This is a genomic window from Salinispora oceanensis, from assembly GCF_000383575.1.
Taxonomy (GTDB): Bacteria; Actinomycetota; Actinomycetes; order Mycobacteriales; family Micromonosporaceae; genus Micromonospora; species Micromonospora oceanensis.
Map to the genome: position 1 here is coordinate 2,921,868 of NZ_KB911579.1, position 57,671 is coordinate 2,979,538.

At 71.0% G+C, this 57,671-nt stretch carries 44 protein-coding genes and 2 pseudogenes (2 of these 46 cut by a window edge); 23 read left to right on the forward strand and 23 right to left on the reverse strand.

Translation table 11 applies throughout. The annotated features are described in order from the left end of the window. The 5 genes from SALPAC4_RS0113725 to SALPAC4_RS0113745 all read left to right on the forward strand — a co-directional run. A protein-coding gene (locus SALPAC4_RS0113725; RefSeq protein ID WP_019870811.1) for an ABC transporter permease crosses the window boundary here: on the forward strand, positions 1–638 show its end. Its footprint begins 676 nt before the window's first position; the window shows 638 of its 1,314 coding nt (coding positions 677–1,314); its start codon lies beyond the left edge, outside the window; it ends in the stop codon at positions 636–638. Positions 639–643: 5 nt separating this feature from the next. Further along, positions 644–1,924, forward strand: a complete 1,281-nt coding sequence (locus SALPAC4_RS0113730) for an ABC transporter permease (RefSeq protein WP_019870812.1) — start codon at positions 644–646, stop codon at positions 1,922–1,924. A 12-nt stretch (positions 1,925–1,936) separates the two neighbouring features. After that, complete coding sequence (locus SALPAC4_RS0113735; RefSeq protein WP_019870813.1) at positions 1,937–2,641, forward strand: cytidine deaminase; 705 nt, start codon at positions 1,937–1,939, stop codon at positions 2,639–2,641. A 90-nt stretch (positions 2,642–2,731) separates the two neighbouring features. Then, the gene (locus tag SALPAC4_RS0113740; protein WP_019870814.1) at positions 2,732–4,012 is read left to right on the forward strand and encodes a thymidine phosphorylase; all 1,281 of its coding nucleotides are present in this window, start codon (positions 2,732–2,734) and stop codon (positions 4,010–4,012) included. A gap of 118 nt (positions 4,013–4,130) precedes the next feature. Further along, positions 4,131–4,784, forward strand: a complete 654-nt coding sequence (locus SALPAC4_RS0113745) for a DUF4272 domain-containing protein (RefSeq protein WP_019870815.1) — start codon at positions 4,131–4,133, stop codon at positions 4,782–4,784. Here the strand turns inward: SALPAC4_RS0113745 and SALPAC4_RS0113750 are convergent. Then, entirely contained in the window at positions 4,781–5,668 is an 888-nt protein-coding gene (locus SALPAC4_RS0113750) for a putative RNA methyltransferase (RefSeq protein ID WP_027644506.1), read from the reverse strand. The genes SALPAC4_RS0113745 and SALPAC4_RS0113750 overlap by 4 nt on opposite strands. Before the next feature lie 170 nt (positions 5,669–5,838). On the opposite strand from SALPAC4_RS0113750, the gene SALPAC4_RS0113755 reads away from it, so the two are divergent. The 5 genes from SALPAC4_RS0113755 (at position 5,839) to SALPAC4_RS0113775 (ending at position 12,448) form a co-directional block, all read left to right on the forward strand. Then, the gene (locus SALPAC4_RS0113755; RefSeq protein WP_019870817.1) at positions 5,839–6,933 is read left to right on the forward strand and encodes an adenosine deaminase; all 1,095 of its coding nucleotides are present in this window, start codon (positions 5,839–5,841) and stop codon (positions 6,931–6,933) included. A gap of 575 nt (positions 6,934–7,508) precedes the next feature. Then, positions 7,509–10,979 (forward strand): sensor histidine kinase, encoded by a 3,471-nt coding sequence (locus SALPAC4_RS0113760; protein WP_019870818.1) that lies wholly within the window; start codon positions 7,509–7,511, stop codon positions 10,977–10,979. Further along, positions 10,976–11,380 carry a roadblock/LC7 domain-containing protein gene (locus tag SALPAC4_RS0113765; RefSeq protein WP_011904728.1) on the forward strand — a complete coding sequence of 135 codons (405 nt, stop codon included), beginning with the start codon at positions 10,976–10,978 and terminating at the stop codon, positions 11,378–11,380. The genes SALPAC4_RS0113760 and SALPAC4_RS0113765 overlap by 4 nt, the downstream gene beginning before the upstream one ends. Positions 11,381–11,475: 95 nt before the next feature. Next, positions 11,476–11,856: a DUF742 domain-containing protein gene (locus tag SALPAC4_RS0113770; RefSeq protein ID WP_019870819.1), complete on the forward strand. Its 381-nt coding sequence runs from the start codon at positions 11,476–11,478 to the stop codon at positions 11,854–11,856. 1 nt (position 11,857) lies between these two features. After that, the gene (locus SALPAC4_RS0113775) at positions 11,858–12,448 is read left to right on the forward strand and encodes a GTP-binding protein (protein WP_026271447.1); all 591 of its coding nucleotides are present in this window, start codon (positions 11,858–11,860) and stop codon (positions 12,446–12,448) included. 269 nt (positions 12,449–12,717) lie between these two features. Here the strand turns inward: SALPAC4_RS0113775 and SALPAC4_RS0113780 are convergent, their stop codons facing one another. The 9 genes and pseudogenes from SALPAC4_RS0113780 to deoC all read right to left on the reverse strand — a co-directional run bounded on the left by SALPAC4_RS0113780 (position 12,718) and on the right by deoC (position 24,359). After that, on the reverse strand, positions 12,718–14,952 hold the full coding sequence (locus SALPAC4_RS0113780; protein ID WP_019870820.1) for a hypothetical protein: 2,235 nt from the start codon (positions 14,950–14,952) through the stop codon (positions 12,718–12,720). A gap of 62 nt (positions 14,953–15,014) precedes the next feature. Further along, the gene (locus SALPAC4_RS0113785; protein ID WP_019870821.1) at positions 15,015–15,935 is read right to left on the reverse strand and encodes a hypothetical protein; all 921 of its coding nucleotides are present in this window, start codon (positions 15,933–15,935) and stop codon (positions 15,015–15,017) included. Positions 15,936–16,102: 167 nt separating this feature from the next. Further along, positions 16,103–17,938, reverse strand: a complete 1,836-nt coding sequence (gene cydC / locus SALPAC4_RS0113790) for a thiol reductant ABC exporter subunit CydC (protein ID WP_019870822.1) — start codon at positions 17,936–17,938, stop codon at positions 16,103–16,105. Then, positions 17,938–19,611: a thiol reductant ABC exporter subunit CydD gene (gene cydD / locus SALPAC4_RS0113795; protein WP_027644507.1), complete on the reverse strand. Its 1,674-nt coding sequence runs from the start codon at positions 19,609–19,611 to the stop codon at positions 17,938–17,940. Before cydD ends, cydC begins: the two co-directional genes overlap by 1 nt. Before the next feature lie 97 nt (positions 19,612–19,708). Continuing rightward, on the reverse strand, positions 19,709–20,614 hold the full coding sequence (locus SALPAC4_RS0113800; RefSeq protein WP_019870824.1) for a M56 family metallopeptidase: 906 nt from the start codon (positions 20,612–20,614) through the stop codon (positions 19,709–19,711). Between the two features lie 10 nt (positions 20,615–20,624). Next, positions 20,625–21,049, reverse strand: a pseudogene (locus tag SALPAC4_RS25335) (BlaI/MecI/CopY family transcriptional regulator). Between the two features lie 31 nt (positions 21,050–21,080). Continuing rightward, positions 21,081–21,920: an aldehyde dehydrogenase family protein gene (locus SALPAC4_RS0113810; RefSeq protein WP_020113503.1), complete on the reverse strand. Its 840-nt coding sequence runs from the start codon at positions 21,918–21,920 to the stop codon at positions 21,081–21,083. After that, entirely contained in the window at positions 21,913–23,343 is a 1,431-nt protein-coding gene (locus SALPAC4_RS0113815; protein ID WP_019870827.1) for an aldehyde dehydrogenase family protein, read from the reverse strand. Before SALPAC4_RS0113815 ends, SALPAC4_RS0113810 begins: the two co-directional genes overlap by 8 nt. Positions 23,344–23,348: 5 nt before the next feature. After that, positions 23,349–24,359: a deoxyribose-phosphate aldolase gene (gene deoC / locus SALPAC4_RS0113820; RefSeq protein WP_027644508.1), complete on the reverse strand. Its 1,011-nt coding sequence runs from the start codon at positions 24,357–24,359 to the stop codon at positions 23,349–23,351. 122 nt (positions 24,360–24,481) lie between these two features. Between deoC and upp the strand changes: the two genes are divergently transcribed. Further along, complete coding sequence (gene upp, locus SALPAC4_RS0113825) at positions 24,482–25,114, forward strand: uracil phosphoribosyltransferase (protein WP_019870829.1); 633 nt, start codon at positions 24,482–24,484, stop codon at positions 25,112–25,114. A gap of 322 nt (positions 25,115–25,436) precedes the next feature. On the opposite strand, the gene SALPAC4_RS0113830 is transcribed toward upp, so the two are convergent. Together SALPAC4_RS0113830 and SALPAC4_RS0113835 are read right to left on the reverse strand one after the other, a co-directional pair. After that, positions 25,437–27,128 (reverse strand): phospho-sugar mutase, encoded by a 1,692-nt coding sequence (locus tag SALPAC4_RS0113830; protein ID WP_019870830.1) that lies wholly within the window; start codon positions 27,126–27,128, stop codon positions 25,437–25,439. Between the two features lie 47 nt (positions 27,129–27,175). After that, positions 27,176–29,179 (reverse strand): serine/threonine-protein kinase, encoded by a 2,004-nt coding sequence (locus SALPAC4_RS0113835; protein ID WP_027644509.1) that lies wholly within the window; start codon positions 29,177–29,179, stop codon positions 27,176–27,178. 203 nt (positions 29,180–29,382) lie between these two features. Between SALPAC4_RS0113835 and SALPAC4_RS0113840 the strand changes: the two genes are divergently transcribed. After that, complete coding sequence (locus tag SALPAC4_RS0113840) at positions 29,383–30,966, forward strand: acyl-CoA mutase large subunit family protein (protein WP_019870832.1); 1,584 nt, start codon at positions 29,383–29,385, stop codon at positions 30,964–30,966. 540 nt (positions 30,967–31,506) lie between these two features. After that, positions 31,507–32,766, forward strand: coding sequence for an amidohydrolase (locus SALPAC4_RS0113845; RefSeq protein ID WP_019870833.1), 1,260 nt, complete (start codon positions 31,507–31,509; stop codon positions 32,764–32,766). Here SALPAC4_RS0113845 and SALPAC4_RS0113850 read toward each other — a convergent pair. After that, the gene (locus SALPAC4_RS0113850) at positions 32,723–33,724 is read right to left on the reverse strand and encodes a DUF4349 domain-containing protein (RefSeq protein WP_027644510.1); all 1,002 of its coding nucleotides are present in this window, start codon (positions 33,722–33,724) and stop codon (positions 32,723–32,725) included. The genes SALPAC4_RS0113845 and SALPAC4_RS0113850 overlap by 44 nt on opposite strands. 126 nt (positions 33,725–33,850) lie before the next feature. On the opposite strand from SALPAC4_RS0113850, the gene SALPAC4_RS0113855 reads away from it, so the two are divergent. After that, the gene (locus tag SALPAC4_RS0113855) at positions 33,851–34,480 is read left to right on the forward strand and encodes an MBL fold metallo-hydrolase (RefSeq protein WP_019870835.1); all 630 of its coding nucleotides are present in this window, start codon (positions 33,851–33,853) and stop codon (positions 34,478–34,480) included. 5 nt (positions 34,481–34,485) lie between these two features. Beyond that, positions 34,486–35,412 (forward strand): hypothetical protein, encoded by a 927-nt coding sequence (locus tag SALPAC4_RS0113860; protein ID WP_019870836.1) that lies wholly within the window; start codon positions 34,486–34,488, stop codon positions 35,410–35,412. Positions 35,413–35,503: 91 nt separating this feature from the next. Here SALPAC4_RS0113860 and SALPAC4_RS0113865 read toward each other — a convergent pair whose 3' ends face one another. After that, complete coding sequence (locus SALPAC4_RS0113865) at positions 35,504–35,959, reverse strand: gamma-glutamylcyclotransferase (RefSeq protein WP_018737796.1); 456 nt, start codon at positions 35,957–35,959, stop codon at positions 35,504–35,506. A 106-nt stretch (positions 35,960–36,065) separates the two neighbouring features. Between SALPAC4_RS0113865 and SALPAC4_RS0113870 the strand changes: the two genes are divergently transcribed. Together SALPAC4_RS0113870 and thrS are read left to right on the forward strand one after the other, a co-directional pair. Further along, positions 36,066–37,469, forward strand: coding sequence for an NAD(P)H-quinone dehydrogenase (locus SALPAC4_RS0113870; protein ID WP_019870837.1), 1,404 nt, complete (start codon positions 36,066–36,068; stop codon positions 37,467–37,469). Positions 37,470–38,591: 1,122 nt separating this feature from the next. After that, on the forward strand, positions 38,592–39,809 hold the full coding sequence (thrS, locus tag SALPAC4_RS0113880) for a threonine--tRNA ligase (protein ID WP_019870838.1): 1,218 nt from the start codon (positions 38,592–38,594) through the stop codon (positions 39,807–39,809). Between the two features lie 109 nt (positions 39,810–39,918). Here the strand turns inward: thrS and SALPAC4_RS0113885 are convergent, their stop codons facing one another. The 3 genes from SALPAC4_RS0113885 to SALPAC4_RS0113895 form a co-directional block, all read right to left on the reverse strand. Further along, a complete protein-coding gene (locus SALPAC4_RS0113885; RefSeq protein ID WP_027644511.1) occupies positions 39,919–41,937 on the reverse strand; it encodes an ABC transporter ATP-binding protein in 2,019 nt (672 codons plus the stop codon). Beyond that, positions 41,934–43,667, reverse strand: coding sequence for an ABC transporter ATP-binding protein (locus tag SALPAC4_RS0113890; protein WP_019870840.1), 1,734 nt, complete (start codon positions 43,665–43,667; stop codon positions 41,934–41,936). The genes SALPAC4_RS0113885 and SALPAC4_RS0113890 overlap by 4 nt, the downstream gene beginning before the upstream one ends. Before the next feature lie 115 nt (positions 43,668–43,782). After that, on the reverse strand, positions 43,783–44,229 hold the full coding sequence (locus SALPAC4_RS0113895; RefSeq protein ID WP_019870841.1) for a DoxX family protein: 447 nt from the start codon (positions 44,227–44,229) through the stop codon (positions 43,783–43,785). Between the two features lie 81 nt (positions 44,230–44,310). Here SALPAC4_RS0113895 and SALPAC4_RS26570 point away from each other — a divergent pair, with 81 nt between their 5' ends. Next, positions 44,311–44,931 (forward strand): TetR/AcrR family transcriptional regulator, encoded by a 621-nt coding sequence (locus SALPAC4_RS26570; RefSeq protein ID WP_027644512.1) that lies wholly within the window; start codon positions 44,311–44,313, stop codon positions 44,929–44,931. Here the strand turns inward: SALPAC4_RS26570 and SALPAC4_RS0113905 are convergent. Continuing rightward, positions 44,849–45,397 (reverse strand): MarR family winged helix-turn-helix transcriptional regulator, encoded by a 549-nt coding sequence (locus tag SALPAC4_RS0113905; protein ID WP_027644513.1) that lies wholly within the window; start codon positions 45,395–45,397, stop codon positions 44,849–44,851. The genes SALPAC4_RS26570 and SALPAC4_RS0113905 overlap by 83 nt on opposite strands. A 52-nt stretch (positions 45,398–45,449) precedes the next feature. On the opposite strand from SALPAC4_RS0113905, the gene SALPAC4_RS0113910 reads away from it, so the two are divergent. Beyond that, entirely contained in the window at positions 45,450–47,075 is a 1,626-nt protein-coding gene (locus SALPAC4_RS0113910; protein ID WP_019870844.1) for a DHA2 family efflux MFS transporter permease subunit, read from the forward strand. Positions 47,076–47,107: 32 nt separating this feature from the next. On the opposite strand, the gene SALPAC4_RS0113915 is transcribed toward SALPAC4_RS0113910, so the two are convergent. The 4 genes from SALPAC4_RS0113915 to SALPAC4_RS0113930 all read right to left on the reverse strand — a co-directional run bounded on the left by SALPAC4_RS0113915 (position 47,108) and on the right by SALPAC4_RS0113930 (position 51,946). Next, positions 47,108–48,547 (reverse strand): GuaB1 family IMP dehydrogenase-related protein, encoded by a 1,440-nt coding sequence (locus SALPAC4_RS0113915; RefSeq protein WP_019870845.1) that lies wholly within the window; start codon positions 48,545–48,547, stop codon positions 47,108–47,110. Between the two features lie 139 nt (positions 48,548–48,686). Continuing rightward, complete coding sequence (locus SALPAC4_RS0113920) at positions 48,687–50,438, reverse strand: acetyl/propionyl/methylcrotonyl-CoA carboxylase subunit alpha (protein WP_019870846.1); 1,752 nt, start codon at positions 50,436–50,438, stop codon at positions 48,687–48,689. 133 nt (positions 50,439–50,571) lie between these two features. Further along, positions 50,572–51,225, reverse strand: a complete 654-nt coding sequence (locus SALPAC4_RS0113925; protein ID WP_019870847.1) for an O-methyltransferase — start codon at positions 51,223–51,225, stop codon at positions 50,572–50,574. A gap of 40 nt (positions 51,226–51,265) precedes the next feature. Further along, complete coding sequence (locus SALPAC4_RS0113930; RefSeq protein ID WP_027644514.1) at positions 51,266–51,946, reverse strand: Maf family protein; 681 nt, start codon at positions 51,944–51,946, stop codon at positions 51,266–51,268. A 966-nt stretch (positions 51,947–52,912) separates the two neighbouring features. Between SALPAC4_RS0113930 and SALPAC4_RS0113935 the strand changes: the two are divergent. Further along, a pseudogene (locus tag SALPAC4_RS0113935) lies at positions 52,913–54,178 on the forward strand (serine/threonine-protein kinase); the annotation flags it as partial. Between the two features lie 97 nt (positions 54,179–54,275). Here the strand turns inward: SALPAC4_RS0113935 and SALPAC4_RS0113940 are convergent. Then, a complete protein-coding gene (locus SALPAC4_RS0113940; protein WP_027644515.1) occupies positions 54,276–54,488 on the reverse strand; it encodes an acyl-CoA carboxylase subunit epsilon in 213 nt (70 codons plus the stop codon). Positions 54,489–54,578: 90 nt separating this feature from the next. Between SALPAC4_RS0113940 and SALPAC4_RS0113945 the strand changes: the two genes are divergently transcribed. The 3 genes from SALPAC4_RS0113945 to SALPAC4_RS0113955 form a co-directional block, all read left to right on the forward strand. Next, on the forward strand, positions 54,579–56,450 hold the full coding sequence (locus tag SALPAC4_RS0113945; RefSeq protein WP_027644516.1) for a serine/threonine-protein kinase: 1,872 nt from the start codon (positions 54,579–54,581) through the stop codon (positions 56,448–56,450). Between the two features lie 75 nt (positions 56,451–56,525). Further along, entirely contained in the window at positions 56,526–57,269 is a 744-nt protein-coding gene (locus tag SALPAC4_RS0113950; protein WP_019870851.1) for a M50 family metallopeptidase, read from the forward strand. Between the two features lie 108 nt (positions 57,270–57,377). Next, positions 57,378–57,671, forward strand: the 5' portion of a protein-coding gene (locus tag SALPAC4_RS0113955) for a sigma factor-like helix-turn-helix DNA-binding protein (protein WP_018729557.1). Its footprint extends 207 nt past the window's final position; the window shows 294 of its 501 coding nt (coding positions 1–294); it begins with the start codon at positions 57,378–57,380; its stop codon lies beyond the right edge, outside the window.

Sequence of the window (57,671 nt, forward strand, 5' to 3'; positions counted from 1 at the left end):
TCGCGGGCTACTTCCTGGTGTGGCTGATCGTGCAGAACGGGGTTCAGGACCCGAACCGTACGAATGCCATCAGCCGGCCGGTGGACGCCTCCGCGCAGCTTCCCCGGCTCTTCGGCGACAACCTGCGGGCGCACGCGGGAATCATCCTCGCCGTGCTGGCGACGTGGGCGGTCGCCTGGCTGCTGAACCGGTCGACCCTCGGCTTCGAGCTGCGGGCCGTGGGGAGCAACCCGGCGGCTTCCCGTACCGCCGGCATCAGTGTCACCCGGACCTACGTGTTGGTCATGGTCTTCGCCGGCGCCCTGGCCGGCCTCGGCGGCTCGCAGATGGTGCTCGGCACCACCGCTGCCGCACTGACCCCGCTGGTCGTGGCCCAGATCGGCTTCGACGGAATTCTGGTGGCGCTGCTTGGCCGGGTGAAGCCGTGGGGCGTGTTGCTCGCCGCCCTGCTCTTCGGCGCGCTGCAGGCCGGCGGTAACCGGATGCAGTCGTACTCGGGCGTCTCGCTGGAACTGGTTACCGTGCTCCAGGCGCTGATCGTCATCTTCATCGCCGCACCGGCCCTGGTGAAGGCGATCTTCCAGCTTCGAGCCGCCCGGGCCGCCCGGCCGCAGACGAGCCTCGCGAAGGGCTGGTGACGCGCATGTCCACCATGGCTGTTGACGACGTCGCGGTCGCCCCGGTCAACGAGGGGTTCTGGACCCGGGCCCGGAAGACCGGCCTGGTGCTGACCGCGCTCGGCCTGCTGGCGGTGCTGCTCTTCACCACGCTCGCCGCCAGTGAGCCGGCCCGGTTCACCCTCAGCGAGGATGCCAGCGGCGCCGCGTTGAAGATCAACGGAACGGTCGGCGCGGCCCTCTTCGGGGTGGTCGCCCTCGCCGCCGGTGTGGCGATTCTGGCCGGGCTGCCGAAGCGCTGGTTCACCCTCGTGCTCGGTGTCGGCCTGGTCGGCTTCGTGGTGAGCTTCCTCTGCTGGCAGGTCTCCACCGCGCCGGCCGGGCAGAACTTCATGCCCCTGGTCAACATCGTCCGGGGCACCTTCATCCTGGCTCTTCCGCTGATCTTCGGTGCGCTGGCCGGCGTGCTCTGCGAACGCTCCGGCGTGGTCAACGTGGCCATCGAGGGTCAGCTACTGATGGGGGCCTTCAGCGGTGCCCTCTTCGGCAGCCTCAGCGGCAACCTCTGGGTGGGCCTGGTCGCCGCGGCGGTCGGCGGCACCTTCATCTCGCTGCTGCTGGCGGTCTTCGCCATCCGCTACCTGGTGGACCAGGTGGTCATGGGGATCGTGCTGAACCTGCTCGCGGTGGGCATCACCGGCTTCCTCTACGAGCGGCTGATGCAGCCCGACCCGGCGAAGTACAACAGCGCCCCGCACTTCAGCAACTGGGAAATTCCGCTGCTGTCGGAGATCCCGGTGCTCGGGCCGGCGCTGTTCGCCGGCAACATCTTCCTCTACCTGGGCCTTCTCCTGGTCCTGGTGATTCACATCGGCCTGTTCCGTACCCGGTGGGGCCTGCGTACCCGTTCGGTCGGTGAGCATCCGACCGCCGCCGACACCCTCGGCGTCCGGGTGCTGCGACTGCGCTACCGCAACGTGCTGCTGGCGGGGGCGGTCGCCGGCATCGGTGGTGCGTCATACACGCTCGCCCTCTTCTCGTTCACCAAGAACATGATCGGTGGCAAGGGCTTCATCGCCCTGGCGGCGCTGATCTTCGGCCGGTGGAGCCCGACCGGCGCGCTGCTCGCGGCGCTCTTCTTCGGCTTCGCCGACCAGCTCGCCACCTACCTGAGCGCGATCAACAGCGCCATTCCGAGTCAGTTCCTGGCGATGCTGCCGTACCTGGCGACGATCCTGGCGGTGGCGGGGCTGGTGGGTAGGGTCCGGGCGCCGGCCGCCGATGGAAAGCCGTACATCAAGGGTTGATGGGGATACCAGATGGAGCTCGACTGGGGGCGACTGCGCGCCGCCGCGACCGAGGTGATGCGGCACGCGTACGTGCCGTACTCGAAGTTTCCGGTAGGGGCGGCCGCCCTGGTTGATGATGGCCGCATCGTGGTCGGCTGCAACGTGGAGAACGCGTCGTACGGCATGGCGCTCTGCGCCGAGTGCGGGGTGATCTCTTCGCTGCACGCCACCGGTGGTGGGAGGATCGTCGCGCTCTCCTGCGTTGACGCCACCGGGGAGCCGCTGATGCCGTGCGGGCGGTGCCGGCAGCTGCTCTGGGAACACGGCGGCCCGGAGTGCCTGATCGAGGTTAAGAGCGGAGCGCTGCGGATGGCCGAGCTGCTGCCGCACGCCTTCGACGTGGCGGACCTGGAGGCGGTGACCGGGACGGACCCGGTTCCGGTAGTGCCGGAGCGGCTGGCTGCCTGGCGGGGGCGCGGGACGGTCTTCGTGCACCCGGACCTGTCGGCGGGGCAGCAGGTGTGGACGGCGTATTGGGAACGCTCGGCGGGGGAGGCCGGCGACGGCGACACCGGCGTTCTCGAGGAGGGGCCGAGCTGGGACGATCCAGCGGAGGCGATCACCTGGGGGCTGGCCCGGGTACCCCGGGTTGTGGTGGTGGACGCGGCTGGCACGATCTTCTGGGCGGGTGAGGGCGAGCCGCCGTTGGAGATCCCGATCCGGTGGCCGGGCTGAGCGTACGGGTCGAGGGTCGACCGACGGCGGGACACATCGGAGCGTGCGGGTGGCAGCCCGGGCTGAGAACGTGGGGGAGAGGGTTAGTTCATGGCGGATTTTACGGCGGTTGATGTCATTCGGGCCAAGCGGGACGGCGCGGTCCTCTCCGATGCACAGGTTGACTGGGTGGTGGACGCCTACACCCGGGGCCAGGTGGCGGACGAGCAGATGGCCGCGCTCGCGATGGCGATCCTGCTGAACGGGATGACCACGCCGGAGATCGCCCGGTGGACCGCGGCGATGATCTCCAGCGGGGAACGGCTGGACCTCTCGACGGTCGCCCGGCCGACGGTCGACAAGCACTCGACCGGCGGTGTCGGAGACAAGATCACCCTGCCGTTGACTCCGTTGGTGGCGGCCTGTGGTGCGGCGGTACCGCAGCTGAGCGGCCGGGGCCTCGGGCACACCGGCGGCACGCTGGACAAGCTGGAGTCCATTCCGGGCTGGCGGGCATCGCTGGGCAACGAGGAGTTCCTCGCCCAGCTCCGCGACGTCGGCGCGGTGATCTGCGCGGCCGGTGCCGGTCTCGCGCCGGCCGACCGCAAGCTGTACGCGTTGCGGGACGTGACCGGCACCGTGGAGGCCATCCCGCTGATCGCCAGCTCGATCATGAGCAAGAAGATCGCTGAGGGGACCGGCGCGCTGGTGCTGGACGTCAAGGTCGGCTCGGGTGCGTTCATGAAGTCGGTCGACCAGGCCCGGCAGCTGGCCCGCACCATGGTCGAGCTCGGTGGTGCGCAGGGCGTTCGCACGGTCGCCCTGCTGACCGACATGTCCACCCCCCTGGGGCTGGCCATCGGCAACGCGGTCGAGGTGACCGAGTCCGTGGAGGTGCTGGCGGGCGGCGGTCCGGCCGACGTGGTGGAGCTGACCCTGGCCCTGGCCCGCGAGATGCTGGACGCGGCCGGGCTACCGGACGCCGATCCGGCGGCGGCGTTGCGCGACGGTCGGGCGATGGACGCCTGGCGGGCGATGCTCCGGGCCCAGGGCGGGGACCCGGACGCCCCGCTGCCCACCGCGCCGGAGGTCGAGGTGGTCCGCGCTGAGGAGAGCGGTGTGGTGGCCCAGGTCGACGCGTACGGGATGGGGTTGGCTGCGTGGCGGCTCGGTGCCGGACGGGCCCGCAAGGAAGACGCGGTGTCCGCGCCGGCGGGAGTCCTGCTGCACAAGCGTCCCGGTGATCCGGTCCGGGCTGGTGAGCCCCTCTTTGAGCTGCGGGCCGAGGAGGCCGACCGGATCCCGGCGGCCCGGTCCGAGGCGGTGCGGGCGGTACGGATCGCCGCGTCCGCGCCGGAACAGCAGCCGCTGGTGCTCGAGCGAATCAGCTGACCGTCCGTTCCGTTCCCCGCAGTGGAGGGCTATCCTGCCTGGCCAGGAGGATGATCCGGCCAGTCAGTCCAGATAGACGAGGATGACCGTCGTGGCGGTACCTGCCCCAAACCCCCGAATGGTGCGTGCGGCCAGCCTGGAGGAGTTGTCTCGGCTGGGCCTGCCACTGCCCCCGGAGCACTTTCCACTGGTGTGGGAGCCCGGCGACGAGATCGAGCTGCGCCCGACCGGCGAGCTCGAGACGCGGGTCGCGGTGCTGCACCTCATTCTGGCCCGCTGTTTCGGGATGCCGCCACAGGCCGCGATGAGTTGGCTGCTCGCCTCGCATCTGGTGGAGACAGTCACCCCGCCGGAGTGGCAGTTCGTCACCGGCGGCAAGGGTGACCACCGTTCGTTCGTGTTGCACTATGACGCGTTGTACGCCCTGGCCTGGGTGCTCGGCCTAACCCGGCAGCTGGACCCGACACTGCCGGTGGACGAGCGGCTGGTGGAGCGGCTGCCGAACATACTGGCTGGCGAGACGGTCCGGCACTGGCGGTCCCGAACCCTCACCGCCCCCCGGCATCCGGCGGACGCGGCAGCCCTGCTCGACCTGCACTACTGCCTGGACTGGGCCTATCTCGAGGTGGAGCATGCCCACCGAACACCGCCCGGCCTGGTGGACGCCAATGCGATCGGGCAGCGTCGGTGGGCACTGGAGTGGGCGGTGGTCCTCCGGGGCCCCTACCACGACGAGCCCGCCGGCTGGGAAGAGGTGGATCTCTCCACCTAACGGCGGCCGTGGACGCCGAGCCGGACGGCCACGGTCACCTCGACCGGTTCGGGCAGGGCGGCGATCCGTTCGGTGAGCCCGTCCGGGTCGGTGTGCCAGGCGCTGGGTCCCATCCCGACCAGAGCGGCGATCTCTGGGCGGGTCAACGTCAGCCGGGTGCGGTGTTCGGTCTCCGACTCGGTGGCGAAGCGCTTTCCGAGGTGCCCGGCGACCCGGTCGGGCTTCGCCGGATCCACCCGGAGCAGGCCGAGTGCGCCGACCAACTCGGTGAGGTGGTCGGCGGCCGGCGTGACGACCAGCAACGCCCCGGCCGGATCGAGGACCCGGTGAAACTCCGCTCCGTTGCGCGGGGCGAAGACGTTCAACAACACGGCGACCGACTCGTCGGGCAGGGGCAGCTGCTGCCAGGTGTCGGCCAGTGCCGCCCCGGCTCGGTCATGCGCGCGGGCCGCGCGGCGAAGCGCCGGCTTCGACACGTCCAGGGCCAGGCCGACGGCATCCGGCAGCGCTGCCAGCACCGCGGCGAGATGCCGCCCGGTGCCGGCACCGGGCTCAACTACCAGGGGGTACGCCGCGGCGCTCGCCCCGGGCTGGGGGTGCGCGGCGCGGTGGCGGGCGGCGGCGACTGCGGCCGCTCCGGCCAGTGCCCGGGAGATCAGGTCGTAGTGTCCGGCGGCGAGGAAGTCGGCGCGGGCGGCGACCATCTCGCTGGTGTCCCCGACGTGTGGTGTCCGGCCGGCCAGGAGGTTTACATAGCCCTGTCGGGCCACGTCGAAGCTGTGTCGGCGCGGACAGGCCAGCGTCTGGGTGGTGCCTGCGGTCGCCTCGGCCAGCGGAAGGGCGCAGATCGGGCAGCGCAGCCGGTGGCGGATGCGGGGATCCATGTCGGGCTCCGGCCGGTCGGTGGTGAGCCGGGCGGTCGCCCGGGGAACCGGCATCCTATCGACCCGGTCACCGCGTCGAGCACTGCCGCGCCCGGCTGGCGGGCGTGACCCGAGCAACGCGCCAACGGGTCTGACGCTGTGCAGACGCCGGTGCCGACTAGGGTCTGAACATGGTTGCGACTATCCGGTACGAGGACATCGTCCAGGTTCCCAAGGCGCTGCTGCACGATCACCTCGACGGCGGCCTGCGACCAGCGACGGTCGTCGAGCTGGCCGCCGAGGTGGGGCACGAGTTGCCGACGACCGACCCGGAGGCGTTGGGCCACTGGTTCGTTGACGCAGCCAGCTCCGGCTCGTTGGAGCGGTATCTGGAGACCTTCGCGCACACCGTTCAGGTCATGCAGACGGCTTCGGCGCTGCGGCGGGTGGCCCGGGAGTGCGCGCTGGACCTGGCGACCGACGGCGTCGTCTACGCGGAGGTCCGGTTCGCGCCGGAGCTGCACCTGGAGCGGGGCCTCAGTCTGGACGAGGTGGTTGCGGCGGTGATCGCCGGCTTCGTTGAGGGCAGTGACCTCGCCGCGGCGCAAGGCACGCCGATTCGGGTCGGCACGCTGCTGACTGCCATGCGGCACGCCGCCCGGTCGCAGGAGATCGCCGAGCTGGCCGTGCGGCACCGGGACGTCGGCGTCGTGGGCTTCGACATCGCCGGTGCTGAGGCTGGTTTCCCGCCCACCCGGCACCTGGACGCCTTCGAGTACCTGCAGCGGGAGAACTTCCACTTCACGATCCACGCTGGTGAGGCGTTCGGGCTGCCGTCGATTTGGCAGGCCATCCAGTGGTGCGGAGCGGATCGGCTCGGCCACGGCGTGCGGATCGTGGATGACATCACGCCCGGATCGGAGCCGGTGCTCGGCCGGCTGGCCGCCTACGTGCGCGACAAGCGCATTCCGTTGGAGCTGTGCCCCTCGTCGAACGTGCAGACCGGGGCGGCCCCGTCGATCGCCGACCACCCGATCGGGCTGCTGCGGGATCTGCGGTTCCGGGTCACCGTCAACACCGACAACCGGTTGATGAGCGGCACCTCGATGTCCCGGGAGATGTCCTTGCTGGTGGACGCGTTCGGTTACGGCTGGCGGGAACTGCAGTGGCTGACGATCAACGCCATGAAGAGCGCCTTCATCCCGTTTGACCAACGACTGCAGATAATCGACGAGGTGATCAAGCCGGCGTACGGGCGACTGTTGGCCGGCGCGGAGCGGCAGTAAGGTTGAGTCCCCTACTCACGAGTAGGGGACTCCACCGCTGGCGATGCGCGTAACCTCCGCCAACAACACCCGTTCGGCGAGAAAGAGTAGCGGGCTGGCGACCTTTTTTGTCTGAATGACTGTACAAAATTCGCAGTCGATTGCCTATAATGCCCGGCCGACTCGGCCGGTGCGGGGCTGGAGCGCCGTCCCCCTCTGTCGTGTCAGCGCGCGCGGGGTCGGCGCCGCCCTGTCAACGTGGTTTTCCGTGGTAACTGCAGCGGGTGCGCGGAGTAGCGCGCACCCGTCATGTACATACAGTCGGGAAGTCCGTTTCATCGAGCTATATGCGACTTTCGTCGGCCGGAGGGTTGCCTAACCGGACGGCGCGGAGGGCCGCTCATTGCATTGGGTAATCCTGGTCGTACTCAAAGCGACCGAATCGTCAAAACATCTCACCACGTCCGGGGTTCGGCCCGGGCCGGGCTTTCTCTTTCCGGGGCGGCGTGGTGGAATCTCGGATGGTCCGACCCAGTGGGTGGGTCACCCAGTGTTGCCCGCGGGCAACGAGCAGGCTGCAATCGCGAGGCGGTGACGTGAGCAAACGACCGAAGAAGGCAGGTTCTCTCCTGTCGCGTCTGCGCCGGCCTGCAGGTCGGCTTCGCGACCTGCCGATCTGGTCCAAGCTCGGTCTCATCTTGATCGTGCCGACCGTCGCAACGGTCGTCGTGGGTACCAGTGGCATCGTTGACCACCTGCAGGAACTCAACAATGCCAATCGCTCCGGCGACCTCGCCAGCCTGGTCGCCTACTCGGGTGACCTGGTCAGCCAGCTGCAGGACGAGCGGACGGAAGCGATCCGGCTGCTCGGCGAGGATCAGCCGGCGCAGCAGGAGGAGCGCAGCGCGGCGTATGAGGAGGTGTCCGCCCGCGTTGAGCGGGCGAAGGAACCGTACGCCGAGCGGCGGAGCGAGGTTGAGGACCTGCCCAGCACGCTGGAGAACCAGCTCCGCTTCATCGATCAGACCCTCACCGACCTGCCCGGAACGCGAAGCCAGGTGCTCAACGGTCGGCTCAGCATCACCCAGGCGCAGCAGCAGTACGACGCCCTGCTCGCCGACCTGATCAACGTGCGGGATTCGGCCACCCAGCTGGCCGGCGACTCCGAGCTGAGCGACCGGATGCGGGCCGCGACCGCCCTGACCCGGAACAAGGAGTACCTGTCCCAGCAGCGGGACGTGGTGCACATCGCCCTCAGCCGGCAGCAGCTCACCCCCGAGCTTCGGAACACCTACATCTTCACCTGGACCGGTCAGCGACAGTGGCTGGAGACTTTCGCTGCCGTTGCCGACCGTGCTGACCAGGAGCTGTACGACCAAACGGTCGCCGGTCCCGACGCCCGCGAGGCGGACTCCTACAACAGCAATCTGCGCGGCCTCTCCGATGCCAGGAACCTGACGAGCGCCGGCTTCACACCCGACCAGTGGGATAACGCGATGGTCGCGTACGCCGCCCTGGTCCGGGAGGTGGAGGCGAAGATCGACAGAGACGCCGTCCAGCTCGCGGACGAACTCCGGTCGGCCGTGCAGCTCCAGGTGTTCCTGGAGACCGGGCTGCTGCTCAGCATGCTGCTGCTCGCCATTCTCTTCGCCTACCTGGTCGCTCGGTCGATGGCGCGGGCGCTGCGTGACCTGCGGCAGGGCGCATTCATGATCGCCGAGCACGGGCTGCCGCAGGCCGTCGCCCGACTACGGGAGACGCAGAGCGCCGGCGGCCAGCAAACTCCGGTGCAGCTCGCCAGCCGGATCGCCGAGCCGCTGCCGGTGCGTAGCAAGGATGAGTTCGGCCAGGTGACCGAGGCGTTCAACGCGGTCCACCTGGAGGCGGTGCGTACCGCGGCGGAGCAGGCCGCCCTGCGGGCTTCCGTGGCGACCATGTTCGTCAACCTCGCCCGCCGGTCGCAGATCCTGGTCGACCGACTCATCGGCCAACTCGACCGACTCGAACGGGGCGAGGAAGACCCGGACCGGCTGGCTGAGCTATTCCAGCTCGACCACCTCGCCACCCGGATGCGCCGTAACGACGAGAACCTGCTGGTCCTCGCCGCCGCGGACTCCACCCGTGTGCAGCGGGAGCCGGCCGCCCTGATTGACGTACTTCGGGCCGCCCAGTCCGAGGTGGAGCACTACACGCGGATCGAGTTCGGCGTCATCGATCGCGACATCGAAGTCGCGGCCGCCGCCGTCAACGACCTGGTGCACCTCGTCGCCGAGCTGTTCGACAACGCGACGGCGTTCTCGCCGCCCGAGTCGCAGGTCGTCGTGGAGGCCCGCCGGGTCGGTGACCGCGCCTCCCTCTATGTGGAGGACCGTGGTATCGGCATCAGCCCCGAACAGCTACGGGAACTGAACGAGAAGCTCGCCACCCCGCCGCAGGTGGACGTAGCGGTTTCTCGGATGATGGGCCTGGTCGTGGTTGCCCGGCTGGCGTCTCGGCACGGGGTCCGGGTGGAGCTGCGCCCTGGCGCCGATCGGGGAGCCGTCGCGGAGGTGAGCCTTCCAGCTGGCGTGCTGGTGCCCCGGGCGCTCGCCGCCGGGCCACAGCTGCCCCCCGGCCTGCCACCAATGGCGAACACCAGGTCGACGGCCTCTTTCGAGGCACCTCCCGCAGCGAGTGGTTCCCTCTCCGGCCCCCGTCCGGGTGAGTCGGGCAACCAGGTAACGCTGGGTGGTCGGCCCTTCGACCCAGCCCACAGCAACGGTGCGGGTACGCCCTCGGTCTCGCCGCAGGCGATGCCGGCGTGGTCCGATCTCACCGGTGCGAACAGCGCCACCACCGGCGGTGCGTCCCACACCAACGGGCAGCCGAATGGCGCGTTGCCGCAACGGCACTCCTCGGGTGGGTCGGAGATCGCCGGGCAGCAGCCGGGGATTCCGCGACAGCTGCCGAGTAGCCCAGAGGCCCAGCCGTACGCCGCGCCGCCGACTCCGTACCCCGGGCGGTCGGATTCCGGCCCACCAGCCGCTGGCATGCCCACCTCCGCGTCGCCGGTGTCGGGTACCCCGACCTCCGCGGCACCGGCCTCCGGGCAACCGTTCGCGGCGCCGTTGCCGCAGCGTCCGACCACCACGTCCCCGGGTAGCGCCGCCCCACCGGTGTGGCCACCGGTGCCCGGTGCCGCCGGAGACGCCGCCGCTGCCCCAGCCCCCGAACGGGCTCCCGTAGCCCCAGACCTGACCACCGAGTTGCCCCGGGTGGCAGGTCCGGCCGGCCCTCCGCCCGCCGCGTACCCCGCCGCTCCCACGTCGGCCGGCCCCGCCGCTCCGGTCCCGGGTCCCCAGCCGACTGCGGCGCCGGCGATGCCAACCACACCGCCGACCGCACCGGCTCAGAGCCAGCAGCAGCCGCCGGCTGACGCGACGATGGAGCTGCCGATCTTCCGGGAACTGGAATCGGCTTGGTTCCGGACCCGACGACCCGGCCCAGAGGAGGCAGCCAAGGGCCCCGACGCTGCCGGGGGCGGCGGTGCCAAGGGGTCGGGTGGTGCCGCGACCCAGCAGTTCGCCAGGATGGATGCGGACAGGCAGCAGCAGACACCACCCGCAACGACAGGTAACACACCAATGGCAGAAACCCCGACGACCGGTGGTACGTCGCGTCAGAACGGCACGACAGCAAACGGGGGCACACTCCCCACGGGCGGGTTCACCCAGCGGCGGGGAAGAACGGGTGAAGGCTGGAGCACCGCCGCCGATGATGGTTGGCGGGCCGCTACCGCGGCCAGCGACGTACCGGTGGGGGCGACCACCTCGACTGGCCTGCCGAAGCGCACGCCGATGGCGCAGCTGGTACCGGGCGCGGTGGAGAAGCCGTCGGCGGCGGTTCAGCGTCGCACGCCCGAGTCGGTCCGAGGGCTGCTCTCCGCGTATCACCGTGGGGTCCAGCGGGGGCGCAAGAACCCTTCGGACAGCAACCGGAGCAGCCCGGAGGGGAATCCGGGTGGGCAGTCCTCGCAATCTGGCTCAGGCCCAATGGCCGGGAGCGGGCAGAAGGAGCAAGAAGGATGACTACTACGCAGGACCTCGGCTGGCTTCTCGCCAACTTCGCCGATCGGGTGCCGGGAGTCGCGCATGCGGTCGCCGTGTCGGCGGACGGCCTGCTCCTCGCGGCCTCACGGGACCTTCCGCGGGACCGGGCCGACCAACTGGCTGCCATCGCATCCGGCCTGGTCAGCCTGACCCAGGGAGCAGCCCGCTGCTTTGAGGGCGGTGCCGTTCTCCAGACCGTGGTAGAGATGGACAACGGCTTTCTCTTCCTGATGTCGATCTCGGACGGCTCGTCGTTTGCCGTGCTCGCCGCCCGCAACTCTGACGTGGGGCAGGTCGGGTACGAGATGGCCCTCCTGGTTGACCGGGTGGGTGATGCGTTGACCCCGCAGCCGCGTGCGGCTGCAGGCATGCCGGGCTGATGTTTCGCTGACCGGGTGGTCGGCGGGGCAAGGACAACAACAAGGGGACCGGCCCGCGCCGGCCGGTTCCGGGTGCGAAGGAGGTGAGCGGCGACATGACTGATCATGATGACGAACCGACCGGCGCGTTGGTCCGTCCGTACGCCGTGACCCGGGGTCGCACCCGTCCCCGGCTCGACATCGCGATGGAAGCGCTGATCGAGACAACGGTGCGCGGGCGGGCTGTTGCCAGCGGCAACGGCGGACACGGCCGTGAGCACCAGTACATCGCCGCGCTCTGTGATGGACGTGTGCAGTCGCTAGCCGAGATCGCGGCGCGGATGCAGCTTCCGCTCGGGGTGGCCCGGGTGCTCATCGCCGATATGGCGACAGATGGCCTGGTTGCGGTCCATGAGCCGACCATTCTGGACGACTCGGACGACGTGGTGGGCACTGAACTGCTGGAAAGGGTGCTGAGTGGACTTCGCAGGCTCTGACGTGGCGCGTCCGCCGACCTCGAGCGGCCGCGTGACATCAGCGAAGATCGTCATTGCCGGTGGATTCGGCGTCGGTAAGACGACGCTGGTCGGCTCGGTCTCGGAGATCACGCCGCTGACAACGGAGGCGGTCATGACCTCCGCGAGCGTGGGCGTTGACGACAACCGGCAGGTGCCGGGGAAGTCGACGACCACGGTGGCCATGGACTTTGGCCGGATCAGTATCGACCGAGACCTGATTCTGTACCTGTTCGGTACGCCCGGCCAGACTCGGTTCTGGTTCATGTGGGACGAATTGGTCCGTGGCGCCATCGGCGCGGTTGTCCTGGTCGACACCCGTCGACTCGCTGACTGCTTCGCGGCGATCGACTTCTTTGAGCACCGGCGGTTGCCTTACCTGGTGGCCATCAACTGCTTCGATGGGATGCAGTACCACAACCCGCAGGAGGTGCGGGATGCGCTGGCGATCTCCAGCGACGTGCCGGTGGTGCCATGTGATGCCCGCAACCGAGAGTCCACGAAGCACGTACTGATTTCGCTTGTCGAGTACGTGCTGACCATGCGCCGCTCCCGGGCTGTCGCCCGGGCCTGATTGACGTGCGGGCGGTCCGGCGACGGCAAGGCCGTAGCTGGACCGCCGAGCCGTAGCTGGACGGCCTCGCCGTAGCTGGACCGCCGAGCCGTTCAATGCCGCCGGCCAGGAGTGGCTGCGCCATACCCCGCCCCGTATGCATACCCTCCTCACCTGCGCTACCCACCGATGCCACGGCAGGCCGCCGGGCTGAGGAAGTCGAACAGCCCTCGGCCAACTGCCGAGGGCTGTTTCGCGAGCTAGCGGGTGCTGGGCTCCGGGAACGGGAATCAGGACCGGTATCCGGCCGAGCGGTACTCGTACTTTCGTTCCTCGTCACGGTCACCGGTGTCACGGGTGAAGTCCCAGCCGCCGGCGGCTTCCCGCCCGGGGCGGCCGCCGACCGCGAAGCCCCCGATCTCCTGACCGCGACGCCAGCCGCGGAAGTAGCCGGTGGTGTTCTCCGCGAGGCTGGCCGGATCGCGAACAATCCGCAGCGGCCGGTCGTCCCGCTTCGGTGAACCGGGGACCAGGTTGGCCTGCGGCACCCGGATGGGAAGGCCCGCTGCCGTCTCGGAGCCGGCTGCCGGCTTCGCCGCCTGTTCTGCTGCCTGCTCGGCCGCCTGCCAACTGGTGTCGTTCAGCGACGACCAGTCCACCTCATCGTCTTCGCTCTGACCGACGAACCAGGCCGACTTCGCCTGAGCGAAGATGAGCAGGTCTCCGTCCCCGTCGTCGGCGACCGGTGGAGGACGGTGCTCCACCGGCGCCATGTGCTGCCCGGTGGGGTGCTCAGTGCGCTGGTGACTGTGGGGCCCATCCCGGTCAACGAGGCGGAGCGGTGGCGTCTCGAGCTGTGGGTCGGCCCCGTCGCGTAACGCGCGGTCGGCCAGCGGGGGTGGCTCGACCAGACGCAGCACCGGCGGCTCCTGCGGCATGTCGTCGGCCAGCCACGGCGGCGGCACCCGATTCTCCGCGCCTGGATCGGTCGGAGCGTCCACCCCTTGCCCGCCATACGATTCGGCCAGCGGGTTAAGCGCGGAACTGTCCGCCGGATCCGGATTGTTGACCAGCGGCCAATTCGCCCGCGAGCCCGGAGCGGGATCCCGGGGGCGCGGAGTGGGCACTGGCACGCTGGGGTCGGTCACGCTGAACCCGCCGCTCGGGGTCGGCGATTCGGCTTTCGTGTTGGGTCGTGGCGGGATGACGGTGCGCTGCCGCTCAGCGCGGGCATTCTGGATCGCCGCGGTGGTCAACGTCGCCCGGAACGGCTCACCCGCCTCCGCTGGTGAACTCGAGCCGCGCTGCGACGGCGGGGCCGAGGTGCTGCCAGGCGACGAGATGGGACGGTTCGTCGGGCCGTCAACAGGGCTTGGCGTCGCCTCCGGTTGAGCCGGTGCGGCAGCGCCCGCCGGACCGGCCACAGCCGCGGGTGCGATCGGCTCCGGGGCCACCGGCGGGGGTGCCACCGGCATTGGCGCAACCGGTGGGGGGCCGAGCGGGCGTGGAGAGGGCGGGACAGTCCGGCCCGGCAACGCCTCTGGTTGGGACCGGCGGGTGCCAGCCGGCCAAGTGGGCAGGGCAGGGCTGGTGGACGCGGGGTCGTCGATTGGTGCACCGCGTCGAGCGGCGGCCCGGCGGCCCGGCACCTGAGTGCCCGCCCGGTCATGGAGCACACCGACCAGCGCCTCGCAGCCGACGTCGCAGGCCCGGACCGCGGCGACGGCCTGCCGGACGGTCGTGGCCACCGCTGAGGTGAGGGCCCGGCTGACCGAGGCGCGGCGCGGGGTCTCGGAGACCGCGATCCGGAGGGAGGTGATCGCGGCCTCGGCCACCTCGGGTGCGGTCACGCCATCGGCGGCGAGGTCCGCGACGACTCGGGCGGTCGGCTCGTCGGGCCCGGTGCCGGTCAACATCCCGGGCTCGGGAAGGGCGTCCAGCACCGCCAGCGCAACCGGCTCGGCCGGGTCCGGGTAAGCCTGTAGAGCCGCGGGGAAGAGCTCCCGCAGTACCTCCCGCAGCGCGACCGCGGCCGAATGCCGGCCACTGGCGAGCGCGGCATGCGCGGCGAGGACCGGCTTGTAACCGGCGAGGTCCCGAGGAGCGGGGAGCGCGACGGCGGAGAGTGCACCGGCTTGCAGGGCGCGGGCGAGGCCGATGGCCCGTCGCTGCACCGGCGGTGCCTGCGTCTCCTCCACCGAGTCGTCGTCGGCGAACCGCTCGGCGAAGTCGTCCACCGAGTCGTCGTCGGCGATCGCCAACGGACGACCAGCGGCGCTGACGAGGGAGGTTACTGTGTGGTCGTCGTTGTCAGCGGCGATCGCCGCGCCGCTGGGCCCGCCCGATCGCTCCACCAGCAGCGTGACCAACTGGGCGTAGCCGACGGGGTCGTCGCTGATCTCGCAGACGTGTAGCAGACGACCGGCGTCGTCAACCACAGCGGATGTCAGCGTCGAACCGACGGAAGCTGGCTGCTCAGCCGGATCCGCCGAGGCCAGACCGCAGTACACGCGCACGAGCGCCACGCGTCGTCCTCCTCCCGGGACACAGGTCTTCTCTGCCAGAGAATGATGCTCCCTGGTACGGGTCAGTCGCGCCAGTCCACAACGGCAGAGATCTTGCCGACAATGGTGCGCCAACCCAGGCTTGCGGTTTGTGCCCCGATCTTCTTGAGCCGGCGCCGGCCGCGAAACGCGCCGATCCCCCCGTTGGTGGCCGCCCGTAGCGCCTCGTCCAGGTCGTCGAGGCTGGAGCCGGTGGAGAGCATCTCCAGCACGGCGGGGAGCCGCAGCGCGTACGAGAGGTCACGGGCGATCTCGCCGGATTCGATGAGCAGCGTCGAGTCCCACGCGTCGCGCCCGCCGCGCAGGTTCTCCACGACCAGGTCAAGCTCGTAGGTGTCCTCGTCCAGCGGCGTGATGTCGGCCGGCTCCACCCGCTCGGACAACTCACCCCAACTGTCTAGCTGGGAAAGATCGTTGGGGGCGCCGGAGCGCACAAAGCTGACCAGGGACTCGGCTGTCTTGAAGAGCAACAGCCGGCCCTGGTGACTGAGGAAGACCGGTACCTCTTCGTCGCCCGCGTCGTCCGCGTCGTCCGAGGTGGCCTCCGTGTCGTCCCCGGAGTCGCCATGGGCCTTGCGCTCCTCCTCGTCGCTCTCCGCGAACTCCTGGGCGACCTCCTCGTCGAGGATGACGACCTCGTCGTCGTCCTCTTCGGTCACCACCTGGCGCCGGGCGAGGAAGGGGTCGTCCTGGTCGCGCTCTTCGACGTCGGTCGGCGTCAGCTCCCGAACTGGGCGGTAGGCCCGCAGCGTGTAGCCGGTGCCGGCGGGTAGCGCGATCTCCACCGGGTCGATCCGCAGCTCCGCCCAGAGCGCGCGGGTGGCCTCAGCCGACTCGGCGGCGGCGCCGGAGGCAGCCGAGTCGTCGAGTTCAGGCTCGTCGGAGTCGGGTCGTTGAGGCGACTGGCGGGCCACGCTGACCTCCGTGTGCTTCGGATTGCCCACCCACCAGGTCGACCCGGCGGGTGACTACGCGCACATACCCTAGTGGGCGGCACCGGACTGTGGTGTCGGCACCCCGGCGGCGATCGGGAATTACAGACGTGCGAGCGGACCGAGACCAGCCTCCGGGTAGTGGCTGGCTGCACGGCAATCCGGAACCGCCGGCCCGGTCAGGGCAGCGGGCCGAGAGCGAGATAGCCGCGCTCGGCAGCCTCCTGGAGCTGCCACTGATCCCGGTACCAGCCGGGGGTGCCGACCAGGTCGGCGTGGCGGCCGCGTTGGACCACCCGACCAGATTCGAGCACCAGGATTTCGTCAACCGCGTCGAGGCCGCGTAGCCGGTGGCTGATCAGCAGGACGGAGCGCTGGGCCGGCGTGGCGGCCAGCACGGACGCCAGTACGTCGTCCGCCGCCACCGGATCTAGCCCCTCGGTCGGTTCGTCGAGCACCAGCACCGCCGGCGCGGCGAGGAGCGCCCGGGCCAGCGCGAGACGCTGCCGCTGGCCGCCGGAGAGCTGCCCGCCCTCTTCCCCCACCACCGTGTCCCAGCCGTCGGGCTGCTCCCGTACCCAACCTGCCAGCCCGGCGGTGCCGGTCGCCGTAGCGAGGTCCTCCTCGGTCGCCCCGGGGCGACCGAGCAGCAGATTCTCCCGGACCGTGGCGTGGAAGACGTACGCCTCGGCGAGCAGGCCCCCGACGAAGCGGGGCAGGAGTTCCGGCGGGTAGGTGGAGAGCTCCTGTCCGTCCAGGACGATCTGTCCGGTGGTCGGCCGTACGCTGCCGGTCAGAACGGCGGCGAGCGTGCTCTTGCCGGCGCCGCTCGGCCCCACCACGGCGACCCGTCGGCCGGGGGGTAGGTCCAGGCGGAACCGGTCGAGGGCGGGTGGCCCCTCGCTGCGGTAGCGGACGGTGACGTCGCTGAACCGGATCTCCGCGGCGGTGGGGGCGGGGTCTGCCGACGGGGTGGCCGCGGATACTGCCGGCGCCTCCCGCAGCAGCGCGGCGACCCGGGTGAGGCCGGTACGGAGGCCGGTCCACTGCCGGGCGGCGCCGACGAGGGCGAGCGCGACCTCAACGGCGACCAGCGTGCCGACGGCGAGGACGCCGACCAGTACCCCCGTTACGCCGTCGGCCAGGGCCACCAGCAGCACCGCCCCGGCGGACAGCCCGGCCACCAGAACCCCCAGCGCGTCCACCGCGAAGCCGGTCGCGGCCAGCCGCCGCTCGATTCGGGCCAGCCGCCGGATCCGGCCGGTCGCCGCGCCCCGGGCCCGATCGGTGGCCCCGAAGGCGGCGAGGTCGGCAGCGCCGTGGGTCAGGTCAACGGCGTCGGTGGTCAGAGCGCCGCGGAGTGGCGCCAGCTCGGCGGCGGCCCGCCGGGTCAGCGCGGTGGCCAGCACCGGCAGCGCGACCCCCGCAAGCAGTAGTCCAACCGCGAGCGTGCCGGCGGCGGCCGGTGAGACGAACGCGGTCGCGGCGACGGCCACGACGCCTACCAGCCCCGCTGCCGTTGCCGGAACGAGGACCCGTAGGAGCAGGTCCTGGACGGCTTCGACATCGGAGACCAGCCGGCTCAGGGCATCGCCGGAGCGCTGCCCGGCGCTGTCCCGCCGGGACGCCAGGGCGGCGAAGACGCGGGTCCGGACATCGGTGACCAGCCGCAGCACCGCGTCGTGCCCGGCCAGGCGCTCGGTGTAGCGGAGCACGCCCCGCCCGATGGCGAGCGCACGGACAGCGACGATCGCTACCGTCAGCCGGTCCAGCGGCGGGCGGCCGGCGGCGCTCATCAGCAGCCACGTCGCGGTGGACATCAGGGCCAGCGCGGCGAACTCGGTGGCGGCGGCGAGCAGTCCCGCCCCGAGCAGCCGGTTGAGGTAGGGGCGGGCCAGCCGCAGCACCACCCACTCCGGTGCGCCGGCAGGTCCGGTGGACCGCGGAGCCGCGTCGCCCGCGGCGGCGTCGGCCGGGAGAGTACCGGGGTTGCCGGTCGGGTCGGAGACACTCATCAGGTCGTCCTCCCGGCGGGGGTCGGGGTGAGCTCGGTAACCCGCCCGTCGGCGACCCGCAGCACGCGGTCCGCGTCGGCCAGCAGCGCGGGACGGTGGGCCACCAGCAGCGCGGTACGGCCAGCCACCAGCGCCCGGGTGGCCTTGAGGACAGCGGACTCGCTCTCGGAGTCCAGGCGGGCGGTCGGCTCGTCAAGGAGCACCACCGGGGCGTCCCGGAGGAAGGCACGGGCTAACGCGACCCGTTGTCGTTGACCGCTGGAGAGGCCGTGCCCCCGCTCACCGAGGCGGGTGGCCAGCCCGTCGGGGAGCGCGGCGACGACATCGGTCAGCGCTGCGTCGCGTACGGCGTCGGCCAGCGCGGCGTCGGGCGTGTCGGGGGAGCCGAGACGGATGTTGTCTGCCAGCGAGGCGGCGAAGAGGTGGGCCCGCTGCGGGACCCAGGCGATACGGCGGCGCCAGGCGTCCAGGTCGGCCTGGGTCAGGTCGACACCGTCCACGGTGACCCGGCCGGAGGTGGGCCGAACAAATCCGAGCAGCAGATTCAGCAGGGTGCTCTTGCCGGCACCGCTCGGCCCGACCACCGCGATCCGCTCGCCAGGTCGGATGGTCAGCGTGACATCACGTAGCGCTGTGGTCCGGTCGTAGGCGACGGTGACACCCTCGAACCGGATCACGCCCCGGCCGTTCGGCTGGGCCGGGCCCGCCCCGGTGCCGGCGTCGGGTGCCCCGGCGGAGAGGGTGAGCGCCTCGTCCAGCGCGGTGAGTCCCTCCATGCTGGCGTGGAAGCGGCTGCCGGCGGTCCGTAGCGGCAGGTACGCCTCGGGGGTGAGGAGCAGCACCAGCAGTGCGGTCTGCAGGGTCAGCCCGCCGCCGAGTAGCCGGACTCCGACCGGCACCGCGACCAGCGCGACGGAGAGGGTGGCGACCAGCTCCAGCACCAGCGCGGAGAGGAACGCGATGCGCAGCGTCCGCATGGTCGCCACCCGGTGCCCGTCGGCCATCCGGCGGACCACCTCGGTCTGCGCCCGGGCCCGACCGAACGTCCGCAGCGTCGGGAGCCCGGCGATCATGTCCAGGAAGTGTCCGCCCAGCAGCGCCAGCCGCCGCCACTGACGTTCCGTCGCCGCCTGCGCCTGCCAGCCGAGCAGCGCGCCGAAGATCGGGATGAGGGGGAGGGTGACCGCGATGATGAGGGCGGAGCTCCAGTCGGCGACGAAGATCCGGGCGAGTACGGCGATCGGCACGGTGACGCTGAGTACGAGCTGCGGCAGGTACCCGGTGAAGTAGGCGTCCAGCGCGTCCAGCCCGCGTCCGGCCAGCGTCGCCAACTGCCCCGCCCGCTGCCCGGCGACCCAGGTCGGGCCGTGCCGACCGACCGCGGCGAGCAGCTCGGCGCGTAGCGCTGCCTTGACCGTCGCGGCGACCCGGGCCGACACCGTTCCCTGCGCCCACACCAGCAGCGACCGGGCGCTGATCGCGGCGACGAAGCCGGCCAACGCGGGCCGGTTGAGCCGTCCGTCGAACGCGGTGGCGAGCAGTGCGGCGAGCGCGGTCGCCTGCGCCAGCACCAGGCCCGCGGCGAGTACGCCGAGCAGCGCGAGCACGGCGAGGTCGCGCCGGGCCGCGGGGATCCGTCGCAGCAGGCGCGGATCGAAGGGACGACGGTTCACCGCGGTCCCGGTGCTCTGTCGTTGGTCTGCCCGCGGAACTCCCACCAGCACATTTCGCAGAGCCTAGTCGGGTCCGACTCGGGTGGTGCCGTTGCCATCAACTCAGGAACAGTGAGATCGGCAGGGCGACCAGCGTGGCCGTCACCGTCAGCGCGGTGGCGGCCAGCAGCCGGGGCGGGCGCCCCGACTCCAGTAACCGGTGGACCCGGAGCTCGAGATCGTCGTTGCCGATGCCCAGGGTGCCGGCCGGAGTCAGCCGGTCACCAGCGGCGGCGAACCGGCGCAGCGCGCCCGCCAGGGGTGCCTCGGCGTGCCGCTCCCGGGCCTTGTCATCGGCGCGCATCTCGACGAGCAGGGCGACTCGCTCGTGTGCGTCCCGTACCCAGCGAAGCCAGGGCAGCACCCGGCGGAGCGCGGTGAACGGCAACAGGACGAGATCGTGTCGTTCCTGGGCGTGGGCCCGCTCGTGGGTGAGCACGGCCGCCAGTTCGGCCTGGTCCAGCAGGTCGAGGGTGCCGGCGCTGACGACGACCCGAGGCCGTACTCCGGGTAGGCAGTACGCGGCCGCACTCGGATGGTCGAGCACCAGGGCACCGGGCACCGTCGGATCCTGCCGGGCGACCAGCGTGAGTAGATCCCGGTGGCGGCGTTGGGCCCGCACGGCGCTGTGCAGGCTGCGGAGGGTGGTGGTGAACAGCACCACGCCGATACCGCAGCCGAGACCGACGAGCCCGAGCTGAAGCGCGGTCACCCCGGCCGGCCAGGCGCCGCGCCGCAGCTCCCCGGCGAGGGCCCAGAGGGCGCTGCCGGTCGGCAGGTCGTAGGCGGCCAGGCCGAGGGCCATCGGGAGACCCATCGCCGCCAGGCCAACCGCCAGGCCGACCGCCTGCCAGCAGAGAATGGCCACCCGCGGGCTGCGCCAGGTCCAGGTCGAGCGGGCCAACACCTGCGCGGTGAGCCAGCAGGCCAGCACCGTGAGCCCGAAGTGCAGCGCGTACGTCATTCGGGCCGCCCTAGTGCTCCGGCGCCTTGGCAGCCGGTGTGACCGGGCCGGTCGGGGTGGTGCGGGCCGTCGGTGTGACCGGGCCCGATGGTGTGACCGGGCCCGTCGGTGTGGCGGGGCTGGCCGGTGCGCTGGGCTCGCCCGTCGCGCTCAACGCGGCGCGCAGCACCTCCGCCTCGGTGCCGGTCACCGACCGGGCGAAGCGCACCAGGGCGGCGTCTCGGCTACCGCCGAGGTCCAGCGCGTCGAGCATGAGTTGGGCGATGTGCGCCTCTCGGCTCGCGGCTCCAGCACGGTCAGCACCGTGGTGTAGGCCAGCTCTCGCCCGGCGAGGGCGTCCACGACCTCCCGCACCATGAGCCCGTCTGACCTGCTGGGGAGTAGGTCCCACAGCACATCCATCACTGCGCGTTCGAGCTCGCCGAGCCGGGTCACCCGGTAATCCTACCCTGCGTAGTAGTGTCCGCTACCCGCCCTTGGGGTGCCAGACCGTCTTCGTCTCCAGCAGTGCCGTCATCCGGGCCAGGCCGGGGTCGGCGTACCAGTCGTGGTTGGCCGGGACCGGGCGTAGCACCCGCTTGAGGTTCTCCGCCGCCTTGACCTCCAGACTCGTCGCCAGCTCGGCGTCGGCCACGCCCGTCAGGTCGAGGGCGTTGACATCCCGGTGACCCGCCAGCGACGGGACCGTCTCCTGGGGCCGACCGGTCAGGATGTTGACCACCCCGGCGGGCAGGTCGGCGGTGGCCAGCACCTCGGCCAGGGTCACCGCGGCGAGGGGGTCGGTGGGCGAGGCCGCCACGACCACCGTGTTTCCGCTCACGATCGCCGGGGCGATCACACTTACCAGGCCGAGTAGCGCTGGCGCCGCGGGGGCCACCACGGCCACCACGCCGGTCGGCTCCGGCGTCGACAGGTTGAGGTACGGGCCAGCGACCGGGTTCACGCCGCCCCGCACCTGAGGCAGCTTGTCGGACCAGCCGGCGTACCAGACCCAACGGTCGGTCGCGGCGTCCACCTCGTCGCCAGGGATGCCCAGGGCCACGAACTGCTCGCGCCGGCCTTCCAACATCTCGGCGGCGCGGTAGAGGATCTGACCCCGGTTGTACGCGGTCGCGCCGGCCCACCCCGAACCGGCGGCCCGGGCCGCCACGACCGCGTCCCGGGCGTCCTTGCGCGAGGCGAGCGCCACGTTGGCAGTGCTGTTCTCACCTGACTGCACGAGATACGACCGTCCCGACTCGCTGCGCGGGACCTCCCCGCCGATGTAGAGCTTGTACGTCTTTCGTACCGCGACCCGCTCAGACATTCAGGTACGCCTCCAGCCCGTGCCGGCCGCCCTCGCGACCGTAGCCCGACTCCTGGTAACCGCCGAACGGCGAGGTGGGGTCGAATTTGTTGAAGGTGTTGGCCCAGACCACGCCGGCGCGAAGCCGGTCGGCCAGCCACAGCATCCGGGAGCCCTTCTCCGTCCACACGCCGGCCGAGAGCCCGTACGGAGTGTTGTTGGCCTTCTCGACAGCCTCCGCGGGGGTGCGGAAGGTCAACACGGACAGCACCGGGCCGAAGATCTCCTCGCGGGCGATCCGGTGGGCCTGGGCGACACCGGTGAAGATGGTGGGCGCGAACCAGAAGCCACGCTCGGGAAGCTCGCCCGGGGGAGACCAGCGTTGCGCCCCCTCGGCGGTGCCGGCGGCGGCGAGCTCGCTGATCCGGGCCAACTGCGCCGCCGAGTTGATCGCCCCGATGTCGGTGTTCTTGTCCAGCGGGTCACCGACGCGCAGCTGGGCCATCCGCCGTTTGAGCGACGCCAGCACCTGATCGGCGACCGACTCCTGCAGCAGCAGGCGGGAGCCGGCGCAGCAGACGTGCCCCTGGTTGAAGAAGATGCCGTTGACGATGCCCTCAACCGCCTGGTCCACCGGGGCGTCGTCGAAGACGATGTTGGCGGCCTTACCGCCCAGCTCCAGGGTGAGCCTCGTGTCGGTGCCGGCGACGGCGCGGGCGATCGCCTTGCCCACCTCGGTGGAGCCGGTGAAGGCGACCTTGTCCACGTCGTGGTGCTCGACCAGGGCCCGGCCGGTCTCACCCGCGCCGGTGACGATGTTCACCACTCCGGCGGGGAGGTCGGCCTGTTGGCAGATCTCGGCGAAGAGCAGCGCGGTTAGCGAGGTTGTCTCCGCGGGTTTGAGTACCACGGTGTTTCCGGTGGCCAGCGCCGGAGCGATCTTCCACGCCAGCATGAGCAGGGGGAAGTTCCACGGGATGATCTGCGCGGCCACCCCGAGCGGCCGCGGGCCGGGCCCGAACCCCGCGTGGTCGAGCTTGTCCGCCCAGCCGGCGTAGTAGAAGAAGTGGGCGGCGACCAGCGGAAGGTCAACGTCCCGGGACTCCCTGATCGGTTTGCCGTTGTCCAGTGACTCCAGCACCGCCAACTCGCGGGACCGCTCCTGGATGAGGCGGGCGATCCGGAACAGGTACTTGGCCCGGTCTCGGCCCGGCATCGGACCCCAAACCCGGTCGTACGCGGTTCGCGCGGCGCGAACCGCGCGGTCGACGTCGCCGACGCCGCCCGCGGCGACTTCGGCGAGGACCTCCTCGGAGGCGGGGTTGATCGACGTGAAGCTGTCGCCGTCGGTCGGATCAACGAACTCGCCGTTGACGAAGAGCCCGTACGCGGGCTGGAGCCGTACCACCGAGCGTGACTCGGGGGCGGGGGCGTATTCGAACATCGCGCTCAGTCCCGGGTGAAGTAGTCGGGACCGGCGTAGTCGCCGGTCGTCAGCTTGGTGCGCTGCATCAGCAGGTCGTTCAGGAGGCTGGAGGCGCCGAACCGGAACCAGTCCGGGTCCAGCCAGTCCGTGCCGACCGTCTCGTTGACCAGCACGAGGTACTTGATGGCGTCTTTGGTGGTCTTGATGCCGCCGGCCGGCTTCACGCCGACCTGCCGTCCGGTCGCGGCACGGAAGTCCCGGACTGCTTCCAGCATCACCAGCGTCACCGGCGGGGTGGCTGCCGCCGGGAGCTTGCCGGTGGAGGTCTTGATGAAGTCGGCGCCGGCCAGCATGGCGAGCCAGGACGCGCGGCGGACGTTGTCGTAGGTGGCGAGCTCCCCGGTTTCCAGGATCACCTTGAGGTGGGCCGGTCCGCAGGCTTCCCGGATGGCCACGATCTCGTCGTAGACCTCCTGGTAACGGCCGGTCAGGAAGGCGCCCCGGTTGATCACCATGTCGATCTCGTCGGCGCCGGCCGCGACCGCTGCCCGGGTGTCGGCGAGTTTGACCTCCAGTGGCGCCTGGCCGGAGGGGAAGGCGGTCGCCACGCTGGCCAGGTGTACCACGCGGGCCCCGGCTGATACTGCTTCGACGCCGGCCGGTCCTGCCTCGCCGGCGGGCCCACGTAGTACCTCGGCCACGTACGGGACCATCGACGGGTAGACGCAGACGGCGCCGACGTGCGGACAGGACGGGTCGGCGGGGTCGGGGCGCAGGGCCTTGGCGGCGAGTGCCCGAACCTTGCCGGGGGTGTCGGCCCCCTCCAGGGTGGTCAGGTCGACCATCCGGATTGCCAGGTCGATCGCCCAGGCCTTCGCCGTGGCCTTGATCGAACGGGTGCTGAGCTGCGCCGCCCGCTGCTGGGCACCGACCTGGTCCACGCCCGGCAGGCCGTGGAGGAACGCCCGGAGGGCGGTCTCGGATCGTCCCAGCTCGGTGAGGTCCGACCGGGCCGACATCGCTGTCGCCGTCATGACCTGGAGTCTACGCCGGAGCTCCAGGCTGTGATCTTGGTCATGGCGACGGTACGCGCCCGCGCCGCCGGTCCGGCCACACCCGGGGTGCCCAGGTCCGTGGGCGGGTAGGTTGAGCGACCGTGGAAGTACACGTCATTGACCACCCGCTCGCCCAGGCGCGGCTGACCGCGATGCGCGACGCCCGGACCGACTCGGCCTCGTTCCGCGCCGCGCTGCACGAACTCACCACCATGCTGGTGTACGAGGCGGCCCGCTCCTTCCCCGTCGAGCGCTACCCGGTGCAAACCCCGGTCACCGGCACTCAGGGCACCCGACTCGCCAATCCACCGCTGCTGGTGCCGGTGCTGCGGGCCGGTCTCGGCATGGCCGACGCCGCGCTGGGCCTATTGCCGGAGTCGTCGATGGGCTTCGTCGGCCTGGCGCGGGACGAGGAGACCTTCGAGCCCCGCGCGTACATGGAGTCGCTCCCGCCCGACCTCGCCGGACTGCCGGTGCTGGTGCTCGACCCGATGCTCGCCACCGGTGGCTCGTTGGAGCACTGTTGCCGGCTGCTCGCCGATCGGGGGTGTTCCGAGATCACTGTGCTCTGCGTGCTCGCCGCGCCGGTCGGAATTGACCGGTTGAACCGCTCCGGCCTGCCCCTGCGTCTGGTGACGGCCGCAATCGATGAGGGCCTCAACGACCGTCGGTTCATCGTTCCCGGCCTGGGCGACGCCGGTGACCGGCAGTTCGGCGGTATGCCCCGCTTCTGACTGACTGTTCCGCGGTCGGTGTTGCGGCTGTCGGGTTGCTTGGCATGGTGCGGTGTTGCTGCTGTCCGGCTGCTTGGCATGGTCCGGTATCGCTGCTGTCGAACTGCCCCGCGCGTGCGTCCATCGTTGGTGCGGGGCAGTCCGCTGCTGCTGAGGGGCCGGCATCGGGCCGCGGCGCCCCGTTTGTGCGGGCAGCTCGACAGCGTGGATCCGGAGTATGCGGATCGGTCGACCGCCCGCTGCACGCTCGGTCGACCGCCCGCTGCACGCTCGGTCGACCGCCCCGGCAACCGCGGCGGTGCTGCTCCGGAACGGACCCGCCCTACACGCCCAAACTGGCGGCGATTTCGGCGCGCAACTCGGTGACGGCAGCGGCGGCGCGGCGGCGGGCCGCCGCGATGTCACCCGCCACGACCGGCTGCACCACCTCCAGGTACGCCTTGAGCTTCGGTTCGGTGCCGGACGGTCGGATCACCACCCGGGCGGTGGCGCCGCGCAGGATCACCACGTCGGCCTCTGGGAGCAGGTCTCGGGATTCGATGATCGGTTCTCCGAGCAGCGTGTTCGGGGTCGCGGCGCGGATCCGGGTCATCGCGTCTGTGATCACCTGTAGGTCGTCCACCCGCACCGATAGCTGGTCGGTGTGGTGCACGCCGAACTCGGCCGCCAACTCGTCCAGCCGGTCGGCGAGGCCACGGCCCTCCGCCTTGAGTCCAGCGGCGAGCTCGGCGATGGCCAGCGCTGCGGTGATGCCGTCCTTGTCCCGAACATGGTCGGGGGCGACGCAGTAGCCCAGCGCCTCCTCGTAGCCGAAGACCAGCGGGGAGGACCCCCCACCGGCCCGGACAATCCACTTAAATCCGGTAAGGGTCTCGTCATAGGGCAGGTCGCGGGCGGTGCACATGGCGCGTAGCAGCGCCGACGACACGATGGTGGTCGCGTAGAGGCCGGCTCGGCCGCGTCGCATCAGATGGTCGGCGAGGAGCGCCCCCACCTCGTCACCGCGGAGCATTCGCCACCGCGTGGCGTCTCGGTCCGCCGCGGAGTCGGCCGACTCCCGGATCACCACCGCGCAGCGGTCCGCGTCCGGGTCGTTGGCGATCGCGAGGTCCGCGCCGGTCGCGTCGGCCAGGGCGGTGAGCCGGTCAACGGCACCGGGCTCCTCCGGGTTGGGGAAGGCGACCGTCGGGAACTTCGGGTCCGGCTCAGCCTGGTCCGCCACGAGCTGTGGGGTGGGGAAACCGGCCTGGGTGAACGCCATCGTGAGCACCGCTGCGCCGACTCCGTGCAACGGTGTGTACGCCACCTTCAAGTCGCGTGGCCCGCCCGGTGCGATCACCGCGACGGCCTGCTGCACGTACGACTCCACCAGGGTGTCGTCGAGGGGCTGTCCCGGTGGGCCCAGCGGTACGGCAGCCAGCGGGCCGACCGCGCGGATGGCGGACTCGATCTCGGCGTCCGCCGGCGGCACGATCTGCGCTCCTGCGCCCAGTTCACCACCGAGCTGGGCGCCCAAGTAGACCTTGTAGCCGTTGTCCTGGGGCGGGTTGTGGCTGGCCGTCACCATCACTCCGGCGACCGCCTCGTGCTGGCGCACCGCATGGGCCAGCACCGGCGTTGGCAGCGGGCGGGGGAGCAGCAGGGCCGGGCGACCGGCGCCGGTGGCGACCTGCGCGGTCCGTTCCGCGAAGGCACGGGAGCCGGTCCGGGCGTCGTACCCGATCACCAGCGGACCGGCGCCGCCTTTCGCGGTCAGCCAGGCGACCAGCCCGGCGGCGGCCTGCGTGACCACCGCGAGATTCATTCCGTTCGGGCCGGCGCGCAACGGGCCGCGTAGGCCCGCGGTGCCGAAGGTCAGCGGGCCGGCGAAGCGGTCCGCCAGCTCCGGGGCGCTGGCCGGAAACCGGTCGAGCACCGCCTGTAGCTCGGCGCGGCTGGCCGGGTCCGGATCGTCGTCGAGCCAACGTTGGGCCTGCTCACGAAGGTCATTGAGGTGGTGGTGATCCGCCGACATGCCTCTTGATAGCACGTCGGCGGATCACCGCGTCGGCTCGCCCAGGCTCAGCTGGCCGCGGTCAGCTGGAAAGATTTGACCATCTCGTCAAAGATCGGTCGACTCTCCTCGAACCGGGCGTCGGTGGCGGTGAGGTAGAACGAGTACGACTGGCCCTCGTGGGCGACGCCACGCCAGATGCCGTGCCGCATCTCCGCACCCTCGCCACAGGTGTATTCGAACTCGGCCGCCGGCTTGCCGGCCAGCTCCGTCTCGACGTCCATGGCGATCTGACGGTACGGCTTCACACAGGAGGTGGAGCGGGTTTGCAGCCCCTCCTCGGCGACCTCTGCCCAGCGTGCTGAGGTGTTGGTCCACTTCTCGGTGATGACGCGGACCCGGCGGCCCTTGTCCTCCGGGTCGACGTAGTCGGTGTACAGCCCGCCGACCTTCTCTTCCCAACCCTTCGGCACCAGGACCCGTACCCCCCGCGCCGAGTGCTCCACCAGTTCGGGAAGTTCGACGTCCGGAGCGGTCGACGTCGGGGCCGCCTGTGGGGCCACCGGGGCCTCCGAGTCGTCTCCGCCGGTGAGGGCGAGGACGCCGACGAGGAGCACCACGGCCAGCCCGCCCGCGGCGGCGAGTTGGACCTTGCCCGGCCAGCCCTTCACCCGGCGAACGAGTTGGTCGCCGGTGGCCCGCGCCCGGCCGGCGAGACCGCCGGCTGGTGCTGGTGTCGGCGACTGCGGTGTGCTGGTCCACGCCTGGCCGGTACCCGGAACCGACCACTGGGCGCCGCCCGCGGTGGGAGCGGCCGGGCCCGGGTAGCCGCCGATGCGCTGGGTGGCATCCCTACCGATGCGCTGGGTGGCATCGCCGCCGTAGGTGCGGCTCGGTGCCGGCATCGCCCCGGTCGGTGTGTTTAACGGACCGGCGAGCGCGTCGGCGCTGGTGTCCTCCAGGATGGCGGGGTCGGCCCGGGACTCCACCGCGGGACGCTCACCCCGGCGCAGCGCGGCCAGTCGGTCGGTGAGTGATTCGCCGGCCGCGAGCATCGCTCGCCCACCGATCGCGCCGCTCGGCTTCGGCTGGGCTGGTGGGGCCGGCTGGGCCGGCTGCGGGATCGCGGCTGGTAGCTGCTGGACCGGCACCACCGAGTACGGGTCAGTTACCGAGTGCACCGCAGCCGCGTTGCTGGTCAGCGGGCCGGCGAGCAACTCGCGAAGCATGGCTCGGGCGGTGTGCACCGGCAGCCGGCGGTCTGGGTCCTTCTCCAACAGCCCCATCAGCACCGGCACCAGCGGGCCACTGCGCTGGGGCGGGGCCGGCGGGTCTTCAACGACCGCATGCATCGTCTCGATCGGATCACCCCGGTCGAAGGGCGGGCGTCCCTCAACGGCCGTGTAGAGGGTCACCCCGAGGGAGAACAGGTCGCTGGGCGGCCCGAAATCCTGGCCCATCGCCCGCTCGGGGGAGATGAAGTGTGGCGAGCCGAGCACCATGCCGGGCGTGGTGAGTTGCACGTCGGTGGGCATCCGGGCCACCCCGAAGTCCGTCAGCACGCACCGGCCGTCCGAACAGATCAGGACGTTGGCCGGCTTGACATCACGATGCAGTACGCCGATCGCGTGCGCCACCTCCAGCGCGCCGAGCAGCGAGACACCGATCTTGGCTACCACCCGCTGGGCTAACGGTCCGTCTTCGATCACCATGTCCGCGAGGCTGCGGGAGTCGAGTAGCTCCATCACGATCCACGGCCGGCCACCCTCGGTGACCACGTCGTAAACCTGGACGACGGCGGGGTGTTGGATCGCTGCTGCGGCACGGGCCTCGCGCAGGGTGCGTTCGTACATGGCGTCGCGGTCTGAGGGGGCCAGCCCCTGGGGTAGGACGACCTCCTTGACGGCCACGTCTCGGCGCAGGAGCGTGTCTGCGGCACGCCAGACCGTGCCCATGCCGCCGTTGCCCACTGTCGAGCGCAATGAATAGCGCCCGCCGATGATGGTGTTGGGTGTTGCGCGGTCGCTGGGAGGACTGACAGGTCCGCCGCTCCACGTCGGGATCTGAGTCACTGAAGAGCCACCGGGGATTTCGAGGGGGGCTGGGACACAACCCCCCTATCTTGCTGGGTCGGACGCCCGTTGCGAAAGCCGACGCGGCGGACATCCGGCAAAGTCCACGATGCGTGTCCGACCGGGCACGGCGGGTTGGCCGGGTGAGCGCGTGTGCCCAATCCCTCATCCGGTGCCGGAGCAGGTCGTCTTACCATCCGGTAATGAGCGAACGGCGGTCAAGCGAGTCCGGTTTCCCGATTCAGGGCGTCTACACGGCGGCCGACCTCCCGGAGGACCTGGACTCCCGGCTGGGCAACCCGGGGGAGTACCCGTACACCCGCGGGGTCTATCCCACCATGTACACGGCGCGCCCCTGGACGATGCGCCAGTATGCCGGTTTCGGTACCGCTGCGGAGTCCAACGCGCGCTACCACCAGCTGCTACGGGCGGGCACGATGGGGCTCTCCGTCGCCTTTGACCTGCCCACCCAGATGGGGTACGACTCGGACGAGTCGATCGCGCACGGTGAGGTCGGCAAGGTCGGTGTCGCCATTGACTCCATCGAGGATATGCGGGTGCTCTTCGACGGCATCCCGCTGGACAAGGTCTCCACGTCGATGACGATCAACGCGCCGGGTTCGGTGCTGCTCCTGCTCTACCAGTTGGTTGCCGAGGAGAACGGCGTGCCCGGGGCGGCGTTGAACGGCACGATCCAGAACGACATCCTCAAGGAGTACATCGCCCGCGGGACGTACATCTTCCCGCCGAAGCCCTCGCTGCGCCTGGTCGCGGACACCTTCGCCTACTGTCGCACCGAGGTGCCGAAGTGGAACACCATCTCCATCTCCGGTTACCACATGGCCGAGGCGGGCGCATCACCCGTTCAGGAGATCGCCTTCACCCTGGCCAACGGGGTCGAGTACGTGCGTGCGGCGATCGCCGCCGGGCTCGCAGTGGATGACTTCGCGCCGCGGCTGTCGTTCTTCTTCGTCGCCCGGACGACGCTGTTGGAGGAGGTGGCGAAGTTCCGTGCCGCCCGGCGAATCTGGGCGCGGCTGATGCGGGATGAGTTCGGGGCGAAGAATCCGAAGTCGATGATGCTCCGCTTCCACACCCAGACCGCCGGCGTGCAGCTCACCGCCCAGCAACCGGAGGTCAACCTGGTCCGGGTGGCGGTGCAGGGGCTCGGCGCCGTACTTGGCGGAACGCAGTCGCTGCACACCAACAGCTTCGACGAGGCGATCGCGTTGCCGACGGAGAAGGCCGCCCGGCTCGCGCTGCGGACGCAGCAGGTGCTCGCCTACGAGACGGACCTGACCGGCACCGTTGACCCATTCGCCGGCTCGTATGTGGTGGAGGCCATGACGGCCGAGATCGAGGCCGCGGCGGAGGGGCTGATGCAGCGGGTATTCGAGCACGGTTCGGCGGTTGAGGCGATCGAGGTCGGGTTCCAGAAGCGGGAGATCGAGCAGTCGGCGTACCAGATCGCGCAGCAGATCGACTCCGGCGAGCGGGTCGTGGTGGGCCTCAACCGGTTCGCGGTGGACGAGGAGGAGCCGTACGAGCCGCTGCGGGTGGACCCGGCGATCGAGGTCGCGCAGGCCGAGCGGCTGGCGAAGTTGCGGGCCGAGCGGGACTCCGGCGCGGTCGAGCGCGCTCGGGCGCAGTTGCGGGCCGCTGCCGAGGGGGGCGGTAACGTGCTCTACCCGATGAAGGAGGCACTGCGGGCCCGCGCCACGGTTGGCGAGGTCTGCGGCACGCTGCGTGAGGTCTGGGGGATGTACCGCCCCGCTGACCGTTTCTGACCCCGCCGCTCCCCGCGTCGCTGGCGCTCGCTGCCCGCTGCCCGCTGCCCGCTGCCCGCTGCCCGCTGCCCGCTGCCCGCTGCCCGCTGCCGGTGGCGGTGGCGGGTGGCGGTTTCGGTGCGTAGTGGGTGGCAACCGTGGGTAACCCGTTCGAGTGAGGTAAACGCACACGGTGTGTGGTCGGTTCCCGGGTGGACGTGTGACCGTCTGCGGGCCCGGTCGCGAGTGTGGTTACTAGTTGTCGGAGTGCCCGTAACAGAACGGACTAAATGCCACAATTCGGATGACGGGTCCCGAGTGTTGGGGAAATTTTCCTCACTCGTGAATCGGTTACGCGTTGTAGGAGGTGTGGGGCAGATGGCAGCGTTCAACCGCGATCTACCTGCTGTCCCGCCGATGAACGAGCGCCCCGAGCAGGGCGTACGTGACGCAGAGCGGCCCGATCGCTACCAGAACGAGGTTGCGCAGCGTCACCGTCGGAGGTCTAGGCTGGCGGCGGTTCCGGAAGATCCATCCATTTCTAGTGATCGAGAATTCGACGTGACGAGTGCGTTGACGCTGCCGAGTAATGGCCAGCTGGCGTCGTCCTGGACGGAAGCGCCCGCCGGCTCCCAGCCCTTACCCCTCGACCTGGACCAGTTCCTTGCGCTCCAGGTGTCGGGCCTGATCGCCACCCGTCGGCGGATCCACTCGCATCCGGAGCTCTCCGGCGAGGAGTTCGAAACCGCCGCTCTGATCGCCCGGGAGCTAACGGGGGCCGGGTTGCGACCCCGGCTGCTCCCCAAGGGCAACGGAGTCATCTGTGACATCGACGGTCGTCCAGACGGCCCAGTGATCGCGTTCCGGGCCGACATCGACGCGTTGCCGTTGACCGACAGCAAGGACGTGCCCTTCCGCTCCACCGTTGACGGGGTCTGTCACGCCTGCGGCCACGACGTGCACACCGCGGTCATGCTCGGCTTGGGGATGCTCCTCGCCCGCCTCGCCGAAGCGGGTGAGCTGCCGGGCCGAGTGCGCCTGATCTTCCAACCGGCCGAGGAGATCCTGCCCTGTGGGTCGCTCGAGGTGATCGAGGCCGGCGGTCTCGACGAGGTGGTGCAGATCTTCGCGCTGCACTGTGACCCGAACCTGCCGGTCGGTGAGGTCGGCCTCCGGGTCGGTCCGATCACCGCTGCCGCCGACAACGTCAGCGTTCGGTTGACCGGTCCCGGTGGGCACACTGCCCGCCCGCACCTCACCGTCGACCTGGTTGACGCCCTCGGTCGGTTGATCACCGAGGTGCCGGCTCTGGTCGCCCGGAGGGTGCCGGCCAACAGCGGGCTACTGCTGGTGTTCGGCCACGCCTCGGCCGGCACCCGTTACAACGTCATTCCGTCGGAGGCCTGCGCCTCCGGGACGCTGCGCGTGATGGATCGGGACACCTGGGCGATGGTTCCAAAGGTCGTCGCCCAGGTGGTCCAGGATGTGATCGCCCCTACCGGCGCCACCGTGGACCTGGACTATCAGCGTGGTCGACCACCGGTCAGCAATGACTCCCAGGCCATCCAGGTCCTCGCCGCCGCCACCGCCGCAGCGCTCGGGCCGGCCGGGATCGCGGAGACCCCGCAGAGCATGGGGGGTGAGGACTTCTCCTGGTACCTGGAGTACGTCCCCGGTGCCCTGGCCCGACTCGGCGTCGGCCGCTCCGGCCCGAACGTTGACCTTCACCGCGCGTCGTTCGACCCAGACGAGCGGGCCATCCCGGTCGGCGTTCGGCTCATGGTGCAGACCGCGCTCCAGGCGCTTGCGGCGGCGGGTTGACCGTGGGCGGAGCGACCCCGCCGCCGGCGGGGTCGGTCGGCCCCCTCCCGGTGCCGTCCGCGGGCGGAGCGACCAGGGCCGGCCGCGGGCGGCGGCGCAGCAACCACACCAACGCGCCCAGCGGCACACCGAGGAGGAGCAGCCACGGCAGTATCGCTCCGAGCACGGTCAGCAGGACGGTCCACGAGAACAGGAAGACCTTCCACCCGCCCTCGAGACCAGCCACGAAGCCGAACGCGGAAGCGTCGTCCTCGGTGGCGGCGTCCGGGCCGACCAGCGACACGATGACCGAGGAGAGCGCGGTCAGGTCCGCCAGCCGGCGCTGTTTCGCCTCCAACGAGGCGAGGTCGGCCTCGCGGCGCGCCAACTCGTTCTCCAGCGACACCAGATCGCTGATCGACTGTGCCTCGCCGAGCAGCCGCCGGGCGTTCTCCACCCGGGCCCGTTGCGTGGTGATCCGGGCGTCCAGGTCGATCACCGCCTCGGTGACATCCTCGGTGGAGATCTCCTGTCGCTGCCGTTTGCCGAGTTCGGCGACCTGCTCCACCACTGTGGCGAACTTCGCGGCCGGCACCCGGAGCGTCAGCTCGGCGGTGGCGTTCCCAGCCGCACTGCGTCGCTGGTCACTACCGACGAAACCACCGGCCGTGGTGGTCAGGGCGATCGCTTTGCGGGCGGCCTGCTCGACGTCGGGGACCTGCACGCGCATCGAACCGGTGTAGATGATGGCGCGCTGGTCAACCCGGAGGTCGGGCGAAGCGTCGCCCTCCTCGGCCGGCCCGTCCGGCTCGCCGGCGCCCGCCGCGGCCGCCCCGTCGCCGCCGGTGGCCGGACCGGCGTTCTCCTCGGTGCCCGCACCGCAGCCGCTGACGAGCAGGACCCCCATCAGTATCGCTACCAGTGCCGCCCCTCGGCGGCGCGCTTCACCTCGCTGCATGTCCGCTCCGATCCGTAACACTTCAACTGTTCCCACCCGGGGCGTGACCCGGACGGCAGGGACGATCGGTCAGTCGGGACGCGATGCGGCGTCCCTTCGGGCAGACTGCGCTGAGGAGGTCACGATTCGATTCTCGAGGAGTCACGAATGCGGCTGACCAAGTACACGCACTCCTGCATCCGGGTGGAGGACGAAGGCGGGGTGCTGGTCGTGGACCCCGGCGTCTACAGCGAGCGCGTCGCGCTGGACGGGGCGGACGCGGTGCTGATCACCCACGAGCACCCGGACCACGTGGACGTGGCAGCCCTGACCGAGCAGTACGACCGGGGGCCGTTCGTCCTGTACGGGCCGCCGTCGCTCGCGGCCGCGCTGGCTGACCTGGCCGCCGCGTTCGTCCCGGTCGAGGCGGGCGCGGAGTTTACCGCCGCCGGCGTCCCGGTCCGCGTCTACGGCGGTGAGCACGCTGTGATCCACCCTGACCTTCCGCAGGTGGAGAACCTGGCGTACCTGATCGACGACGTGGTCTACCACCCCGGCGACTCCTTCGTCGTGCCGCGGGACGTGCCGGTCGACACGCTGTTCCTGCCGATTCACGCGCCCTGGGCGAAGTTCTCCGAGTCGCTGGACTTCCTCCGTTCCGTCGCGCCCCGCCGGGCGTACGCGCTGCATGATGGGTTGCTCAACGATCGCGGCCTGGACGTGCTCAACAACAATTTCGCCCGCCTCTCCGACGTGGACTACCGGCGGCTCGTACCGGGCACTCTGGTGGACGCCTGAGCTGCATGCCTGGTCCGTCCCGGGAGCTGCTGCGGCAGCTCTACCGCACGCCCCCCGACCGGTTTGTGGCCGCCCGGGACCAGGCGGTGGCCGAGGCGCGGAGGGCCGGCGACGCACCTGCCGCGCGGGAGATCGCCCGGCTTCGTCGCCCCACCGTCGCGGCGTGGCTGGTGAACCTGCTCGCGTTGGAGCGACCGGAGCTCGTCGCCGACCTGGGTCAACTCGCGGAGTCACTCCGGTCGGCCCAGCGTGAGCTTCGCGGCGCGCAACTGCGGGAGCTCTCCACCCAACGGCGGGCCGTGGTCGGCGCGCTGCTCGCGGAGGTCCGCAGCCTGGCCACCGCGGTGCCCGGTGCCCCGCCGCCGGGCAAGCTTCCACTCGGTGCGGTGGAGTCGACCCTCAACGCCGCGCTCTCCGACGCCGAGGTCGCCGAGCAGGTGCGCTCCGGCCGGCTGCTCCGGGCCGCCAGCTACGCCGGCTTCGGCGAGGTGCCTCGACCGCAGCTGCGGCTGGTCACCGAGGAACCAACGCCGCCGTCCCGGGCGCCGGGTAGCGACCGCTCAGCACCCCGTGCCCGGGAGGCGGAGCGGGCCGCCCGCGCCGAGCGGGAACGGCGACGCCGGGTGTTGGAGACGGAGTTGGCGAAGGCGCGTACCGATCAGGAACGGGCCGAGGCGGAGCTGGCCGGTGCCGCGGAGGCCGAGCGGGGTGGCGTGGACGGCCTCGCCGCGATCGAGACGGAACTCGCTGAGCTGGAGCGGCAACGGGCTGTTGCCGAAGAGGAGCTGAGCCGGGCTAAGTCGACGCGGCGGGCAGCCGAACGGGCGGTCACCGTCGCGCGGCGCCGGACCGGCGAGGTTGAGGCCGCGGTTGAAGCGTTCGTTGAGGAGGAGGCCGACCCGAGTGGGGGCGGCCGACACCCAGATGTGTGATTGACGACGCACGGCGGGGCCGGCTCGTTGCCCCATCGGGGGCGATAGCAGACTGGGGATCGTGCGACATGCCCCGACAGACTGCCGGCCGTCAGGCCGACGCGGTGCCGGTGGGGCGGGAGCGCAGCCCCGTGACGTAGTCGTCCGGCGCGCCCGCCTTCTCGGCGGCGTTGGCGATTTCCGAGAGGTACCACGAGGTCGGCAGGCCACCCTCGTAACCGTCGAAGACATAGATCCATGCCGTCACATCGCCGGTCAGGGCCGACACTCGCAGGTGAAGCTTTCGGTAGGTGTCGGAGGTCACGCCCTCGATCTCGTCGAGCTGCGCCGCGTCGAACGGGTGGATGTCGTAGAGCGCCACGAAGACACGGTCCCCGGGAGACTCCACCACGGTGCTGACCGCGCCCTCCCAGCCGATCACGCCTTCACCGGCGAACGTGAGTCGCCAGCCTTCGAGCCAGCCGGTGCCCACCATCGGCGAATGCGGACAGTAGGCGCGCATCCGGGCGGGGTCGAGGTTTGAGCCGTAGGCGGCGTAATGACGCACAACGATGACGATAGCCCGGCCGGCGGGTGGGGGAGAATACGACGGTGCGTGTCGGACGCGTTCGGGAGAAGAAAGTCACTGTGAGCATGGACGGAGAGTGAGCGCTGTGAGCCGGATCGTGATCATCGGCGGGGGGCCGGCCGGTTACGAGGCGGCGTTGGTCGCCGCCCAACTGGACGCCGATGTCACCGTGGTCGAGGCAGACGGTGCCGGCGGTGCCTGTGTGCTGTCCGACTGTGTGCCGTCGAAGACCTTCATCGCCAGCTCGCAGCTGGTGACGGGGTACCGGGACACGGAGGAGTTCGGGGTCCACTCGGACGGGCTGGCGACGGTCACCGTTGACGCCCCGGCGGTGCACGCCCGGGTCAAGCGGCTCGCGCTCGCGCAGTCCGCCGACATCCACGCCAAGTTGGTCAAGGCCGGGGTGACGTTCGTGGCGGGCAGCGCCCGGCTCGGTGAGGACACGCTCGGTCACAACCACCGGGTGATCGTCACACCGGCGGACGGCGGCGCGGAGTACCGGATCGATGCCACCACCGTCCTGATCGCCACCGGCGCGACCCCGCGCCAACTCCCCACCGCCGTCCCGGACGGCGAGCGCATCCTCACCTGGCGGCAGGTGTACGACCTACCCGAGTTGCCCCGACACCTAATCGTGGTCGGCTCCGGCGTCACCGGCGCCGAGTTCGCCAGCGCCTACCTGGCAATGGGGATTGAGGTCACCCTCGTCTCCAGCCGGGACCGGGTGATGCCGCACGAGGACGCCGACGCGGCGATGGCGATCGAGCGGGTTTTCCGCAGCCGGGGAATGAGCATCCTGAACAACTCCCGGGCCAACGCCGTCCGCCGGACCGCCGACGGCGTCGAGGTCGAGCTCTCCGACGGGCGCCGGGTGCACGGTTCACACGCGCTGATCGCGGTCGGCTCCATTCCCAACACCGCCGACCTGGGGTTGGCCGAGTACGGCGTCGAGTTGGCCCGGGGCGGGTACGTCGCGGTCGACCGGGTGTCCCGGACCAACGTGCCCGGAATCTACGCGGCCGGGGACTGCACCGGGATGCTGCCGCTGGCCAGCGTTGCCGCGATGCAGGGCCGGATCGCGATGTGGCACGCGCTCGGCGAGGCGGTTCGGCCGCTGCGGCTGCGTACGGTCGCGGCGAACGTCTTCACCGACCCGGAGCTGGCCACGGTCGGCGTCTCCCAGGATGAGGTGGACGCGGGGAAGGTGCCGGCCCGGCAGGTCATGCTGCCGCTCGCCGGCAACGCCCGGGCGAAGATGGACGAGGTCCCCGACGGCTTCGTCAAACTCTTCTGCCGGCCCGCCAGCGGCCAGGTGATCGGTGGCGTGGTGGTCGCCCCGAAGGCCAGCGAGCTGATCCTGCCGATCACGATGGCGGTGGAGAACCATCTGACGGTCAACGAGCTGGCGCAGACCATCACTATCTACCCCTCGCTCTCCGGCTCCGTCACCGAGGCCGCCCGGCAGTTGATGCTGCACGAGCCGGAGTGACGGGCCCGATCGCCCAACGGCAACCGGGCGTTCCTGCGGGTGTCTAGGCTGCCCACTGGACCGTCACTGACGACGGCCAGGGCGGCGGGGAGAGTCAATGATCAACGTGCTGCTCGAGTACGTCTGATTCACATCCCAACGCCAAAGCCCCGACTCGCCAGGGTCGGGGCTTTGGCATGCAACGAGGCCGGTGCGGTAGGTGCGGTCTGGCTTGTCCGGATCGGCCGGGACGTCGCTGCAGCGAAATGCCGCGGGACCTTGATCTGAGGGTGGTCCTACGTGCGGTGCCTGGCCGACCTGCTCAGCCGTGAACGGGCACGCCTGGGCACCCGGGCAGGCGGCCGGGCGGGCATCCGGGCAGGCGGCCGTGCGTCGTCCCGCCGGGGCCAGGCGGTGCTGTACCGCCCGCTGTCGAGTTGCCCTCATGGATGGGGCGCGGGAATCCCCCGCGCCCGCCCAGCAGCCCGCCGTTGCCTGGCCTACGCCGAAACTGCGCCGGCCGCCCCTGGTCACCGCCGAAGAACCGCGCCGGCCGTGTTTGTGCCGGCGGAGCCGGTGCGTCCAAGTTGGTCGACTCGTGGCGGCACACCCGCCTCGATCGACACTTCGTTCGATTCCGGCTGATAGCACCTGCTCGCGGCGGCCCGAGTCGAGCCTTGGTGTCGGTCCCGCCGGTGGGGCAGCTCGACAGCAAACGTAACGCTGGCACCCTAGCGGCCATCAGCATTGACACCCATTAGCACCAATCGATGCTGCTTCGGTGTGCCCCTCCTCATCCGCGTCGCCGTCAATCCGTGCCGCCGACGCACCAACCTTTCGGGGCATCGCCGGCCACCATCTCGGGGTGCTCATTGGGTGCCTTCCGCTCGTTCGCGGGCTCGACGGTGAGGTTGGCGGTGGACCATCGCGACCGGAGGTGGGCCAAATTCGGGTGCGGGACCGGCACTGCTCACCGTAGCCTCGCCCCATGCATGCTGCGGTAGGGAACACGACGCCGGGGAACCCCGGCGCACCGCACTGACTTCACCGTCAACCGAGGACCCGGGGCGAACCGCCCCGGGGCCTCGGTTGCGTTCCGGGTGCCGATCGCTCCGAGCGCCGTACCCGAATCAGGAGCGCGACATGATCGACCACCGTAGGCTCGGCCGCGAGTTGGGCCTGTTCACCTCCGACCCGCTCGCCGGCGCGGGGCTGCCGCTCTGGCTGCCGGCCGGGGCGGCGGCCCGGCACGCCGTTGAGGAGTACCTCCGGGATCTTGAACGCCAGGCCGGCTACCAGCACGTTGTCACCCCGCCCCTTGGCCGGCGGGAACTCTTCGAACGCTCCGGGCATCTGGGCCACTTCGCCGAGGAGATGTTCCCACCGATGCGGCTGTCGGCCGACGATGAGCTCCTGCTCCGCCCGGCGCTCTGCCCGCACCACGCGTTGGTCTACCGGTGCCGGGGACGATCCTGGCGGGACCTGCCGCTGCGGATCGCCGAGCTGGGTGGGATGTACCGGGCCGAGCGCTCCGGTGTGCTGGGCGGGCTGGCCCGGGTACGGGCGATCTCGCTCAACGACGCCCACAACTTCTGCACCCTGGAGCAGGTCGGGGCGGAGGTGGCGGAGATCCTTCGGCTGATCCGCGCGGCACACGCGGCACTCGGCGTACGGCCGGCGGGTTTCCGGCTGTCGTTGCGGGGTCCGGGTCAGCGCTACGTTGGCGCGGAGGGCGACTGGGCGTGGGCCGAGGAGTTGCTCCGCGCCGCGCTCGACGGGGTGGAGTACACCGAGGATGTCGGTGCGGCGGCCTTCTACGGACCGAAGATCGACATCCAGGTGTTGGACGCCGCCGGTCGGGAGTGGACGCTCTCCACCATCCAACTCGACTTCGACAAGCCGGAGCGGTTCGATCTGTCGTACGTCGACTCCGGTGGTGCCCGGCGCCGGCCGGTGCTGGTGCACCGCAGCCTCGTCGGGAGCATGGAGCGGCTGTTCAGCTACCTAATCGAGGTGCACGAGGGAGCTTTCCCCGTCTGGTACGCGCCGGTTCAGTTGGTGGTCCTGCCGGTCGCGGCCGAGCAGGACGGCGCGGCTGACGAGTTCGTCGCCGCGGCGCGGGCGGCCGGACTGCGGGCCGAGGTGGACCGGAGCGGCTCGCTGGGCGGGCGGATCCGCGACGCGGCGCAGGCCCGAATCCCGTACGCCGCGGTGGTCGGCCCGCGGGAGGCCGCTGCCGGACGGGTGTCGCTGCGGCTGCGGGACGGCCAGCACCTGGCCCCGCTGCCCGTCGCCGAGGCCCTCGCGCTGGTTGCCCGGGTCGTCGCGACCCGCTCGCCGGAGCTCCTTCCGCCGGACTGAGCGGCACGCCGAGGACCGCCGGCGACCCGGGTGATCCGGGTTGCCGGCGGGGGCACGGCTTTCGTGCGGGAGGCGATCTTCCGCGGTCCCCCCGGTGTCCCTCCGCCGGCTACGAAGCTGAGATCGGCTCGGATTCGGTCCGCCGGCCCGGGGCGAACTGGGAGCGGTGCAGGCCGGCGTACGGGCCGTCGGCCGCGATCAGCTCGTCGTGGGTGCCCTGTTCGACGATGCGCCCGTCCACCATCATCAGGATCAGGTCGGCGTCGCGGATGGTGGAGAGCCGGTGTGCGATCACGAAGCTGGTGCGGTCGGAGCGCAGCGCCGCCATGGCCCGTTGGAGTAGCACCTCGGTCCGGGTGTCCACGGAGCTGGTGGCCTCATCGAGGATCAGCAGCGACGGCTCGGCGAGGAAGGCGCGGGCGATGGTGATGAGCTGCCGTTCGCCAGCGCTGATGTTGCTCCCCTCCTCGTCGATCACGGTGTCGTAGCCATCGGGCAGGCTGCGTACGAAGCGGTCCACGAAGGTCGCCCGGGCCGCCGTCAGGATCTCCTCCTCGGTGGCGTCGGGTCGGCCGTAGGCGATGTTCTCCCGGATCGTGCCGGTGAACAGCCAGGTGTCCTGGAGCACCATGCCGATGCGGCCGCGTAGGTCGTCCCGGCGCAGCCCGGTGATGTCCACTCCGTCGAGGGTGATCCGGCCGCCGGTCAGCTCGTAGAAGCGCAACACCAGGTTGACCAGCGTGGTCTTGCCGGCCCCGGTCGGCCCAACAATCGCCACCGTCTGGCCGGGCTCAGCGGTCAGCGACAGGTCCTCGATCAACGGCTCGTCCGGGGTGTACCGGAAGGAGACGTGCTCGAACGCGACCCGTCCGCGGGGTGTGGTCAGTCGGGCCGGGGTGGCCGGTTCCGGAGTCTGCTCCTCGGCGTCGAGCACCGCGAAGACCCGCTCGGCGGAGGCGACCCCGGACTGGAGCAGGTTCGTCATCGCGGCGAGCTGGGTGAGCGGTTGGGTGAACTGGCGGGAGTACTGGATGAAGGCCTGCACGTCACCGAGGGTCATCGTGCCCGAGGCCACCCGGAGCCCGCCGACCACGGCGATCGCCACGTAACTCAGGTTCCCGATGAACATCATCGCCGGCATGATGATTCCGGAGATGAACTGCGCCCCGAAGCTGGCCCGGAACAGCTCCTCGTTCTTGGCCGCGAAGGAGGTTTGCACGGCCCGCTGCCGGCCGAAGACCTTGACCAGCTCGTGGCCGGTGAAGGCCTCCTCGATCTGGCCGTTGAGCTCAGCGGTGTGCGTCCACTGGGCGACGAACCTCGGCTGGGACCGCTTCGCGATCTGCTGGGTGACGAGGACCGACAGGGGCACCCCCACCAGTGCGATCAGCGCCAACAGCGGCGAGATCCAGAACATCATGGCGAGCACCCCGACCACGGTGAGTAGCGCGGTGAGTAGTTGGCTCAGGGTCTGCTGCAGGCTGGTCGAGATGTTGTCGATGTCGTTGGTGACCCGGCTGAGCAGCTCGCCCCGGGGCTGTCGGTCGAAGTAGGGCAGGGGCAGCCGGTTCAGCTTGGCCGCCACGTCCTCGCGCAGCCGGTGCACCGTCCGCTGCACGATTCCGGCGAGTAGCCAACCCTGCCCCCAGATGAGCAGGGACGCCGCGATATAGAGGGCGAGGGCCAGCAGCAGCACCCGGGCCAGCGCGGCCGAGTCGATCCCGGCGCCGGGAACCACGCCCATCCGGGTGATGATGTCGGCGAAGCTGTCGTTGCCCGCCGCGCGGGCCGCCGCGGCGGCGGCCTCCGTCGTCGTGCCGGGTTCGAGTTGTCTCCCCAACACCCCGGCGAAGATCAGGTCGGTGGCGTGGCCGAGCACTCTCGGGCCGACCACGTTCAGGCCGACACCGAGCACCGTCAGGGCGATCACCCCGATCAGGGGGAGGCGGTGCGGGCGGAGCCGTCCGAGGAGGCGCCGAGCCGACGGCCCGAAGGACATCGACCGTTCGGCGGGCATGCCGGGCCCCGGCCAGGAGGGTCCGCTGCCGCGTTGGCCGCCGTTTGGTAGCCGCTGGGGCGTGGGCTCCTCGCCGGGTGGGTTCTTCTTCGGTACGGCCGGAGCACTCACGCCGTCACCCCCGTGCTCTGCTGAGATGCGACGATCTCCGCGTACGTGGGGCAGGTCGTCAGCAATTCGGCGTGCCGGCCGATCCCCACGACGCCCCCGTCCTCCAGCACCACGATCCGGTCGGCGTCTGCCACGGTGGCGACCCGCTGCGCCACGACCACCACCGCCGCGTCGGCGGTGACCGGGCGCAGCGCCGCCCGTAGCCGCGCGTCGGTGCCGAGGTCAAGGGCGGAGAAGGAGTCGTCGAAGAGGTAGATCTCTGGTCGGCGGACCAGCGCCCGGGCGATGGCCAGCCGCTGCCGTTGCCCGCCGGAGAGGTTGGTGCCACCCTGCGCTACCGGCGCGTCCAGCCCGTCCGGCAGCGCGGCGACGAAGTCGCGGGCCTGTGCCACCTCCAGCGCCGCCCAGAGCTCGGCCTCGGCCGCGTCCGGGTTGCCGTGTCGCAGGTTGCTGGCGACCGTGCCGGTGAACAGGTACGGGCGCTGGGGCACCAGGCCGATCCGCTGCCACAGCGCCTCCGGTGCGAGCTCCTGGACGTTGACCCCGTCCACCAGCACCGCACCGGAGGTGACGTCGATCAGTCGTGGGATCAGGGCGAGCAGGGTGCTCTTGCCGGCGCCGGTGCTGCCGATGATCGCGGTGGTTGTGCCCGGGGCCACCCGGAACGACACGTCCCGCAGCACCGGTTCGGCCGCACCGGGGTACTGGAACCGCACCTGGCGCAGCTCCACCTCGGCCCGGCCCGGCGGTGCGGTGACCGGCTCCGCTGGGGGCGCGACCGAGGTCTCGGTCGCCAGCACCTCGCTGACCCGCTCGGCGCAGACCGCCGCTCTCGGCACCATCATCAGCATGAACGTGGCCATCATGACCGCCATCAGGATCTGCATCAGGTACTGGAGGAAGGCGGTGAGGGAGCCGACCTCGATGGCGCCGGCGTCGACCCGTCCGGCACCGAACCAGAGCACCGCGACGCTGGAGACGTTGAGGACCAGCATCACGATCGGGAAGATCAGTGCGGCCAGTCGGCCGGTCTGCAGGGCGGTCGCGGTCAGATCGGTGTTGGCGGCGGCGAAGCGCCGGGTCTCGTCCGGTTCCCGGACGAACGCCCGCACCACCCGGATGCCGGTGATCTGCTCGCGGAGGACCCGGTTGACGGTGTCGATGCGGGTCTGCATGAGTCGGAATCCGGGCACCATCCGCCGGATCACCTGGCCCAGACCGAGCGCCAGGACGGGGACACAGACCAGCAGCAGCCAGGAGAGCCCGAGGTCCTCGCGGAGCGCCATCACCACCCCGCCGACGCTCATGATCGGCGCGGCGACCAGCATCGTGCAGCTCATCAGCACCAGCATCTGCACCTGCTGCACGTCGTTGGTGTTGCGAGTGATCAGTGATGGTGCGCCGAAGTGGGCGACCTCCCGGGCGGAGAAGGTGTTGACGTGGGCGAAGAGCGCCGCCCGGACATCCCGGCCGTACGCCATCGCGGTGCGGGCGCCGAGGTAGACGGCGGCGACCGAGCAGACGATCTGTACCAGGCTGACGACGAGCATCCAGGCCCCGGTGCGCAGGATGAAGCCGGTGTCGCCGCGGGCCACCCCGAGGTCGATGATGTCGGCGTTGAGGCTCGGCAGGTAGAGCGAGGCGATGGTGCCGACGAACTGGAGGGCGACCACGGCCGCCAGGGGGCGGTGGTAGGGGCGTAGGTAGGTGCGAAGCAGTTGGATCAGCACGCCGGCTCTCCGTGGGGCTCGCCTCGGTCGGCCCGGGCGGTCAGAATGACCAGCGCCCGAGTGGCGCGTCCTGGCGGGGGGTTGCGGTCACCCGGGCAGGTTAGTGGTCGGATCGTCAGGTGCCAACCGAAATGGCGACGGCGGTGGCGACGAAGACTCCCTGCATGGCGGTACGAGCGGCCAGCGGGGTGACGGGCCGGCCGGCCAGGGTGAGCTTGCGCCGTGCTCCGGACACGTTCGCCGGGAACATCGCCAGCATCAGGACGGCCAGCCCGGCGGCGGCCCACCGAGCGGTGGGGGGAGCCAGGAGCGCCGCCGCGCCGAGTAGCTCCAGCCCCCCGGTGAGGGTGACCAGGAACCTGGGGTGGGGGAGTCGTGGTGGCACCAGCGCAACCAGGTCGGCCCGGCGTCGTGGGCTGAAGTGCGCCAGGCCGGTGACCGTGAGCATCAGGGCGAGCCCAATCCGCAGCGCAAGGTGCCAGCCGTCGAGTGCACCCACGCCGGCCAGACCGGCCAGTCGGGCCAACCCGGTGCCGGCCACCAGTGTGATCAGTGGAACCATCGGAACCTCCAAGCCGGATCTTGTCGGTGGCAAGACTGCCCCCGTCGGCATATCTTGTCAATGGCAAGATATGCTTCCCGGATGACCGGTGCACGTGGCTACCATCACGGCGATCTTCGGCGGGTCTTGCTCACCGCCGCCGTGGTGGCGATCGAGGAGTCCGGGCCCGCCGCCCTGAGCCTGCGGGACCTCGCCCGCCGAGCCGGCGTGTCGCATGCGGCGCCCGCCCATCACTTCGGCGACAAGCCGGGGCTGCTGACCGCGCTCGCGGTCGAGGGCTTCGACCTGCTCGCCGCGGCCCTGCAGACCGGCGACAGCCTGCTCGAGATGGGGGTGGCCTACGTGGACTTCGCCGTGCGGCGTCGGGCCCACTTCGAGGTGATGTACCGCCCCGACCTCTACCGCGTTGACGCGCCGGAGGTGGTGGCGGCCCGAGGGCGATCGCGCGCGGTCCTGCGCTCGGCAGTGGCGGACCTGCCGCCGGGGCCGGGCGCGGTGGGCGGCGTCGCCGGGGACGCGCTCGCCGCCTGGTCCATCGTGCATGGCTTCGCCACCCTGTGGAACGCGGGCGCCCTGCCGGACGAGGCGGGGGATGATCCGCGGGCGGCCGCACGCGTCGTCATTCGTCGGCTGTTCGGATCCCGCGTTGACGCGCGAGGTCGGGCGGCTCCTCCTGCGCGGTCACCACGTACTCCCGCATAACCTCGGCCACCTCCCGCAGGAAGGTGGCCGTGGCGGCTGCCTGCTCCGGCGTGAGCCGGTCGACCGCCTGCTCGATGCCGGCCAGCATTGGCCGCAGTGCCACCGACACCTCGTCGTACCCCCGGTCGGTGACCTGCAGCGCCACCCGGCGACGATCCTGTGGATGCGGCGTGCGTGCCAGGTGACCGGCGCGCACCAGCCGATCCACCAGCGCGGTGGCCGAGGCGGACCGGATGCCGAGGCGGTTGCCCAACTCCACCGGGCCGAGTGGGTCCGGGCTGGCGGCGAGGTGGTCGATGGCGGCGGCGTCGGTGACCCCGATCCCGAGCCGGTGGGCCAGCGCCCCCCGGGTGCTGCTGGCAGCCCGGATCACCTCGCGCAGGGCCCGGGCGGTTCGGCTGGTCGAGGGCGCTTCGCTGTATGGCCCGCGACGCGAGCCGGCGGTAGTTGACGCGGCGCTGTCCACGGGACGAAGCTAGCAGCTCAGGTAGCTAGATAAACTAGCGATCGGAGCGAATATGCCGGAGCAGGGACGTGGCCGCTGGTGGGGGCTGCTCGCCATCAGCCTCGGAGTCGCCACGATCATCGTCGACGTGACGATCGTCAACGTCGCCGTCCCGGCGATCATCGCCGACCTCGGCGTCAGCTCCGCCGGGGCGCAGTGGGTCCAGGAGGCCTACACCCTCGTCTTCGCCGCCCTGCTCCTGGTCGCCGGCCGCTTCGCTGACCGCGCCGGCCGGCGACGAATGTTCGTCGTCGGTGTGCTGGTCTTCGTCGTCGCAAGCCTGCTCGCCGCGTCCGCCGGCTCCGGTGCGGAGCTGATCGGGGCGCGGGTGCTCCAAGGGCTCGGCGGCGCGATGATGCTGCCCACCTCGCTGTCCCTGCTGAACGCGAACTTCGCCGGCCGAGAGCGGGCGATCGCCTTCGCGGTCTGGGGCTCCACCATCGGCGGGGCCGCCGCGCTCGGCCCGCTGCTCGGCGGCTGGCTCACCACCGAGCTCTCCTGGCGGTGGGCATTCGGCATCAACCTCCCGATCGGCCTGCTGGTCGTCACCGCCACGCTCGCGTTGGTCCCCGAGTCCCGCGACGACCGGGTCGAGCGTGGCATCGACCTGATCGGGGCGCTGCTGTCGGTGCTCGGCATGACCGGCGTCGTCTTCGCCCTCATTGAGGGGCGCACGTATGGCTGGTGGGGGTTGGCGAAGCCGGTCAATATCTTCGGCCTGGACTGGCCCGCCGCGATCTCCCCGGTGCCGGTCGTCGGGCTGACCGGCCTGGCCACCCTTGCCCTTCTGGTCACCCACCAGATGCGCCGTAACCGAATCGGTCGGCCAGCGCTGGTCGACCTGTCGCTGTTTCGGATCGGCTCCTTCCGGACCGGCGTCACCGCCGCCGCGATCGTCAGCCTGGGCGAGTTCGGTCTCCTCTTCGCGCTCCCGCTCTGGTACCAGAACGTGCTCGGCTACAGCGCCTTCCACACCGGCCTGGCGCTGCTGCCCCTCGCCGTCGGGAGCTTCCTCTCCAGTGCCCTCGGAGCGCTTCTCGTCAAACGTTGGGGTGCCACCCGCGTGGTACAGCTCGGCGTAGCCGCGGAGATCGCCGGCATCGCCGGACTCGGCCTCGTGGTCGCCCCCGACACCCGCTGGTGGGCTCCGCTCGGCCTGCTCTTCGTCTACGGCGTCGGCGTCGGCCTGGCCACCGCCCAACTCACCGGGGTGTCGCTGCGCGAGGTGCCGGTCCGGCGCAGCGGCCAGGGGGCCGGGGTGCAGAGCACCGCGCGGCAGGTCGGATCCGCCCTCGGCATCGCCGTGCTCGGCACGGTCCTCTTCGCCGGGCTCAGCGGGCTTCTCGGCGCGCGCCTCGCTGATCGGTCCGAGCTTGATTCCGCCCAGCGTGACCAGGTGGTGACCGAGGTTCGGGAGAGCGGCGGCGCGGCGATCGCCGGGCTCGCCGCCGACCCCCGTACCGCCCCGATCGCCGAGGAGGCGAAGGCCGCCTTCGCCGACGCCACCCGGTACGCCGCCTTCACCGCCACCGGCTTCCTGCTCATCGGGCTGATCGCCTGTGCCCGGCTGCCCCGGGACCGTCCCGGGGCAGCGGAGCCGGCGCCGACGCCACAGCCGGCGGCCAGTCCGGCCAACTAGCCGTGGTGGGCTGCCGGCCCCGAGTGGTCGAGTCACCAACTCGTCGGGAGCGGCATCCCCTCGGTATAGCCGGCCGCGCTCTGCACCCCGACCAGCGCCCGCTCGTGGAACTCGGTGAGGTTGTGCGCCCCGGCATAGGTGAAGGCGCTACGTACCCCGGAAATGATCTCGTCAACGAGGTCCTCCACGCCCGGCCGCTCCGGGTCCAGATACATCCGCGCCGACGAGATGCCCTCCTCGAAGATCGCCTTCCGGGCGCGGTCGTACGCGGAGTCCTCCGCCGTCCGCGCGCTGACCGCCCGGGCCGAGGCCATGCCGAAGCTCTCCTTGTAGCGGCGGCCGTCGGCGTCGGAGTAGAGGTCGCCCGGGGACTCGTAGGTGCCGGCGAACCAAGAACCGATCATGACGTTTGAGGCCCCCGCGGCCAGTGCCAACGCCACATCGCGGGGGTACCGGACCCCGCCGTCTGCCCACACGTGCCGGCCCAACGCCCGCGCCGCCGCGGCACAGTCGAGGACCGCCGAGAACTGGGGTCGGCCCACCCCGGTCATCATCCGCGTGGTGCACATCGCGCCCGGCCCCACGCCGACCTTCACGATGTCCGCACCCGCCGCAACGAGATCACGGACGCCGTCGGCGGTGACCACGTTGCCGGCCGCGACCGGTACGGCCGGATCGAGCGCGCGTACCGCCCGGAGGGCGGAGATCATCCGTTCTTGGTGGCCGTGCGCCGTATCCACGACCAGGGTGTCCACTCCGGCCTCCAGGAGGGCTCGCGCCTTGCCGGTGACGTCGCCGTTGATGCCCACCGCCGCGGCGATGCGCAGCCGGCCCCGGTCGTCGAGTGCCGGACGGTACAGCGCGGCGCGCAGCGCCCCCGAACGGGTGAGTACGCCGACCAGCCGTCCCTGGTCGTCGACCACCGGTGCCAGCCGACGCCGGCCGGCCGAGAGCCGGTCGAAGCCGCTCCGCGGGTCGGTGTCCGCCGAGACGGTGTGCAACTCCACCGACATCACGTGCTGTAGCTGCGCGAACCGGTCCACGCCCACCGTGTCCGCCTCGGTGACCACCCCGACCGGGCGGCTGGACTCGTCCACCACGACCACCGCGCCGTGCGACCGCTTCGGCAGCAGGTGGATGGCGTCGCCGACGGTATCGGTCGGACCCAGGGTGATCGGGGTGTCGTACACCAGGTGTCGCTGCTTGACCCAGGCGACGACATCCGCGACCACCTCGATCGGGATGTCCTGCGGGATGACCGTGATGCCGCCCCGCCGGGCCACGGTCTCGGCCATCCGGCGGCCCGCCACCGCGGTCATGTTCGACACCACCAACGGGATGGTGGTGCCGGTGCCGTCAGCGGTCGACAGGTCGACGTCGAGCCGGGACGCCACCTCGGAGCGGGCCGGGGCCATGAAGACGTCGTTGTAGGTCAGGTCGTGCGCGGGGACCGCGCCGTGAAGGAACCGCACCCGGCCATCATGACTGGCTGTCTCGACTCGCGGTCCCCGGGTCGGGCAACATCCCGCCGTCTGGCTGCCCGGAGGCACCCGCGGCGCGGGCGGCCGGGTCGTCGGTGTACGTCCTCCGATCCGCGGCAGCCAGCGCCCCTCAGGCGATGGTGCAGATCGCGCCGCCAGCGGTGATGACCGCGCCGATCTCGGCGGCGAGGCTGCTGACCGTGCCCGCCTGGTGCGCGTGCAGCGGTTGCTCCATCTTCATCGCCTCCAGGACCACGACCAGGTCGCCCTCGGCCACGATGTCGCCGTCGGCGACCGCGATCTTCACGATCGTGCCCTGCATGGGGGAGGTGAGCGTGTCGCCGCTGACCGCGGCCCCGGCCTTCGCCCCACCGCGCCGACGGGCTGGCTTCTTCGCCGTGGGCGTGGCGGTGGCCGTGCCGGCGCCGAAGCCGGCCGGGAGGCTGACCTCCAGCCGCTTGCCGCCCACCTCCACCACCACGGTGTCGCGCTCCGCCGGGCCCTCGGTGGGGCTGGCCGTGGCGGTGAAGGCCGGCACGGTGTTGTCGAACTCGGTCTCGATCCACCGGGTGTGCACCGTGAACGGCTCGGCGGTGAAGGCCTCGTCCCGGACCACCAGCCGGTGGAAGGGCAGCGCGGTGGCCATGCCCTCGACCACCATCTCGTCCAGCACGCGACGGGCCCGCTCCAGGGCCTCGGTACGCGTCTCGCCAGTCACGATCACCTTGGCGAGGAGCGAGTCGAAGTTGCCGCCGATCACATCGCCGGCGGAGACCCCGGTGTCGACCCGTACTCCCGGACCGGTCGGCAGGCGCAGCGCGGTGATCGTGCCCGGGGCGGGCAGGAAGCTCCGGCCCGGGTCCTCACCGTTGATCCGGAACTCGATGGAGTGTCCGCGGGGCGCCGGGTCCTCGGTGAACCGCAGCTGCTCCCCGTCCGCGATGCGGAACTGCTCCCGGACCAGGTCGACCCCGGCCGTCTCCTCGGTCACCGGATGCTCCACCTGAAGCCGGGTGTTGACCTCCAGGAAGGAGATGGTGCCGTCGGCGCCGACCAGATACTCGACGGTGCCGGCACCGTGGTAGCCGGCCTCCCGACAGATGGCCTTGGCCGAGTCGTGGATCTGCTGTCGCTGCGCGTCGGTGAGGAACGGCGCCGGCGCCTCCTCGACCAGCTTCTGGTGCCGGCGCTGGAGGGAGCAGTCCCGCGTGCCCACCACGACGACGTTGCCGTGCTGGTCGGCGAGGACCTGGGCCTCGACGTGCCGAGGCTGGTCCAGGTAACGCTCGACGAAACACTCACCCCGGCCGAACGCGGCGACCGCCTCCCGGGTGGCCGACTCGAACAGGTGGGGGATCTCCTCCATGGTTCGGGCCACCTTGAGGCCGCGACCGCCTCCGCCGAAGGCCGCCTTGATGGCGACCGGCAGGCCGTGGTCAGCGGCGAAGGTCAACACCTCGTCGGCGCTGCCCACCGGGTCCGGGGTGCCGGGGACCAGCGGTGCGCCCGCGCGTTGCGCGATGTGCCGGGCGGTCACCTTGTCGCCCAGGTCGCGGATCGCCTGTGGGCTCGGCCCGATCCAGGTCAGCCCGGCGTCGATCACCGCCTGCGCGAATTCGGCGTTTTCAGAGAGGAAGCCGTAGCCCGGGTGCACCGCGTCGGCACCCGATCGTGCCGCGACATCGATCAGCTTCTCCATGCGCAGGTAGCTGTCGGCGGCGGTGTCACCGCCGAGCGCGTACGCCTCGTCGGCCAGGGTGGCGTGCAGGGCGTCGCGGTCGGAGTCCGCGTAGACGGCGACGCTGGCCAGGCCGGCATCGCGGCACGCGCGGATGACGCGGACAGCGATCTCGCCGCGGTTGGCGATGAGTACCTTGCGCACCTTGGGGGCTCCTCCCGGGGTGTTCGTTGACGGGGAGTGTAACGGCCCTGCCGAAGCTCCCTAACGAGCGCTAAGTGTGGGATGCCGCACTGCCCGTTCACCAACCGTCCCGCAGCGCCGCGCGGTGGGCCGGTCAGCGCACCCGGGCCAGGGTCAGCCCGTCGGCGATCGGCAGCATCACCGGGTCCACCCGTACGTCGGCCAGCACCTCGTCGTTGAACGCGGCGATGGCTCGGTCGGCGTCGTCCTGCGGCGCGAGTACCCGCCCGTCGCGGAGGACGTTGTCGACGGCGATCACTCCGCCGGGCCGCATCCGGGGTACCAGCTCCGCCCAGTAGGCCGAGTAGCCGACCTTGTCCGCGTCGATGAAAGCGAAGTCGAGGTGGCGGTCGGCCGGTAGCTCCCGCAGCGTCTCGCTGGCGGGGCCGATCCGCAGCCGCACCCGCTCGTCCACGCCGGCCCGGGTCCAGTAGCGCCGAGCAATCCCGGTGAACTCCTCCGAGACGTCGAAGCAGGTCAGCTGCCCATCTTCGGTCAGCCCGCGGGCGATCGCCAGCGCGGAGAGCCCGGTGAAGGTGCCGACCTCGACCGCTCGTCGCGCCCCCAGCAGCCGGGTCAGGAAGGTCAGGAACGCGGCCTGCTCCGGTGCCACCTGCATCTTCGCGTCTTCCGGCAGGTGCGCCCGGGTCTCCTCGATCAGGTCGAGCATGACCTGATCCGGTGGGCCACCGTGGGCGACCAGGTACGCGTGCAACTCCGACGTCAACGGGATGGACTTGGTGGTCAACGCTGCTCCTTCGTGCTCTCGACGGCGATACTCTCGCCGCTCAGGCTCCAGGGTTTGGCTTTGCGGCAGTCGGGGTGCCGGACGGTGTGGCGCTCGATGTGCCCCGGCTCCACAGGTCGGTGATCTGCAGATCCAGCTCGGCCAGGAGGCGGCGCAGCAGCGGCAGGGAGAGGCCCACCACCGTGCCGGGGTCGCCCTCGATCCGTTCCACGAACGGCCCACCCAGCCCATCGATCGTGAACGCGCCGGCCACTGCCAGGGGTTCCCCCGTGTTGACGTACGTGGCGATCTCGTCGTCACTCACCGCGGCGAAGTGCACGGTCGTAGCGGCGACAGCCGCTGCCCGCCGGCCGGCCGTCAGGTCAATGAGGCAGTGTCCGCTGTGCAGGATTCCGCTACGCCCCCGCATCCGCTCCCACCGGCGGATGGCGTCGGCCCCATCGGCGGGCTTGCCGAAGATCTGGCCATCGAACTCCAGCACCGAGTCGCACCCGATCACCAGGGTGCGCTGGTCCTTGGTCGGGCGCTGCCGGGTCAGGACCGCCTCCGCCTTCAACCGGGCCAGCTCAAGGCAGAGTTCACCCGCGCTATCGCTGACCACGAGGGATTCGTCAACGCCGCTGACCAACACCTCCGGCTCGATCCCCGCTGCCTGGAGGGTCTTGCGGCGGGCAGGGCTCGCGGAAGCGAGGACGAGGCGAAGCGGTAGAGATCCAGACACGACGCAGACGTTACCCGCTCCGTACCCGGTGCTTGGGACGCTGTGGCCCTGGCCAGTGGGACCACCGTGACGGGAGCCGGGTGCGCGGTCGGCAACGTCAATCGGTGCAGTCGATGGCGGGGTCGATCGGCCCGTTTTCCGGCGGGCGGAACGTCGGACTTACCCCCTGATCTGTCTCCCCCCGCTGGTCGGAACCCCAGGTGCGCGCCGTCTCCTCGGAGTTGAGGTGGTGTGCTGGGAATCCCGGGCGACCAGTCGGCACCGAGGACCCCGGTGCGGCGCCGAGGGGCGGGATGGTCGGATCGCCGGGGAAGCCCCTGCCGCCCCCCGGGCGCGAGCCGGCTCCGCCGGTCGGTGCGGTGCCCGCGCCGCCACCGCCGATGACTCCGCCGCGGGGGCGGCGTGGCGGGCCATCGGTGGGGGAGGGGCAGCTGGATCCCGGGCTAGTGCCGGTGCTGCTGAGCGCCGGAGTGGTCCGGGTCTTTGACGGGGTCGGCGTTGGCTTGGGGGTGGCTCCAGGCGACGTTGGCGACGGGGGTGAAAGGGGAGCGGGAGCACTCGACGTCGGGCCTGCCGCGTCGGGCTCGTACGACCGCTCTTGGTGGAGCTTCGCCTGGTGCTCCTCGGGTATCTCCACAACGCCGCTGAGGCTCGGAAACTGGGCCGCCGGACGACCCTCACCCTCCTCGACCATCGTCCCTCCCTGTCTGTCACCGCGCCGTTTCCATGAGTGAGGGTAGCGGGTGCGGGATGGGAGTTGCAGCCCTGGAATAGTGCATTTCAGGTAAGACGCCTCGGGTTGGTCCACCCCGTAGTTGAGTCCATCGCTCACGTCAGCGTGAGTCGTGGACGCGGGAACCGACAGCCAGCCCCACCGGCTCTGGGAACTGCCGTGGCGTGGATCTTCGGTGGGCCGTGGCGTGCCACCCGACCGGCTGTTTTCGGCGCCCGGTACCGTTTCAGGCGATGTCGAACACACCTTCGGAACTTGTCGCTGGCCGGTACCGGCTTTTGTCGCCGATTGGCCAGGGTGGCATGGGTCGGGTGTGGAAGGCGCAGGACGAGGTGCTGCATCGGACTGTGGCGATCAAGGAGTTGGTTCCGCCGCCGAGTCTTACCGATGAGGAGCGCCGTGAGATGCGGGAGCGTTCGCTGCGCGAGGCGCGGGCGATCGCTCGTCTTAATCACGTCAACGTTGTTCGTATCTTCGATGTGTTGCGTACCGATGGTGATCCGTGGATCGTGATGGAGTACGTGGCGTCGAAGTCCCTCCACGGCACGCTTGCTGAGCAGGGGTCGGTGCCGCCGGCTCAGGCGGTGCAGATTGGTCTTGGGGTGCTTGGTGCGCTGCGGGCGGCACACAAGGCGGGTGTGATGCACCGTGATGTCAAGCCGGGCAACGTGCTGCTCGGCGAGGACGGGCGGGTGGTGTTGACCGACTTCGGTATTGCCACTGTCCCGGGTGATCCGAATGTCACCCGCACCGGCATGGTGCTCGGCTCCCCCGCCTATCTTGCCCCGGAGCGGGCGCTGGACGGCACCGCCGGGCCGGAGGCGGACCTTTGGTCGCTGGGCGCGACTCTGTACGCGGCGGTTGAGGGTAAGTCGCCGTACGCGCGTCCCTCGGCGATCGCGACCCTCGCGGCGCTGGCGACCGAGCCGCCGCCGCCACCGAAGAACGCCGGCCCGCTGCGACCGGTACTTGATGGCCTGCTGTGCAAGGATCCGACCGATCGGATCACCGCCGAGGTGGCGGAGCGGCTACTCCACCGAGCCGACGTCCCCTCCACGGCGATGCCGGCCCATGCTCGCCCGGCCCCGCCGGCCGGCCCACCGCCGGCCCGAGCCGACGTCCCCTCCACGGCGATGCCGGCTTATGCTCGTCCGGCCCCGCCGGCCCGAGCCGACGCCGGGCCGGCGGAGAAGGCCGGTGAGTCGGGTGTCCCGGCATCGCCCGTGCCCCCGCCAGCCGTGCCCGGTGCCGGCACGAAGCGTTACCCCGCCCGCCACAGATGGCTGTTCAGTGCCGTGGCGGGTCTGCTTCTGCTCGGTGCCGTGCTGTTTTCCGGGTGGCTACTCGCCACCGAACCGTTGATCGGTGCCGTGGCGGGTCTGCTTCTGCTCGGTGCCGTGATGGCCTATCCCCGGCGCACCTCGGACGACGACGGAGCAGATCCGGATGCCGTCCTGCCCGGCGCCGTGCCCGCCGAGGCTCGGGCGCGTTCGACGGCCGAGGGCGACTAGATCGGGTGGTGAGCCGGGGGCGGGCTCGCCGGCACCGCGATCCTGGGTGCGGACCGGATAACCCTGTGCGGGGCGGAAGTCGTCGTCAGCGGGGCAGGCCGGAGGCGCGCCAGGCGTCCGGGCCGGCGGTGTGGCCGGTACTGGCGGGGCGGGCGCCGCGCGCCCAGGCGGAAATCGTAGGTGGGGCGGGGGGCGTCGCCGGCCGGGGGTGAACGACAATCGCGCCCACCAGGGCGGCCAGCTCCTCAGCGGTCGGCGTGCCGTGAACGACGCGGAACAGTGGCTCCTCGGCAGACATGGCGTCAGCGTACGCCTGGAGTTTGGATCTTCGTTGCGCGGTGGCGTGCCGCCCGAGTTGCCGCCGCTGCCGCCGGGTACCGTTTCAGCGATGTCGAACGCGCTTCCAGAACTTGTCGCTGGCCGGTACCGGCTTTTGTCGCCGATTGGCCAGGGTGGCATGGGTCGGGTGTGGAAGGCGCAGGACGAGGTGCTGCATCGGACTGTGGCGATCAAGGAGTTGGTTCCGCCGCCGAGTCTTACCGATGAGGAGCGCCGTGAGATGCGGGAGCGTTCGCTGCGCGAGGCGCGGGCGATCGCTCGTCTTAATCACGTCAACGTTGTTCGTATCTTCGATGTGTTGCGTACCGATGGTGATCCGTGGATCGTGATGGAGTACGTGGCGTCGAAGTCCCTCCAGGACACGCTTGCTGAGCAGGGGTCGGTGCCGCCGGCTCAGGCGGTGCAGATTGGTCTTGGGGTGCTTGGTGCGCTGCGGGCGGCGCACAAGGCGGGTGTGATGCACCGTGATGTCAAGCCGGGCAACGTGCTGCTCGGCGAGGACGGGCGGGTGGTGTTGACCGACTTCGGGCTCGCTACCGTCCCGGGTGATCCGAATGTCACCCGCACCGGCATGGTGCTCGGCTCCCCCGCCTACATCGCACCCGAACGGGCGCTGGACGGCACCGCCGGGCCGGAGGCGGACCTTTGGTCGCTGGGCGCGACTCTGTACGCGGCGGTTGAGGGTAAGTCGCCATACGCGCGTCCCTCGGCGATCGCGACCCTCGCGGCGCTGGCGACCGAGCCGCCGCCGCCACCGAAGAACGCCGGCCCGCTGCGACCGGTACTCAACGGCCTGCTGCGCAAGGATCCGACCGATCGGATCACCGCCGAGGTGGCGGAGCGGCTACTGCGCCGAGCCGGCGGCAAGCGTTCGCAGCTCATCCCGCTGCTGTCCGGGGTACGCCGGCCTGGGCCGAACCGTCGCGAGGGGCGGACGCCCGCATACGTGCCGGCGCCACGACCGGCGCCGAAGCTTCCCGAATCACCGGCGCCGGCCACACCGGCATCCGCGCCGTCGCCACCGACGGTCGAGCCGTCGGCTGATGCCGCCCCCACCGCGAAGGTGACCGGCACCGGTCCGACCGCACCGGTTGACCCTCCGGTGGACCGAGCGGATGCCGACCCGACAGCGAAGCTGGGTGGGCCGTCGGCTGCCCTGGTATCGGCGGTGCCCTCGCCCGGCGGGCCAACCGGTACGAAGCGTTACGCCACCCGTCGCAATGCGTTCATCGGTGCCGTGGTTGTCCTGCTCCTGCTCGGTCTCGTGGTGGCCTATCCCCCGCTCACCACCGAGGACGACGGCGCGGATCCGGGTGCCGCCGCGACCGGTGCCGGGTCCACCACGGCCCCGGCCAGCTCGGCTCCGAGCGCCGCGGCGTCAACGAGCCCTCCGCCGACCAGCGCCAGCTCCCCGCCGACCAGCGCCAGCCCGACGCCGAGCGGCACGGCGGGCGCGGCCCTGCCGGCCGGCTGGAAACTACACCAGGACGACACGGGATTCGTGGTGCCGGTGCCGCCGGGGTTCGACCTGGACTATCGCCGAAAGTGGGGTCGGGGGCCGGAGGACTACCGGGTCCGGTTCTCCGATGGTCAAGGACGGGCCCTGCTCATCGACCAGACGACGACGCCATTGGACGATGCCGAGGCCGACTGGCGTAAGCAGGAGGCTGCCCGACGCGGCAACTACCGTGGCTACCAGCACGTCAAGATTGTTTCAGTGGACTACTGGGATGAGGCCGCTGACTGGGAGTGGATCTTCGATGACGATTACGGACGTCGGATGCACGTCCGTAATCGTGGCTTCGTGACCGCGCCCGACAAGGGGTACGCGATCCGCTGGGACTGCCCGGAGAACGACTGGGCGGCGAACGAGCCGGTCTTTGAGATCATCGCCGCCGGGTTTGTGCCGGTACGTAGCTGATCTCGTCCCGGGCGGCCGGCGGCGGCCAGATCGGGCCGGGAGCCGGCCGGGACGAGGGCGGTAGGCTCCCCGCCCATGGTGTCGATCGACGGTCTGACCGGTATCTGGGACACACTCCTCGGCGCGCAACCGGACCCGCCTCCGTTGCTGGTGCTGCTGACCGGGGTGGGGGCGCTGGTTGTGGTCAGCACCGGTCGACCCTGGCGGGTCGCCCGCAACGCGGTGACCATCGCCCACGAGGGTGGGCACGCCCTGGCCGCCCTGCTCACCGGCCGTCGCCTGCAGGGCATCCGGCTGCACTCGGACACCTCCGGGCTCACCCTCTCCGCCGGCCGTCCCACCGGTCCCGGCATGGTGATCACCCTGCTCGCCGGCTACCTGGCTCCACCGCTGGTCGGGCTCGCCGGCGCCGGGATCCTCGGCGGAAACCGGATCACCCTGCTGTTGTGGATCGCCGTCGCACTACTGCTGGCCATGCTGGTCCTGATCCGCAACGTCTTCGGAGTGCTGTCGCTGCTGGTCACCGGAGGGCTCGTACTCGCCGTCTCCTGGTACGCCGTACCGCAGGTGCAGGCGGCGTTCGCGTACACCGGAGTGTGGTTCCTGCTGCTCGGCGGTCTCCGCCCGGTGGTCGAGCTGCAACGGCTACGCGCCCGCGGCCGGATGCCCGCCTCCGACGCTGACCAACTCGCCGCCATCACCCCCTTCCCCGCGTTCTTCTGGGTCACGGTGTTCGCCCTGGTCAACCTGGTCGTGCTGGGCTTTGGCGCGGCTTTGTTGGCCGGCCCGGCCCTGACCGGGTACGGGCTGACCGGTTGAGCCGGTCAGCCCGGGATGGCCCGGTCGGGGCGGAAAAGCCGAGGCCTGCCGGCAACCTGGAGCCGGCGCTGGTGCGTGTCCTCTGCGACCGCCACGGGAGGTAGCCAGGTGCCGGATATCGAGGGGTTCGACGAGTTCTACCGGGGGAGCCGGCAGCGGCTGCTCGGCTTCGTGTACGTGCTCACCGGTGATCTCGCCGAGGCTCAGGATGCGGTGCAGGAGGCGTACATCCGGGCCTGGCAGCGCTGGTCAACGGTGAGCGGGTACGACGACCCGGAGGCGTGGGTGCGGGTGGTGGCGAGCCGGGTCGCGGTCAGCCGGTGGCGCAGCCTACGCAGTCGTGCTCGGGCGTACCTGCGGCACGGTGCCGTCGGGAGCGCCCCCGCCCCGAGCACCGACACG

What these genes read in the sequence shown, in the direction of transcription:
- SALPAC4_RS0113730 (WP_019870812.1), top strand. Translation starts at nt 644, where the DNA reads ATGTCCACCATGGCTGTTGACGACGTCGCGGTCGCCCCGGTCAACGAG.
- SALPAC4_RS0113735 (WP_019870813.1), top strand. Translation starts at nt 1,937, where the DNA reads ATGGAGCTCGACTGGGGGCGACTGCGCGCCGCCGCGACCGAGGTGATG.
- SALPAC4_RS0113740 (WP_019870814.1), top strand. Translation starts at nt 2,732, where the DNA reads ATGGCGGATTTTACGGCGGTTGATGTCATTCGGGCCAAGCGGGACGGC.
- SALPAC4_RS0113745 (WP_019870815.1), top strand. Translation starts at nt 4,131, where the DNA reads ATGGTGCGTGCGGCCAGCCTGGAGGAGTTGTCTCGGCTGGGCCTGCCA.
- SALPAC4_RS0113750 (WP_027644506.1), bottom strand. Translation starts at nt 5,668, where the DNA reads ATGGATCCCCGCATCCGCCACCGGCTGCGCTGCCCGATCTGCGCCCTT.
- SALPAC4_RS0113755 (WP_019870817.1), top strand. Translation starts at nt 5,839, where the DNA reads ATGGTTGCGACTATCCGGTACGAGGACATCGTCCAGGTTCCCAAGGCG.
- SALPAC4_RS0113765 (WP_011904728.1), top strand. Translation starts at nt 10,976, where the DNA reads ATGACTACTACGCAGGACCTCGGCTGGCTTCTCGCCAACTTCGCCGAT.
- SALPAC4_RS0113770 (WP_019870819.1), top strand. Translation starts at nt 11,476, where the DNA reads ATGACTGATCATGATGACGAACCGACCGGCGCGTTGGTCCGTCCGTAC.
- cydC (WP_019870822.1), bottom strand. Translation starts at nt 17,938, where the DNA reads ATGAGTGTCTCCGACCCGACCGGCAACCCCGGTACTCTCCCGGCCGAC.
- SALPAC4_RS0113800 (WP_019870824.1), bottom strand. Translation starts at nt 20,614, where the DNA reads ATGACGTACGCGCTGCACTTCGGGCTCACGGTGCTGGCCTGCTGGCTC.
- SALPAC4_RS0113810 (WP_020113503.1), bottom strand. Translation starts at nt 21,920, where the DNA reads ATGTCTGAGCGGGTCGCGGTACGAAAGACGTACAAGCTCTACATCGGC.
- SALPAC4_RS0113815 (WP_019870827.1), bottom strand. Translation starts at nt 23,343, where the DNA reads ATGTTCGAATACGCCCCCGCCCCCGAGTCACGCTCGGTGGTACGGCTC.
- deoC (WP_027644508.1), bottom strand. Translation starts at nt 24,359, where the DNA reads ATGACGGCGACAGCGATGTCGGCCCGGTCGGACCTCACCGAGCTGGGA.
- SALPAC4_RS0113830 (WP_019870830.1), bottom strand. Translation starts at nt 27,128, where the DNA reads ATGTCGGCGGATCACCACCACCTCAATGACCTTCGTGAGCAGGCCCAA.
- SALPAC4_RS0113840 (WP_019870832.1), top strand. Translation starts at nt 29,383, where the DNA reads ATGAGCGAACGGCGGTCAAGCGAGTCCGGTTTCCCGATTCAGGGCGTC.
- SALPAC4_RS0113855 (WP_019870835.1), top strand. Translation starts at nt 33,851, where the DNA reads ATGCGGCTGACCAAGTACACGCACTCCTGCATCCGGGTGGAGGACGAA.
- SALPAC4_RS0113860 (WP_019870836.1), top strand. Translation starts at nt 34,486, where the DNA reads ATGCCTGGTCCGTCCCGGGAGCTGCTGCGGCAGCTCTACCGCACGCCC.
- thrS (WP_019870838.1), top strand. Translation starts at nt 38,592, where the DNA reads ATGATCGACCACCGTAGGCTCGGCCGCGAGTTGGGCCTGTTCACCTCC.
- SALPAC4_RS0113895 (WP_019870841.1), bottom strand. Translation starts at nt 44,229, where the DNA reads ATGGTTCCACTGATCACACTGGTGGCCGGCACCGGGTTGGCCCGACTG.
- SALPAC4_RS26570 (WP_027644512.1), top strand. Translation starts at nt 44,311, where the DNA reads ATGACCGGTGCACGTGGCTACCATCACGGCGATCTTCGGCGGGTCTTG.
- SALPAC4_RS0113910 (WP_019870844.1), top strand. Translation starts at nt 45,450, where the DNA reads ATGCCGGAGCAGGGACGTGGCCGCTGGTGGGGGCTGCTCGCCATCAGC.
- SALPAC4_RS0113940 (WP_027644515.1), bottom strand. Translation starts at nt 54,488, where the DNA reads ATGTCTGCCGAGGAGCCACTGTTCCGCGTCGTTCACGGCACGCCGACC.
- SALPAC4_RS0113945 (WP_027644516.1), top strand. Translation starts at nt 54,579, where the DNA reads ATGTCGAACGCGCTTCCAGAACTTGTCGCTGGCCGGTACCGGCTTTTG.
- SALPAC4_RS0113950 (WP_019870851.1), top strand. Translation starts at nt 56,526, where the DNA reads ATGGTGTCGATCGACGGTCTGACCGGTATCTGGGACACACTCCTCGGC.